We start from the raw sequence: 53,807 nt of genomic DNA, 5'->3' as shown, positions 1-53,807 counted from the left end.
TTCGTCCTACGGTAGCGGCGGCTTCTACGCCTGGAACCGCGTGCGGACCCACATGGGGCCGGACAAGGTCTTCATACAGACCGGCACCGAGTACGTCGGCCAGCGCGAGACCTGGGTCGGCGTCGGTGGCCAGGGGGTCGCCGGCATGGCGCCGGTGAGTAGCGAGGCGGTCTATCGCAAGACCGGCTACTACGAGAACGAGACCATCCTCGACTATTTCTGCAGCATCACCCTGTACACCGACAGCCGGGACATCATCACCAACGCCAGTGTGATCGACTGCCGGGACAGCCGCTGACGGGGCCGCCGGGCCCCGGCCTTCCTTCTCGACGACGAACCCCCGACGCGGAAGCCCTGCGGACAATGGCGTTACGCTATCGTTTTTTATTTCCTTGAATCCTTGTTTTCATACCTCTTATTTCGTCTGGAAATAAGATAGATCGATTCATTCTTTTCTCCCGACCCTTGGCCCCTGCCAAACTCCCTTCGCCACGGGATACCCCCGCGCCGACATGGCGGCATTCCCATCCGGAATGTCCGCCCCACAATGCAAGGCCCTGATCGTCGATCGCGGCCGACAAGGAGCTGGAACTTTCATGAAGAAACTCCCCGCCATCACCGCCCTCGCTCTCGCCCTGATCTCCGGCCTGGCCCAGGCCGACCGCCTGGAGGACATCCGCAAGGCCGGCGTATTGCGCGTCGCGTCCTTCGACAGCAACCCGCCGTTCGGTTTCGTCGACGCCAAGAGCAAGCAGATCGAAGGCCTCGACGTCGACTATGCCAAGGCCCTGGCCGACAAGCTGGGCGTCCGGCTGCAAGTGCTGCCGACCAACCCGGCCAACCGCATCCCGCTGCTGACGGCGAACAAGGTCGACCTGGTCCTGGCCAACTTCACCATCACCCCGGAGCGTGCGCAGCAGGTGGACTTCAGCATCCCCTACTTCTCCTCCGGCCAGCAGTTCATCGTCAAGAAAGGCACCCTGACCTCGCCGGAAGTCCTCAACAAGTGGCGGGTCGGCGTGGACAAGGGCACGGTCAACGAAGGCGTGCTGCGCGAGAAGTTCCCCGGAGCCAAGGTCATCGCCTACGACGACACGCCCTTCGCTTTCACCGCCCTGCGCAACGGCCAGGTCCAGGCCATCACCCAGGACGGTCCGAAGCTGATCGGCCTGCTGGCCAACGTGCCCGACCGCGACAAGTACGAAGTGCCGCCCTTCACCATTTCCAACGACCTGATCGGCGTCGGTATTCCCAAGGGCGAGAAGGCCCTGACCGAGTTCGTCGACAAGAGCCTGCGCGAGCTGGAGCAGGACGGCCAGGCGCAGAAGATCTACGACACCTGGTTCGGTCCGCAGACCAAGACCCCGCTGGCGCGCCTGTACAAGATCGGCGACAAGAGCTGAGCGGCCCGCTTCGCCCGCACGACCCGCGCGCCTCACTTCGCTGAAGCGCGTTTTTCGTTCTACCCGACGGAATCCCGCACATGTTCGGCGAACTTCTCGCCCCGCAGTACCTGCGCTGGTTGCTCGACGGCTTCCTGCTGACCCTCGGTCTTGCCCTGCTCAGTTGCCTGCTCGCCACCCTGATCGGCGCCCCCCTGGCCATCGCCCGGCTGTCGCGCCGGCGCCTGCTGTCCTGGCCGGCGCGCGCCTACCTGGCGCTGTTCCGCAATACCCCGCTGCTGGTGCAGCTGTTCTTCTGGTACTTCGGCGTTCCCGCGCTGCTGCCGGAGGCGCTGGTGAGCTGGCTGAACACGCCGCACGAGACGCCCTTGCTCGACTGGCCGTCCTTCGAGTTCCTCGCCGGTGCCTGGGGGCTGACCCTCTATACCTCGGCTTTCGTCGCCGAGGAGTTCCGCGCCGGCATCGCCTCGGTACGCCCCGAGCAGCGCGCCGCCGGCCTCGCCCTGGGGCTGACCCAGCGCCAGGTATGGCGCGTGGTGGTGCTGCCGCAGGCCCTGCGCACGGCTCTGCCGCCGCTGCTCGGGCAGTACATGAATGCGCTGAAGAACTCCTCGCTGGCGATGGCCATCGGCCTGGCCGAGCTGTCCTACGCTTCGCGCCAGGTGGAAACCGAGACCTTCAAGACCTTCCAGGCCTTCGGTATCGCCACCCTTCTCTACATCGGCGCCATCGCCCTGATCGAAGCTTTCGGCCAGGCGTTGCAGCAGACCCGCCGCTACCGCCAGGGAGGTGCGTGAGATGGATTTCTCGGTCATCTCGGACAACCTGTCCTACCTGCTGCTCGGCGCCTACCCGGACGGCCCGCTCGGCGGAGCGGCGCTGACCCTGCTGCTGGCGTCGCTCTCCGGACTGGCTTCGGCGGTGCTCGGCCTGGTCCTCGGCGTGGCCCTCGCGGTGCTGCCCGGCAAGCCGCGCCTGCTGCTGGTGGCGCTGCTCGGCTTCTTCCGCGCGATCCCGGTGCTGATGCTGATCTTCTGGACCTACTTCCTGCTGCCGATCGTCTTCCATGTCGACGTACCGGCGCTGGCCACCGTGGTCTGCGCGCTGTCGCTGATCGGCGGCGCCTACCTCGCCCACTCGGTGTACGCCGGCATCCACAGCCTCCCCGCCGGGCAGTGGGCGGCCGCCCGCGCGCTCGGACTGCGGCCGTGGCAGGTATTGCGCCTGGTGATCCTGCCGCAGGCGCTGCCGGTGATGCTGCCATCCTTCCTCAACCAGTGGGTGTCGCTGATCAAGGACACTTCCCTGGCCTACGTGATCGGCGTCGGCGAGCTGTCCTTCGTCGCCACCCAGGTGAGCAACCGGGTGATGGTCCACCCGACGGAGATCTTCCTGTTCGTCGCCCTGCTCTACTTCCTGCTCTGCACCAGCCTCGACCTGGCCGCCGCGTTCCTCGCCCGCCGCCGGCGGGCCTGAGCGGCGGCCGGTGGCTCAGGCGTCGCCGCGCGCCCGCGCGTAGTCGACCAGGTCGCCGAGGTAATGCGGCGAGGCGCGCAGGACGCCATCGTCCCAGCCGTAGAGCACGCCCAGCGCCGACACCTCCATGGCCCACCAGCCCCAGGCGTAGGGGCCGGTCAGGCGGCGGGTCTTCTTCTGCGCCTTGGGGGAAAGCTGGAAGAACTCCCGGTACTGGCTTTGCAGGTAAGGCGCCAGCGCCTGGGCGTCGCTGCCGTCCGCCTCTTCGAAGAACGCCCGCAACTGCCCGAACGGCCGTGGATGGAAGGTTTCCTCGCTGGCGGAAGTCAGGCCGAGGGCGGCCGCGCCGAGATAGTCGAGCAGGCGGTCGGTATCGAACTGCAGGACCTCCTCGACCAGCGCCGGGATGAGCTCCTGGGCATCGAGCAGCACGCCCATGGCGAGCAGTTGCAGCGCGAACGGATACTGGCCTGTGCGCGGCGCCAGGGCCGGCGCCGTCTCGAAGTCGACCTCGCCCTGCTCGCGCAGGCTGTCGCGGGCGGCGCCGAGCAGCCGGCTGTAGTCCAGCCACAGCGCGGCGGTCTCCAGGTAGATGGAGCGCAGTTCGGCGCCGGCCAGGCCCCGGTCGATGGCCTTGAGCAGCAGCGTACTGGCGTTTTCCGCGGCCTGGCCCCAGGCCCAGGCGTTTTCCAGGGCTGCGTGCCCTTGCGCGGCGAACGGCTGGCGATAGCCGTGGCTCCGGGAAAACCTGTCGAGCGCGGCGATCAGTTCGCGCCAGTCGGCTTTCCAGTCGGCGAGGTCGATGTTCCTTCGCGGCGCCCGGTCGGTGCGGGCCAGGTTGCGCCATAGCGGCAGGGCTTCGGCGAGTCGGTTGTCCAGGGTGAGGGGGAATGCGTGCATGGCGGCCTGTGGTGATCGCGGCCGTTTCCGGCCGTTCCGTGCGATCCGGAGTGCGGCCGTCCAGGCCGCATCCGGTATGGACGGCCGATGCTAGCGCAGCGTGGTGCCCCGCGGAAGGTCTGTTCTAGCGGCCCGCCGGCTGGTTCCGGTAGTAGTCGAGGAAGGCCTCCAGCGGCAGTGCCTTGCCGAAATGCCAGCCCTGGCCGAGGGCCTCGGGCGAGCGGCGCAGCACGTGGTCGGCCTGGGCCTGTGTCTCGATCCCTTCGACGACCACGCCGATCTCCAGGTGCTCGGCCATCGAGCAGAGCTTGTCGAAGATCAGTTCGACGGCGCTGCTGTCGCCGATGGACTGAGTGAAGACCTTGTCGATCTTGATCGCGTCTACCGGCAGGTTGGCCAGGTAGACCAGGTTCGAATGACCGGTGCCGAAATCGTCCACGTAGATCTTCAGGCCGAGTTCGCGCAGGCGGTTCATCCCGGCCAGCAGGCAGCCCTGGGCCTCGGTGGTGCGCTCGGTCAGTTCCAGCGCAACCTGTTCCGGGCGCACGCTTTCCCTGGCCATCTGGCGCATGGCGAAATCGATGAAACCGGGGTCGGCGATGTCCTTGCCGGTGACGTTGACGCTGACGTAGAAGCTCCGCTGCTCCCTCAGCAACGGCCCGAGCTGCTTCAGGGCGCGGCGGAAGACGAAACGGGTCAGCAGTTCGATGTCGCCGCTCTCCTCCAGGGCGCCGATGAAGACATCCGGGGAAACCCGCCCCAGGCTGCTATCGGTCCAGCGCGCCAGGGCCTCGACCCCGGCGCAGCGGCCGCTGGCCAGGCGCACGATGGGCTGGTAGTGCACCTCCAGGGCCTCGCGCTTCAACGCGCGCAGCAGCCTGGCCGGCAGTTTTTCGTCGTTGAGGAAGCCGAACAGGTAGCTGAGCAGCAGCATGACGCCGAACAACAGCCCGCCGCCGATCGCCGCGGCCATGGCCGCGCGTCCGGGCTCGGTGCCAAGCAGGCCGCGTTCGCGGAGAAGGGAGACCACGCAGATGTCCTGCGTCGGGTCGCACAGGCTTATCTGCCGGGCGCCGATGAAGCGCGGCCAGCCGGGCCGGCCGAGCGCCTCGAGGGGCTGGTCGTCGTCCCAGGCGAAACGGTGGTAGATGTAGTCGCCGCCACTGCTGACCGCCGCCGCCGAGATGCCCGGGTCCGGGTGGTCGACATCGAAATAGGCGTGCGGGGCAATGAATACGACGGCGTTGCCGCGACTGACCAACCCGGTGGGCAGCGCCTGCAACGGCAGGGGCATGCCCTCTGTCCAGAAGCGGGTGCCGGCGGCATCTACCCGGTCGGGCGCGGACAATCCCCAGGGCGCGCGCAGCCGGCCCCGGACGCCCGTGCACATGACCCGGTCGCCGCTGATCCTGCCAACGTCGCTCATGAAGCGCGACTCGAGCACGATGGAACGCAGCATTTCCAGGTCCTGGTCGCTGCAGGCCGGCGCGCTGCCGGCGTTCATCTCGCGGAGCATCTGGTCCGCCGCGGAGGAAATCTCCAGTGCCCGCTCCAGCGCCCTCTCGGTGTACGAGCGCAGGTGCGCGCCGTCGTGCTGGCGATCCAGTTCGTTGATGACGAAGATCCCACAGACACCGCCCACCAGGGTGGTGGTGAGCAGTATCGGCAGGATGCGTCGCCAGTTGATCCGGCCTTCTGCAGCCGTTCCACGCTCGGACATACCTTCTTCCGCCTAATGAATCCATGGAAAGCACGCCAGATTGCCGAACAGCTTCACGGGCCCTGCCGGGCCGTGCGCAGAACCTTTTCAGATTTGTCCCGATCGTGACAACGCTACCTTCGCCAGCGCCGTCCAGTCCGATTCCCCGTCGCCATGGGCGATGGCTTCGAGCAACACGTCGTGCAACAGGCTGGCCAGCGGCAGCGGCACGTTGTGGCGCTTGCCGGCGGACAGCGCCAGGTCGACATCCTTCAACCCGAGGACCAGGCGGAACCTGGCCGGGGTGAAACGCTGCTCGACGATCTGCGGGCCGTAGTTGCGATAGACAGGCGCATCGAAAAGCGTCGAGGACATGAGCTCCATGAACCGGCCGGGCTCGACGCCCAGGCGCTTCACCAGGGCGACGCTTTCGCCCATGCTTTCGATGGCGCTGGCGATCATGAAGTTACCAGAGATCTTCACCGCCATTGCCCCGCGCGGGTCTTTTCCGAAAAACCATGTCTTCTGTCCCAGAATTTCCAGCAGCGCCTTGACTTGCTCGATGGCTTCCTCCGGACCGCCGACGACGATGTTCAGCTTGCCGGCCTCGGCCACGTCGGTGCGGCCGAACACCGGCGCGGCGACGAACGCGATGCCCTGGCGCTGGTGCGCCTGGTCGAGCGCCTCGACGCAATCGAGCGACAGGGTCGACATGCTCAGGTGGATGAGACCCGGCCTCGCCCGTTCGAGCGCGCCGCTGTCGAGCAGCACGCCGCGAATCGCCTGGTCGTCCGCCAGCATGCTGATGACCACGTCGAGGCCGAACAGCTCGCCGACCTCCTCCGCCCTGGCAGCGCCCAGCGCCACCAGGGGCTCGCAGGCCGCCGCGGAACGGTTCCACACCGTCACTTCGAGTCCCGCCTGCACCAGGCGGGTGGCCATGGCGGCGCCCATGCCGCCCAGGCCCAGAAATCCGACTTTCATCCGTTTCACTCCTCGTGGGGTCTTGTAGGTTCCGGATCTACCGGAGACAGGCTGGCCGCTGGCAGTTCCTCGAGGAGGAACACCTGGCGGTCCGCCAGGAGATCGGCGACGGCATCGGCCATCGCCCTGTAGTGCGGCATCCGTCGGTGCCGCTCGATGGCGTCGCGGTCGGCCCAGCGCTCGACGAAGACGAAGCGCCCGGCCTCGTCGAGGCTCCGGTGCAGGACATAGGACAGGCAGCCGTCCTCGGCCCGCGACGGCTGCACGCAGGCCAGCAGCAGCCGCTCGACCTCCGCCGCCCTGCCCTCGCGCGCCTGCAACAGCGCTACCACACGGACCGCCTGGTTCATGCGTCGGCTCCGACGCGCACCACCAGCTTGCCGAAATTGCGTCCCTGGAGCAGGCCGAAGAAGGCCTCGGGGGCATTCTCCAGGCCGTCGACCCGCTCTTCGCGGTACTGGATGAGGCCGTCGGCGAACCACTTCGACATGTCGCGCTGGAATTCATCGTAGCGATGGCCGTAGTCGTCGAAGATGATGAAGCCCTGCACCTTGATGCGCTTGCGCAGGATCGTGCCCATCAGCGCCGGCAAGCGGTCCGGCCCGGGTGGCAGCTCGGTGTCGTTGTAGTGGGCGACGATGCCGCAGACCGGGATCCGGGCCTTGGCGTTGAGCAGCGGGAAGACGGCGTCGAAGACCTTGCCGCCGACGTTCTCGTAATAGATGTCGATGCCGTCCGGGCAGGCCTCGGCCAGTCGTTCGGCGAAGTCCGCGGCATGGTGGTCGAGGCAGGCATCGAAGCCGAGCACCTGCACGGCGTGGCGGCATTTTTCCGCACCGCCGGCGACGCCGACCACTCGGCAGCCCTTGAGCTTGCCGATCTGTCCGACGGTGGCGCCGACCGGCCCGGTGGCGGCGGCCACCACCAGGGTCTCGCCGGCCTGGGGCTTGCCGATGTCGAGCAGGCCCATGTAGGCGGTGAAGCCGGGCATGCCGAGCAGGCCCAGGGCGTAGGACGGATGCTCCGGCGACTCGCCCAGGCGCGCCAGGCCGCTGCCGTCGGATAGCGCGTAGTCCTGCCAGCCGTTGGCCGAGAGTACCCAGTCGCCGACCTTGAACCCGGGATGGTTCGAGGCTTCCACCCGGCTGACCGTGCCGCCGACCATGACCGCGCCGAGTTCCACCGGCGGCGCGTAGGACGGCGCGTCGCTCATCCGTCCGCGCATGTAGGGATCGAGCGACAGGTAGACGGTGCGCAGCAGCACCTGGCCCGCGCCGGGCTCAGGAAGCGGAACCTGCTCGATGCGGAAGTTATCCCGGGTCGGGGCGCCGTGGGGGCGCGAGGCGAGGACGATGCGGCGGTTGACCTGCGTGGATTGGGACATTTCCAGACTCCTCTGTCTGACGAATGTGGCGAACGGCTCATACCGTGCGCCGGGCAAATTAGACCAGTCAACTACTGACGGGTCGAAAAAATACCCGCCTCTCGCGGGGCGGGTATTTCCTGGCGGTACCTCAGATTTCCAGCAGGCTGCGGGTGGTCTGCATGGCTGTCTCCAGCGGTCCCGGGCTGCGGTGCAGCTTGCTCAGCAGGCTCGCGCCGAGCCACAACTGGTACAGCGCGCTGGCCATGTGCCGGGCATCGCAGGGCGCGAGGGAGCCGTCGTCGTGGCCCTGCCCGAGGCAGCCGACCAGGCGTTCGATGATCCCGTCGGAGCCGTCGCGCAGGGTGATGCGCATGCTTTCCGAAAGGTCCGCGACCTCGGCGCTGAGCTTGACCACCAGGCAGCGCTGCTCGTCGCAGGGCGGGCAGGCGTTGTCCAGCCACTTCTGCCAGTAGCTCATCAGTCGTTCGCGGGCATTCAGCCCTGGCGCGGAGAAGCGTTGGTCCATGTCCGCCAGGTAGACGCGGAAGTAGTCCTCCAGCAGGGCCTGGCCGAACTGTTCCTTGGATTTGAAGTAATGGTAGAACGAGCCCTTGGGAACGCCCGCGCTCTGCAGGATTTCGTTGAGGCCGACTCCGGAGAAGCCTTTGACCGCCATGATCCGGTATCCGGTATCGAGCAGATGCTGGCGGGTGTCGTCGTAGCTGGTTTTCATGGGGCGCACGGTAGCTTGAATTAGACCAGTCGTCTAGAAATAATTCGAAGCCATGAGTATAGCGCCGACGGCAACTGCGCCGCTGTCGGGAACCGTACGGAACGGACGCCGGTCCGGCGCCCGCCCCGCTCCGCGGATTTACCCCTCGCGGACCTAGCAGGCCGCGACCGCCACGGCGGCAGGCTCCGGCTGGAAGCGCGCGGCGAGGAACGGCGCGATGTCCAGCGGCAGCGTCTCTTCGTGGACCAGCCGGTCGAGCAGCACCCCGGTGATCGCCGACGTGAGGATGCCGGTGCGGAAATGCCCGCAGGCATTCAGGTAGCCCTCCACTTCAGCCACCGGACCGAGAATCGGCAGTTCGTCCGGCGAGCCCGGGCGCAGGCCGGCCCAGGTGCGCTTGAGGTTGACCTGTTGCAGCTCCGGCACGCAACGCACCGCGCCCTGCACCAGGCCGGCGATTTCCGGGAAGGTGTTGCTGACGTCGAAGCCCTTGTCCTCGGTGGTGCTGCCGATCAGGATCTCGCCATTGTCCTTCTGCGCCATGTAGCAGTCGCTGGTGGTCAGGCAACCGTTCAGCAGTCGTGGCATGCGCTCGGTGAGGACGATCTGGCCCTTCACCGGCTTCACCGGGATGCGCCGGCCGGTGGCCATTTCGCTGAGTTCCGCGGCCCAGGCGCCGGCGGCGTTGATCAGGGTCCGGCAATGCAGCACCCCGGCATTGTCCGTGCGCACCCCGCTGATCCGCCGGCCCTGGCGCAGCACGCCGGTGACGTTGGTTCCCGGCAACAGCTCGACGCCGTTCTGGCGCGCCGCCTCCAGGTAGGCGTCGGCCAGGCGGAACGGGCTGACCTGGTGGTCGCAGAGGAATTCCAGCGCGCCGTGGGCCGCGTGGCTGACCGCCGGCTCGGCACGACGCAGTTCCTCGCGGTCCAGCCAGCGCACCTGCTCGGCCAGATGCGGGATCTGCGCCACGATGTGCTCGGCGTACTGGCGATCCTCGTCGTCCTGGATCACGTATTTCAGCCCGGTGCGCTCGAACTTGAAGTCCATTCCGTGGCGTTCGATCAGTTCTCGGTGCAGTTCCGGGTACAGCGCGTTGGATTGCAGGGCGAGGTCGAAGAACGCCGGCGGCAGGATGTGCGGCGTGCTCGCGTCCACCGCCACCGCCGCGCCCTGGGCCTCGCGCCGGTTGCGGGAGGACATCATGCGGAAGAAGATCACCCCGCAGCCCAGTCCCACCGATTCGCCGATGGCCCAGAGGCCGCCGGCCGAGGCGCGGGTGGCGTTGCCCGGTCGCTTGTCGTCGACCACGGCGATGCGCAGGTTGCCGCGCCTGGACAGTTGGTAGGCGCAGGACGCGCCGATCACGCCGCCGCCGGCAATCACGATGTCATAGGTTCTGTTCATGTTCAGGCTTCCGTACCGAGGTTCTGGAATGCGGAAAACGGGATCGGATCGATCGGGAAACGCGGCCGCAGCCAGCCGACGTCGTGGCGTCCGGTGGCGCGGCGCAGGCGATCGCTGCAGTAGCCGATGCACATCCGCCCCTGGCAGTCGCCCATGCCGGCGCGGGTGCGCATCTTCAGCCCGGCGATGTCCTGCACGCCCTGTTCGAGCGCGCGCTCGATGTCGCCACGGGTGACCTGTTCGCAGCGGCAGATCACCGTATCGGCCCGCGCCAGTTCGACCTGGCGGGCGCCGCGCTGGGTGTAGCGCTCGACTCCGGCGCGGAAGCGCTTGATCGCCTCCAGGCGGGCGAGATGGGATTCTCGGCGTTCGATGGCCTCGGCGGGCGCGATGGCCTCGCGTTGCAGGAGGATCGACAAGGCCGCGATGCGCCCGCCGATCATCGCCGCCTCGCCGCCGCGGATACCCGCCATGTCGCCGGCCAGGTGGATGTGCGGTTGGCTGCTCTGCTGCCAGACGTTGCATTCCGCGCGCAGGTATCCGTCGTCGCTGAAGCCGTGCTCCAGACCCAACTGCTGGCTGAGCTGGGTGCGTGGGATGAAGCCATAGCCGACCGCCAGGGTGCTGGCCTTCACCGGTCGCGCGTTTTCCAGGTCGGGCCGCCACTCTTCGTCGTAGGGCGCTACCGTCACTTCCGTCAGTTCCCCCTCGCCGCTGGCCTCCACCACGCCCCAGCCATAGTGCAGCGGAATGCCGTTGAGCTTGAGATAGCCGAGCATGCTCAGGCCGTCGAGGAACAGTTGCGGCTTGTTCAGCAGCGCCAGGCTTTCCCTGGCCATGCGGCCGAACGCGCAGGCCTCGTAGACCCCGGCGACACGTACCCCGGCCGCATGCAGCTGGCAGGCCACCAGTGGCAGCAGCGGGCCGCTGCCGGCGATCAGGGTATCGCCCAGGGGCTTCACCACGCCGCTCTTGATCTGCAATTGCAGGCCGCCGAGGAGCATCACCCCGGGCAGGGTCCAGCCGGGGAACGGCACGCTGCGCTCATGGCAGCCGGTGGCCAGGAGCAGGTGCGAATACTCCACCTCGTGCAGCCGTTCCGCCTCGTCGAGGACCATCAGGTGCTGGCCGTCGCCACCGACCACGCGGCTGTTCAGGCGCAGGTCGATGTGCCCGGCGCAGGCGGAGAAATCGCGCCGCAGTTTTTCCAGCATCCGGGTGTAGCGCGCGCCGAGGTAGGCCGGATCGACGCCGGCCCGCAAGGGGCCGCGATAGACCACCCCGCCGGGACGCGAGGCCTCGTCGAAGAGGACGCAGGGGACCCCGCGCCTGGCCAGCTCGATGGCTGCGGCCATGCCGGCCGAGCCGCCGCCGACGATCACCGGGCGCAGGTTCATGGCCGTTCCTCCTGGTCGAAGCGGTTGCTTTCGGTTTCCACCCGCATGCCCGGCCGGACGACGGTCTGGCAGGCGCGGCGCTTGGGCCGGCCGTCGATGGCGACCAGGCAGCAGTGGCATACGCCCATGCCGCAGAAGGCGCCGCTGGCCTGGCCATGGTCGTTGCGCGCGAGCCGGCGCAGGCCCACGGCATTGAGCACGTTGAGCACGGTCTCACCGGCAGCCGCCGCGACGGGCTGGCCATTGAGGTGGATGGTCATGTCTGCCCGCGAGAGGGGCTGGATATCGTGTTGACGTTCAAGAAGGTGCATTGCCCTTTCATCCGTGAGAGAGAGTCGGGAGCCGGCGACACTAGGAGTCGGGCCGGGCGCGGACATTGATCCATGACAGGTGGGTATCTTCCCCTGCCAATTCTGGTAGGTGGGGTGCAGGCGTTCGCGCGGAAAAGTCGAACCCGCGCCTACCCCAGGGTGCCAAGCAGCAAAGCCGGCTCACCCGTGGAGGCCCCATGCTGCAATCCTTCCAGCCGCCCTGGTGGAAACGCGCGGTGATCTACCAGGTCTACCCGCGTTCGTTCACCGACAGCGACGGTGACCTGCCCGGCCTGGTCGCGCGCCTGGACCACCTGCGCCGCCTTGGCGGCGACGCCCTCTGCCGTCACCGGTGTATCGCTCGCCCGACCCCGGCGCTGCCGCCGCAGATCGCCACCACCCGTCGTTCCGTCATGTCCGACTCAGTGCGCGCGGGCCACGCCGCGCAAGAGGTTGGCGCTGAGCTTGTCGGTGTTGCAGGTCGCGATGTTGGCCAGCGAGACGATGCCTACCAGGCGCTTGTTGCGATCCATTACCGGCAAGCGGCGCTTCTCCAGTTGCGCCATGTTCTTCGTCACATGGTCCACTTCCTCGTCCTCGAAGCAGTAGCGCAGTTCACCGCTCATCACCTCGCGCACCGGGCGGTCGGCTCCGAGTCCATCGGCGAGGCCGCGCACCGCCAGGTCGCGGTCGGTGACCACGCCGGTCAGGCGCTCGCCCTCGTTGACCAGCAAGGCGCCGATATCGGCTTGGCGCATCAGCAGCGCCGCCTCGCCGAGGGTGGTCTGGGGGGTGACGGTACGTACTTCGCGACTCATGATTTCCCGGACTTTCATCGTTCTGTCTCCTTCTTCCGGCGCGCCGTTTTCGGCGCGGCTCTCCCTGCTTGTGAATCGCCCGCATACGGGGAGTTCGAAGTTTCTTCCCGGCGTCGCAGTCATCTACCTAGCGCTCGCGCGGGCAGCGTGCGGAAAACAAAAAATTTGTCCGCGTTTTCTGATATCTCGCCGCTGCCCGGATTCTTATTCTCGACTCCTTCTTTGGCATATGCGGGAAAACGAACCATGCGTATCGACGGTCATCGTCAGGTGGTTTCTAACGCAACGGCACAGCCCGGACCGCTACTGCGCCCTGCGGATATGCAGGCACGGGCTCTACAGGACCTGTTCAATGCGCAGGGGGTGGGGGTTCCCGTCGAACATGCCTTGCGCATGCAGGCGGTGGCCAGGCAGACGAATACCGTCTTTGGCATTCGCCCGGTTGAAAGAATCGTCACCACGCTGATCGAAGAGGGTTTCCCGACCAAGGGCTTCTCGGTGAAGGGGAAAAGCTCGAACTGGGGTCCGCAGGCGGGGTTCATCTGTGTCGACCAGCATCTCAGCAAGCGGGAAAACCGCGACACGGCGGAAATACGCAAGCTGAACCTGGCTGTGGCGAAGGGAATGGATGGCGGAGCCTATACCCAGACCGACCTGCGGATCTCTCGGCAACGCCTTGCGGAGCTGGTGCGGAATTTCGGCCTGGTGGCAGACGGTGTCGGGCCGGTTCGCCTCCTGACCGCGCAGGGCCCCAGCGGTAAACGCTATGAGTTCGAGGCCCGCCAGGAGCCGGACGGTCTCTACAGGATCAGCCGCCTGGGGCGGTCGGAAGCGGTGCAGGTACTGGCCAGCCCGGCTTGCGGGCTGGCGATGACCGCCGATTATGACCTCTTCCTGGTAGCGCCCTCGATCGAGGCGCATGGCAGTGGTGGTCTCGATGCAAGAAGGAATACCGCGGTCAGATACACCCCCCTCGGTGCAAAGGATCCCCTGAGCGAGGACGGATTCTATGGCAGGGAGGATATGGCCAGGGGAAACATCACTCCGCGCACGCGGCAACTGGTGGACGCCCTCAATGACTGCCTGGGCCGGGGGGAGCACAGGGAGATGTTTCACCACAGCGACGATGCGGGCAACCCAGGCTCCCATATGGGTGACAACTTCCCGGCCACCTTCTACCTTCCCCGGGCCATGGAGCATCGGGTCGGAGAAGAGTCCGTTCGCTTCGACGAGGTCTGCGTGGTGGCGGATCGGAAGAGCTTTTCCTGGCTGGTCGAGTGCATCAAGGGCAACGGCTATCACTTCACCGCCCATCCCGACTGGAACGTGCCGCTGCGGCCCGGCTTCCAGGAGGCGCTCGACTTTTTCCAACGTAAGGTCTGATGCGCGAAGGTCGTTGGCAAAGCCCGCTTTCCCCGGCGGCATGGGCATCCTGCCGCCTGTTCGAACGGGACTTTCCGAAGCCCCGGACCGGCTCTCTTCGGCCGATGTGAAAACGGCGCATCCCGTTGGGGATGCGCCGTACGCTTCAGCGGTTCGGCACGGTCAGGACGAGCGTCCGCCGCCGTGGCTGTGCTGGCCACCCTTGCGTCCTGCCTCGGAGGCCTTTTCCCGATCGTTGGCGAAGTTCCCGCCGCTCTGCTGGCCGCCCTTGCGGCCCGCCTCGGCGGCTCTTTCCGGGTCATTGGCGAAATTGCCTCCGCTCTGCTGGCCACCCTTGCGCCCGGCTTCGGCGGCGCGCTGCGGGTCATTGGCGAAGTTGCCGCCGCTGGCCTGGCCACCCTTGTGGCCGATCTCCTGGTAGAACTCCTTGCCGTGGCTCCTGGAGGTAGCTGCGCCGCCTTTCTGCCCGGCTTCGCTGGTGCTCATGCCTTGTCGTTTGTCGGTCATGCTCGTGTCCTCCTCTCGAGGGTTGAAAGGGATGCGGCGTTTTTCGCCGCGTGCACTTACTCCGAAGGCTTGCTCGATGGATCGTTCAAACTCTTTGCGGGCGCCCTGGGACGAAAAAATCATTAGCCGATCCAAGGCCTTCCGCTTGCCGGAATATGCTGGGCGGCGCGGGAAACTAAGAATGGATACTCCACTGGCAGGCGGCAGCGGGTATAGGCGAATCGTCCACCGTATGGATCAGTCCGCAAGCCAGGGCGTCTTCCGGACCAAGGATGCGCGGATAGGCCATCAGGTAGCGCGGGATGTCCAGGCGTTCCGGCGCATCACGGGTGTTCTCGGCGACGATCCGGGCGTAAAGCTCCAGGTCGTAGTCGAGGCTCATCGCATATTCCGCCATCCGCGCATGGTCCACCGCGCCATGCAGGGTCCAGTGGAAAGGATGGAACAGGAACTTGCTGTGGGCACTGGCGCTGCGTCGCTCGCCGGCGAGGAACAGGATGTTGCCCATCGACTCGACGGTACCCAGGTTGTGGGTATGTATCGGCACCGGCAGCGCGCGCAGGAAGTTGTACAGGGTAAAGCCGTAGCTGCATTCCCCGCCCATGGTGGCGATGTTGATCCGCAACTCCTCGGCCTCCTGTTGCAGGACCTTGGCGCAAGTGTTGATCAGATTGCCGCAGGTGGACGAATTGATCGGCCCGGTGAAATGGATGATGTGCTGCTTGGACATGCTCGCCTCTCTTTCCGTATCGGTTCCTCGACGGTCTGCACGGGTTTCCCTACAGAGGATTGCCGTACGTCCGCCGTGAGCCATCGTCGCGACGAATGGCACCCAGGGAGCGAGGGCCTGCGTTCCTCGCCGGCCTCCACGACTCAACGTGCGTGCAGTGGCCTCCGGGGGCCGGTATCGAGCGCCACCCATCCCGCCGAATGAACTCCGGTGCTGCTGCGCACGCCCCACCTGCACGACCCACAGCCAGGAGCAATGCCATGCGCGCCCTCACCTTCCACGGCAGCCACGATGTCCGTATCGATCGGGTTGCCGAACCGCGCCTGCAGGAACCCGACGACCTGCTGCTTCGCGTGACCGCCACCGCCATCTGCGGCTCCGACCTGCATCTCTACCGGGGCAAGATCCCGATGGTCGAGCAGGGCGACATCCTCGGCCACGAGTTCATGGGCGTCGTCGAGGAAGTCGGCTCGGCCGTGACCGCGGTGCGTCCGGGCGACCGGGTGGTGGTACCCTTCGTCATCGCCTGCGGCGAGTGCTTCTTCTGCCGCCTGAACCTGCACGCCGCCTGCGAGACCACCAACCCGGGGCGCGGCGCGATCCTCAACAAGAAGCAGATTCCGCCGGGCGCGGCGCTCTATGGCTACAGCCACCTGTACGGCGGCGTGCCGGGTGGCCAGGCCGAATACGTTCGGGTGCCCAAGGCCAACAGCGGGCCTTTCGTGATTCCCGACGTAATGGAAGACGAACGCGTGCTGTTCCTCAGCGACATCCTCCCCACCGGCTACCAGGCGGTGCGCAATGCCGGCGTCCGCCAGGGCAGTAGCGTGGCGATCTACGGCGCCGGCCCGGTCGGCCTGATGGCCGCCGCCTGCGCGCGGATGTTGGGCGCCGAGCGGATCTTCATCGTCGACCACCATCCCTACCGGCTGGACTTCGCCGCGCGCACCTACGGTGCGATTCCCATCGACTTCGACCAGGAGGACGATCCCGCCGCGGCGATCATCGAGCGCACCGACGGGCACCGCGGCGTCGACGCGGTGATCGACGCGGTGGGCTTCGAGGCCAAGGGCAGCGTCACCGAAACCGTGCTCACCGCGCTCAAGCTCGAAGCCAGCAGCGGCAAGGCACTACGCCAGTGCATCGCGGCTGTCCGGCGGGGTGGCACGGTGAGCGTGCCGGGCGTGTATGCCGGCTTCATCCATGGCTTCCTGTTCGGCGATGCCTTCGACAAGGGCTTGACCTTCAAGATGGGCCAGACCCATGTACAGGCACTGCTGCCGGCCTTGCTCGAACACATCGGCAACGGCGACCTGCATCCCGAGGCGATCATCAGCCACCGCCTGCGTCTGGACGACGCACCGGAGGGCTACGCCCTGTTCGACGAAAAACGCGAGGATTGCCGCAAGGTCGTCCTGCGCCCATGAGCCATCACGGCGCGGCGGTTCAGTCGTCGCGCCGTCGCTCCTCGCCGCATCCGCACTGGCGCTCTTCCTCGGCGGCGACGCTTTCCGGCGTCTCGCCGTCCTGCTCGCCCATGTGCTGGTAGCGCTGACGCAGTTCGCGAAGGGTATCGGCGTCCAGGTCGTCCAGACCGAGCAGCGCATTGTGGGCACGTCGGGTGCTGCGCAACAGTTCGTCGATCTTGATATGCAGCGCGTCGGTATCGCGGTTCTGGGTGTTCTGGATGAGGAAGACCATGAGGAAGGTGACAATGGTGGTCGAGGTATTGATCACCAGTTGCCAGGTATCGTTGAAGTCGAAGAGCGGCCCGCTGATCGCCCACAACAGGATCAATCCGAGGGCAACGACGAAGGTTGGCGGGCGGCCGGCCCAGTTGGACAGGCGTTGGGCGAAACGGGAAAAACTCATGGCGGCGGACTCCCTGCTGCATTCTCCCTACTGATGACCGCCCGCCCCGCCGGGCTTTCCAACGACCGGACGAAATGACCGGCGCCCTGCGGGCGCCGGCGACTTCAGGCGGGACGACGGGCTTCGCCGGGGCCCGCTACGTCGGGATCGTCCGGGGCGAATTCCGGTTGCGCCTCGCTCGCCTGGTCGCGCTTGCCCCGCTCGGGACGTAGCGTCGGCGAGGCGGGGCTCAGCGGGGTGTTTTCTGTCTCGGGTGTTTCGCGCTTGGCGGTCATCTTGAGGCTCCTCTCCCGTGCCTCCACGCTAAGGTGCCGGGCGTGGAGGCCGGGACTCGCCCGCCGACGTCGGGCATCCGCGCTCAAGGCGCTTTGTCGGCAGCCGCGCCAGCGCCCAGGTCCGCACCTGTCAGCGGATCGGCCATGGGGTCGGAGCGGGTGCGGTCTGCCATTCGCTGCAACACCTCCTGCTCAGTCTCGGACAGGTTCACGCTGGCCGTGCCGTCGCCTCCATCCATGGCCGGCTGTGGCGCCTCCACGTATTCCCAGCCATCACCCTCGTTCCAGGAACCGCGCGTGTCGCCCTCGCCGCGCGACATGTTCAGGTAACGCCGGGCGAACTCCGGCATCCCTTGCAGCTTGCCTTGCGGGAAGTTCGGCTGGATCGAGTGCAGGGCCTTTTCGAAGGAAAGCTGGTGCGCCAGCTCGCGGGTCATGAGGAAGGTCAGCGCATCCTTGATGCCGGGATCGTCGGTGAGGTTGATCAGTCGTTCGTAAACGATCTTCGCACGCGCCTCGGCGGCGATGTTGGAACGCAGGTCCGCGGTCGGCTCGCCGATGGTATCGATGTAGGCCGCGCTCCAGGGTACGCCACCGGAGTTCACCAGGGCGGGCCCGCCGCCGTAAAGCAGCGAGGTGATATGCGAGTCGTTGCCGCCTCCGGTCAACGAACGGTACAGCTCGGCCTCCTCCTCCACCGCTTCGGCCAGACGCCCCTTGGCGCCCTTGTTGAGCATGCCGACGATCGAACCGATGATTTCCAGGTGGCTGAGTTCCTCGGTGGCGATGTCCATCAGCAGGTCCTTGCGACCGGGATCGCACTCGCCGAGGCCCTGGGTGAAATAGCGCATGGCGGCGGCCAGCTCGCCCTGCGGCCCGCCGAACTGCTCCAGCAGCAGGTTGGCCAGGCCAGGATCGGGCGCGGCGACCCTGACGGTGTACTGCAGTCGCTTGTCATGTACGAACATGGTTCGTTCCTCTGTGGGGTCGTGGACCTTCCCTCCGACGGACATTCGAACAACGGCTATTCGAAGCGGCGCTTTCATCCTGCGCACGGAAGCTCGGAATCCCGTAGCGGGCGATGGTTCAGAACTTTTCCCCAACGCGTCTCGCCTGGCGCAACGGCGCCGCTGCGCTGACTGCTACCGGTCGGAAAAGAAACTGAACGCTGCGCCCGGCGGCCACCTCTGAGCAGACACATACACACCGAGGAGAACCGCGATGACGAGCAAACAGGAAAACCTGCTGGACTGGCTGCGCGATGCCCACGCCATGGAGCAACAGGCCGAGCAGATGCTGAAAGCGCAAGCCGCGCGGCTGGAACACTATCCGCAACTGAAGACGCGGATCGAACAGCACATCGAGGAAACCCATGGCCAGCAGCGTCTGCTCGAGGAGTGTCTGAAGCGCCTGGACAGCAGTCCGTCGACGCTGAAGGACATCGGCGCCAAGCTGATGGCCTTCGGCCAGGCGGTGGCTGGCATGACAGTCAGCGACGAAGTGGTCAAGGGCGCCATGAGCGGCTATGTGTTCGAAAACATGGAGATCGCCGCCTACACCGTGCTGATCGCCGCCGCCCGCGAGGTCGGCGACGCCGAAACCCTTGCCGCGCTGGAACGCATCCTGCCCCAGGAACAAGCCATGGCGGACTGGTTGCGCGACCATCTGCCGGAACTCACCCAGGCCTTCCTTGCCCGCGACTCTCAGCCGGACACCGAGGCCAAGCGATGAACCCAAGGGTGATCGGGGCGTGCTGCGGGCGATCGGACCCGCAGGCGCCCCTGCTCAAGACCCTGACTTTCGCCATACTGCACTTCAGCATCGCCTTCGGCGTGGCCTACACGCTGACCGGCTCGGTGCTGACCGGCGGCCTGATCGCGCTGATCGAACCCAGTTGCAACACCGTGGCGTTCTATTTCCACGAGCGTGTCTGGCAGCGCTTCGGCGCCCGGCCGCGCCGGGAGAGCGGACACGGCCACGGCAATCTGGTGCCGTCGGAACGCCGCGACTGAGCCGGCGCGCTTCGAGGGCGACGAAAGCCGCCACCGGGCGCAGCAAGCCGGTGGTTCGAGGAGCGACGAGGGTCTCGCGTGTCCGTAGGCGCGTCTCCTTGGAAAGAAGATTTCCTGGCCTCACCCGCGTTTCGGCAATTGCGTCGAAATCGTCGGTTCGCGATGGAGAAAGCGAGGCCTTTGCCGTTTCGTTTCGCCTGCCTGGAAGAGGCGCCCGTCGATCGTTGCATGTTTCGCTCGCGGGTATCGTCGCGGCTAAGGTCAGAGTAACGATCCACCCTGGAGTATCAGCCATGACTACGCCCCGCATGATTGCCAACAGTTTCCGAAATTACCTGGCTGGCTACGACTGCCTGGTTTCCATCAGCGATACCCATGAAGTCACCTTGCAATTCAGCAGCCATGTCAATCCGCAAGAAAACATCACCATTCCAGGAGTCGCCCTCGATCTCCTGGCCAGTGACGAGGCGGTACGCCGGATGAGCGAAGTCCTTCACGACGAGTTCGCCCTGCTCCTCGCCGGTGCCCGCCGTACGCCGCGGATCGGGCGCGCCTGTTCCTGAGCGGCCCGGCTCAGTGATAGCCGGCATCGGCGCTCTTGCCGCGAAATACGTAGTAGCTGCAGGCGGTGTAGCCGAGGATGAAGGGAATGATGAACGGCGCGCTAGCCGGCCAAGGCCGGCTGGAGATTTTCCTCCAGCAGCTCCTCCACCAGCCGGCGCAGTGCCGGATGGCGCTCCTGGCCCGCTTCGCGCAACCTCCGGTAACGCCGCAACTGGCGGGCGGCGGAGGTCTCTTCGAGTAACCCGCAGGCATGCTGGTAGGCCCATTCGTTGCCCTGGCGGGCCTGCGGCCGGCACTGTCGCCAGGCCATTTCCAGCCAGTCCCCGGCACCTACGCAGCGGCCTTCGACGAGATAGCGGCCGGCGCAACCGTAACGCAGCGCCTGCCAGTAGTTTTCCTCCAGGCAGGCGTCGCGCGCGACCGGCAACGCACGCGGCTCCGCGCCCAGCGCTTCGCCCACCAGCGCCCTGAACAGCCCGGCCAGGCTCAGCGCGTCGGCCAGGCGCGGGCAGGCGTCGCAGATACGCAGCTCCAGGGTCGGCACATGGGATGACGGCCGGATCATCCACCAGACCTGGCCATCCTCGCGGATGCAGCCGGTCTCGCGCAGCAGCGCCAGGTGGCGGCGATAGGCGTCCTCGTCGGGCAAAGCAGGAGGAATGTTCATCCTCGGCCACTCGCCGCAGAGTGCCCGTCGATAGCTCGCCAGGCCGCTGCGCCGGCCGCCGCGGAACGGCGAGGATGCGCTCAACGCCAGCAGCAGCGGCAGCCACGGCAACACGCGCTGGAGCACAGCCATGCGGTCGTGGCTCGGCGGTATCTCCACATGCACGTGCAGGCCGCAGACCAGGCTGCGCCGGGCCACCCGCCCCTGGTCCTCGAACAGGCGGGCGAAGTGCGCCGCCGGGTTGCTTCGCGCCCGCCGCCAGTCGGCGAAGGGATGGGTGCCGACGCAGAGCGAGCGCAGGCCGAAGTCCATGGCCAGATGCGCCAGGCGTTGCCGGGCCTGACCGTGGAAGCGCGCGGCCTCGGCCAGGGTGGAGAACACCGGGCTGGCCACCTCGACCTGGCATTCGAACATCTCCTCGGCGAAATGCTCGCCGAGCGTGTCACGGCAGGCCGCGATGAATCCGGCGGGGGCGGAGCGGACGATGTCCAGGTCGGAGGCATCGAGCAGGAAGAATTCTTCCTCGATGCCGAAGCGAAGGCCGCTGGCGGCCAGGTCGTGGGTCATCGGCGCAGCTCCCGGGGATTGTCTCGGGAAGACGCCGGAGTGCCGTCGAGGTTCGTTTTTTCCGCCGTGAGGTTCCCCGGCGCGCCGCCGATCCTGCCAGTGAAACCTTTTTCCCCTGGTGTCACTCGCACCCATATGTGTGGTCACCCCGGCCGCCCCCGCAAACCCACGACAAGGAACGCGACATGAGCCTGTCTTCGCCCCTCCCTGCCTCCAGTGCAAGCCCTTCGCCCAGGGTCCGCGACCTGTACCACGCCCTGCTCGACGAGCCCCGCGAGCACCTCGAAGCCGCCGGCGAGTTCCTCGACCAGCAACTGAGCCTGGCCGCCACCCATGACGACGACCTGCCGGAGGACCCCGCCGATTGGCCGGCCTGGCTCGATGCCGGGGCCCGGCGCACCGCCGAGGCGCATGCCGAATACCTCCGGGCACGTCGGCGCGGCGAAGGGCGACGCTACTTCCAGGTTCCCTCCCAGGCGATGCACTTCATTCGCAGCGTGGCCCCGACCAAGCTGGTCGACGGCGCCTGGCTCTATGGGCTGTTGCCGCATCATGGCGAGGAACGCCTGCGGCCGCTGCTGGAGACCTTCCTCGAAGAACTCGGCGACGGCGTCCCGGCACGTAACCACGTCCTGCTCTACCGGCGCCTGCTGGCCAGCATCGGCAGCGAGGAAGTCGAAGGCCTCAGCGACCTCCACTACCTGCAGGGCACCCAGCAACTCGCCCTCGGCCACCTCGCCGCGGACTACCTGCCCGAAGTGATCGGCTACAACCTCGGCTACGAGCAACCGCCGCTGCACCTGTTGATCACCACTCAGGAGCTGCGCGAGCTGGGCTTCGACTCCTACTACTTCCAGTTGCACGTGACCATCGACAACGCCGCCAGCGGGCATGCGCGCAAGGCCCTGCGCGCGCTCTACGACAACCTGCCGCAGCTTGGCGAGCGCGCGGCCTTCCTCGAGCGGGTGAGGAACGGCTACCGCCTGAACGAGGTCGGCCTGAGCACTACGCAGGTAATCGACGGCTTCGATCTCGAGGAAGAATTGCTGGCCATGTTCGAGCGCAAGCGCCCCTACGCCGCCGGTATGCATTCGGATCGTTGCCGGATCGGCGGGCGCACGGTGAACCAGTGGCTGGCGGTGCCCGGGCGGTTCCCGGCGTTTCTCGCCTGCCTGGAGGAAGAGGGCTGGATCCGGCGCCATGCCGATCCGCGCGGCAGCCGCTTCTGGAACCTGATCGAGGGCGACCGGGCGGCAATGTTCGGAGTCTTCACTCCCTACGAGCAGCAGTTGCTGTACGACTGGATCGCTGGCGACTGGCAAGCACCCGCTCCGGCGGACAGGGACCCGCTTGCACCGCTGGCGGAGCCGGCGACGGCGGGCGGAGACGTGGACGCCGAGCAGGTCGCGCTGCGGCGCGAGCTGCTGCGGCTATCCCCCGAGCAGGGCGTGGCACGCCTTCTCGAACTGATGGCCCCGCACCTCCACCACGGGCCCGCCGGTCTCCTTGCCACGCGGATGTTCAGCCAGCGCTGGAGGGCCGCCCATGCCCAGCCTGCATGATCCGCGCCTGGACGTCCTGGTCAGCCTCGGCAACTGGTTGCGAGGCCAGGACTACCGTTTCGTCACCGTCACCCCGGCTACCCATGAGCGCGTCAACGCCCGCCCGGAAAACCGCATGGCCCGGGACCTGGCCGGCATCTTCGGCTGGAGCCGGGCATTCGCCGGGGAAAGCCTGCCGGCCGACTGGCTGACCCTTCTTGCCGGCGCCGACCTGATCCGCCGCGAGGCGGACGGCTGGCGCAGCCAGGTGCGCGTCTCCAGCCTCGGCGAGCAACTGTTCGTCCATTCGGCCTTCCCTACCCTGGCCGCCGACGCGGTGTTCTTCGGCCCCGACACCTACCGCTTCGACCGGCTGATCCGCAGCCACCTGGCATCGTCCGATCCGGCACGCATCCGCCGTGCGGCGGATATCGGCTGCGGCGCCGGCCCCGGCGCGATCCGCATCGCCATGGCCTGCCCGGACGCCGAAGTACACGGGCTGGATATCAATCCGGCGGCGCTCGACCTGGCGCGGGTCAACGCGGCGCTGGCGGGGGTCGGTAACCTGACCCTGGCGCGTAGCGACCTGCTGAGCCAGGCGCCCGGTCGCTTCGACCTGATCGTGGCCAACCCGCCCTATCTCCTGGATGCCTCGGAGCGCGCCTACCGGCATGGTGGCGGGATGCTCGGCGCCGGGCTCTCGCTGGCAATCGTCGATGCCGCCCTCGAGCGCCTGGAAGCCGGCGGCAGCCTGCTGCTGTATACCGGGGTGGCGATGGTCGAAGGCGGCGATCCGTTCCTCGCCCGCATCCACGAACGCCTGGCGTCTCGGGAGTGGGACTGGGACTACCAGGAACTGGACCCGGACGTGTTCGCCGAAGAGTTGGACAGCCCCGCCTACCGCGAAGCCGAGCGGATCGCCGTGGTCGGCCTGCGGGTCACTCGTCCCGCCTGAGGCGCTCCAGGCCTTCCAGGCTCCCCACCAGATCCTCGTTCAGGCGCTGCCAGCGCTCGGCCACCTCGGCCTCGGCCGGAATCACCGCGAGGACCTCGTCATCCACCCACTCCCAGGGCAGGCACAGGCGTTCCGCCTCGGCCCGGCTGGCGGCGCGCACGGTGCGGGCGAAACGCCGCCAGCCGCGCATGTGCTGGATTTCGTAGGTGGTCATGGCTCCTCCGGAAGACAGGGACGTTTGTCTTTCGGCGCTCCCCGCGTCTTCCGGTTCAAGGCCCTGGATGGGCGGTCGCGGACCGCCCGGCACGCCACCTGAACCCCCTCGCGCCGGGCCGGTCCAGACTCCTGAACGCCACAGAAAAGAGGTGCCCGTCATGACCCGCGAAATGGCTCGGCTACTGATCAGTCCCTCCAATGCCTGGCCTCGTCTGCGCCAGGACTACGACCATCACCCTTTCGCCTTCCTCGTTCCGCTGTTGCTATTGCCGCTACTGCCGGCGGCCTGCCTGTTCATCGGCACTACCCAGGTCGGCTGGTCGCTGCCGGGCAACGACAGCGTGCAACACCTCTCCAGCGGCAGCGCCCTGCTGCTGGCGACGATGTGTTACCTGGGCTTCGTCGCCGGCGTGGTGATCATGGGCTTCTTCGTACGCTGGGTGCTGTTCCGCACGCCGTCGCGCCCCAGCGTACCGGGCAGCCTGACCTTCACCACGGCGATCGCCGTGCCCTTGATGCTCGCCGGGATCGTCGCCCTGGTGCCCTGGCGGATCCTCCTGCTGCTGGCCGCGGCGGCTGCCTGCGCCTACTCGGTACGCCTGCTGTTCACCGGCCTGCCGCTGTTCATGCGCATGCAGGAGCGGCAGACATTGTTCTACGCCTTCTGCATCCTCGGCGTCGGCTTCCTGACCCTGCTGACCACCGCCTTCATCTTCATCGAGTTCTGGGGGCAAAGCCTGGCCGGCAGCGGCGAGTACCTGCGCTGAGGCTCAGCCGGCCTTCAGCGTGCCGGTCAGGAACAGGTACAACTCTTCCTGGCCGAACGGCTTGGCCAGCTTGGGCAACTGTGCCGCCGCGCCTTCGATCTTTTCCGCGAAGCCGGTGGCCAGGGCCATCTTCAGCGGCCGGCCCTGGGCCATGACCCGCTCCACCAACTGGCTGCCGTTCATCCGTGGCATCGCCTGGTCGGTCAGGAGGATGTCCAGCTCCGGCGTCGCCGTGAGAATCTCCAGGGCCAGGCTGCCGGAGTCGGCCTTGAGTACCGAGCAACCGAGGTCCTCCAGCATCGCCGCGGTGTTGTTCAACACCAGCGGGTCGTCGTCCACCACCAGTACTCGACAGGACAAGCGCACCCGCTCGCTTTCGCTGGGCGCCTGCGGCGTCGCGCCATTGCCCGTACGGGCGCTTTCCGGGGTTCGCGGGACGGCGGGTATCCAGATGTTCGCGGTGGTGCCGACGCCCGGCTGGCTCTCCAGGGTGAGCCGGCCGCCGAGCTGCTCGGCGAGGCCGTCGACGATCGACAGGCCCAGCCCGGTGCCACGCCCAATTCCCTTGGTGGTGTAGAAGGGTTCCACCGCACGGCGCAGGGTTTCCTCGTCCATGCCGCTGCCGGTGTCGCTGATGCTCAGGCAGATATAGTTGCCCGGTGCGAGGCGATGGGGATTGTCCGCCGGCACCCGCTGGTTGCTCGCGGAAAAGACGATGCGCCCGCCGTTGGGCATGGCGTCGCGGGCGTTGGTGGCAAGGTTGATGATGGACAGTTCGAGCTGGTTGGCGTCGGTCAGGCCGAGGTCGAGATCCAGGGGAAAGCGCGTCTCGATCGATACGCTCGGTCCCAGGGAATGGATCAGCAGGTCGGTCATCCCGCGCAACAGGTCGGGGATCGCGCAGGGCTGCGGATCGAGACGTTGCTTGCGGGCGAAGGAAAGCATCCGCTGGGTCAGGTTGGCGCCGCGCTGGGCGGCCTCCAGGGCGTTCTGCAAGAGGTCGGCGGTGCGCTGGTCGCCGGGCAGGCGTTTCTTCAGCAGCCCGAGGCTGCCGATGATCACCGTCAGCAGGTTGTTGAAGTCGTGGGCCACGCCGCCGGTGAGGTGCCCCAGGGACTCCATCTTCTGGGCCTGGAACAGCTCCTGGCGGGCCCGTTCCAGTTCGCGTTCGGCTTCGATCCGGTGGGTGATGTCACGGGTTACCTTGGCGAAGCCGATCAGCCGGCCATCGCTGTCGCGGATCGGATCGATCACCACGTTGGCCCAGAAGCGACTGCCGTCCTTGCGCACCCGCCAGCCTTCCTTCTCGAAACGCCCTTCGCGTTCGGCGGCGGCCAGGCCGCGGGCCGGCTCGCCGGCCTCGCGGTCTTCGGGGGTGTAGAAGCAGGAGAAGTGCCGGCCGATCACCTCTTCCGGCAGGTAGCCCTTGATCCGCTGGGCGCCGAGGTTCCAGTTGGTGATCCGCCCGCGGTGGTCGAGCATGTAGATGGCGTAGTCGGTAACGCTCTGCACCAGCAGGCGGAACTGCTCCTGGCTGCGCCGCAGCGCCTCCTTGGCCGCGCGCCCTTCGCTGAGGTCGTGGATCAGCTGGGCGAAGCCGAGCAACTGGCCCTGGCTGTCGCGGATGGCGTCGATCACCACCTGCGCCCAGAAGCGCTTGCCGTTGCTGCGCACCCGCCAACCCTCGGTCTCGAAGCGGCCCTCGGCATCCGCCTGGCGCAGCGCCTGTTGCGGAACGCCGGCGTCGCGGTCCTTGCGGGTATGAAAGCAGGCGTAGTCGCGGCCGAGGATCTCGCTCGCGTCGTGGCCGAACAGGCGCGCCGCGCCGGCGCTCCAGCTGGCGATACGGCCAGCGCTGTCCAGGGTGTGGATCGCGTAGTCGTCGACCGCTTCGTCGAGCAGGCGGTTGCGCGTGGCCTGGTTCAAGGGGACTTTCGGTTTTCTTGTGGTTTTCATGGACGTGTTCACTCGTCGGCTGCTCGACCCGGGCTGCAAGGCACACCCAGCAAGGTAGTACGAAGAACGGCTTCCGGCCGCTCGCTGGCTCGCCCCAGGAACTTGGCCGACCTTTCGGAAGACCCCGGCGCGGCCGGCGAATTCCATTCGCCGGAACCTTGTCCGGAGTATGGCTTTCGATATGCAGGTAGGGACATCTCCTTTCCACCGCACCGACCCCGGAGTTCCCATGCGCAATCTGGAAACCGCAACCCTGAAGCTGGGGATATTCCATCCCCACGACAGCCTGAGCCAGGCGCTGATCGCCGCCGCCTTGCAGCGGCAGATCGAAGTCAGCGCCTTGCAAGCCGACCTCAACAGCCTGCAGGCGCGCCCCGGGCTGCGCTGCAAGCCAGCCAGCCTGGCGTCGTCGATCGAGGTCAGCCAGGCGGCGGCCGGTCTCGACCTGCTGTTCGCGCCGTTGTCCGACTACGCCGCCGAAGCCTTGCCGCCGATCTGCGCCGCGCTGATCGATGGCGCCCTGCGCGCCGAGGTACCGCGCCTGTTCCTGCTTGGCCATTGGCAATGGCTGGTGGCGCCGCGCGACGCCGGCGAGGAGCAACTGGGTGCCGGGCTCGAGCGCAGCCTCACGGTCAGCGGCCTGGACTGGACGCTGGTGGAGGTCCCGAGCCTGCCCGCCGGCCTGCGCATCGACGATTTCAGCCGCGCCGGCGACGTCGCGGAAGTGGAGGCCGCCAGGGTGTTCGCCTGCGCCGAAGCGCTGCTCGACGAAGTCCGTCTCGGCCTGCACAAGCGCCAGTGCCTGCGCCTGGCGCCCTGAGGAGTACCCACCATGTCCGGCCCCGATACCCTCAGCCAGGCCTTCGGCACCCTGCTGCTGGCCCTGGCCTTCAGCGCCTTCATCGTTTTCGTTCGCGGCTACCGCCCGGGCGGGGTCAGCGGCGCCTGGTACGACCTGGTGCTCGCCTTCGTCGCGGTATGGCTGGCGTTCTGGCCCGAAGCCGGCGTACTCGCACGCTCGCCGAGCCTGGCCAATGCCCTGGGGTTGGTCTTGCAGGTCGGCGCTACCCTGCTCGGCTGCCTGCTCGGTTACGGGGTGGCAAGGGGATTGCGGCGGGCGATGCGGGAAACCCGGCAAAAAAGATCGGCTTCTTCGCCAACGAGCCGGCGAGGTTCCTAGAGGAAATATCAAGAAAATCCATATAACCATATGGGCGAAAAGTTCTTTCGAATGCCCATAAGGAGCGCCGAACGGGCTTTTCGCCCGTCATGATCGCACTCCGACATGAGCGTTCTGCACGACTTCTTGCATTCTGCATCCCGCGCCTCATGCGGGATACAGCTTATCCCGCAGATTCTGGATGTGGCCGGTATTTCATCGGCGCGGCGCCTATAGTTATCCCTACCGTTGTACGTATCGACGGTTTCTCTCTGATTCAGGCTAATCCCGCTCCAGGGACGGAGTGGATCTTTTTCTTGCGCTTCGCGAACTGGGGAGACCTGACCAGATGAACCTTTCCTACCTGTACCTGAAGAAGATCCTCGAGGAGGAACTGCGCGACCACGACTGCCAGTGCCAACTGAACCCCGACTTCACGGTGACCATCAGTTGCCGCGTCGACGGCCCCCACGGCGCGCTCTACATCGTGCCCAACAGCGACTTCCTGAAGAGCAGCAGCTTCAGCGACCTCAGCGCCTTCATCCTCAACCTGCGCGAGGAAATCAGGCGCTTCGGCGAGTTCGAGGCGGAACTCCAGACCGGCACCGGCTGAGCCCCTCCCCCCTTTTTTTTCCCCCTCCCGCCGTCAGGGCTGCTGGTAGTGTCCCGGCGTGGTGCCCGGTTCATGGGTACGCTCCACCTTGCTGACCTGGATATCGCTGATCGCCTCGGCGTCGTGCGGTCGATGCAGTGCCTCCAAGTGGCGGCGGGCCTCCTCGCGGCTGAGGGTATCCGCCTCGCTGTGCAATTCGCAGGTCATCGGCTGGTCGTCGAGGATGTAGCTGATCAGGAACAGATGGCTGGCCATCGTCTCGCCCTCCTCTCTTCGATGGGCCCTGCGCCAGGCGCAGGGCCCATGGCTATCACGGCAGGTTCGGCGGCAGTTCGGCGTCCAGCGCAGCGTCCTGCCGCGAGTCGTCGCGCTGGCGCTCCTGCAGGCGCTGCAGGCGGCGGGTCAGGTGCTGCACCTCTTCGCGCAGCAACTGCAACTCTTCCCGCGGTTCATTGAGCAGGCCCTTGACATGGCAATGCCCACTCAACCCGCGGCTGACCAGCAGGCCGCCGGCGACCGCCTTGCAGGCGCCGGGCAAGCCACCGCGGGCCAGGCCGAAGCCGGCCAGGACCAGTCCGGCGCCGATGGAAGCGAGTCGCTCGCCGCGCTGCAGGTTGTGCGGCAGGCCATTGGCCGTCGAAGTCGGCAGGTATTCGTTCATGGAATTCTCCTTGCTTCGGTTATCGGTCAGGCTTCGTCGTCCGGCGGTTGCACGAGGAACTCGACCAGCGTCCGCCGGCAAGCCTCGATGCCCTCTTCCAGGACGATCTCGAAACCGTGGGTGTTCTCGGTCGGAATGCCGATGCAGCCGACCTGCGCGGCCTCGCCGTGGCTCAGCAGCGCGCTGGCGTCCGAGGCGAAGTCCACCAGCAGCGCCGCCTGCGGCTGGTACTGGCAGCGTTCGGCGGCGCGCAACAGGCGGTCGGTGACATGGCGGCTGTAATAACCCTTGGAGTCGCCGCTGTTGACGATCGGGTCGCGGCACAGCCGGGTGCCGTATTCGGCTACCGTTGGGCCGACTTCCACCGCGATGCTGATGTCGCCCGGCAGTCGGCGCGCGGCGAACAGCGCGCCGGCGTTACTCTCCTCCTCCATGGTGGTGAGCACCAGGTAGAGGTCGCCGTGCAACTCATCGCGGCGCCGGGCGATCTCGCGAGCCACGCCGAGCACGGCGAGCAGCGGTGCGCGGTCGTCGAGGAAGTGCGCGGCGACGCAATCCTGGAAGTACAACGGGCGCCGCCACAGACGGTTGAGCACCACGCGGGTACCCGGTCGCACGCCCAGGTTCGCCAGCTCCTCGGCGCTGCGCCGGGTGACCACGTGTACGTCGCGCCAGTGCACCGCGCCCGAGAGCACGTCGGAGCCCTGCGGCGACTCGCCGGTAGCATGCATGCTGCCGTAGGACAGCACGCCGTCGAGTACCGCCTCGCCGGCCAGGATCTGTACCGGACAGACGCCGAAGCTCACCGGCTGGGCGCCGCCGAGCGCCACTACGCGCAGGGTACCGTCGGCCTCGACGCGCTTGACGATCATGGCGATCTCGTCGAGGTGCGCGAGCAGCCGCACCGCGGCCCGCCGCGCCTGCTCGCGCGGCAGGTGCGGCGGGCTGATGCGCGCGACCAGGTTGCCGGCGGCATCGCTGCCGACCTCGTCGCAACAGCCCTCGAGTTCCCGCTGGCAGATGGCCCTGACCTCGTCTTCCTGGCCACCGGGGCCACGTGCCAGCAGGAGTTCCTCGAGCAAGGCGCGGTCTTCTTCGCGCATGCCTCAGGCCGCCCGTTTTTCCAGGCGCGCTTTCAGCTCTTTCTTGTGCTGCTGCATGGCCTGGCCGAGTTGCTTGAGGGCGGCGGCGTCGAGCAATTGCCGGGCGCGCGGGAATAGTTCGCCCTCTTCCTCCTCGATGTGGTGTTCGAGGAGTTCCTTGAGCACCTTGACCCGGCCGGCGAACTGCACGGTATCCGGGCGGGTGCGCTTGAGGTCGGGAAGGACCAGGGAATCCACCGTGCGGTGTTCCTCCTTGGCCTCGTAGTACATTTTCAGCTCTTCCTTGCCGCCGCTTTCCCTGATCGCCGGATAGAAGATGTCTTCCTCGAGGGCGGTGTGCAGCACCAGTTCCAGCTCCAGCCTGCCCAGCAGCTCGCTGCGCTTCTTCAGCGCCCGTTCGGTGGTCTCGCTGAGTTCGTTGAGCAGTTTCTTCACGGTCTCGTGGTCATGGACCAGCAATTCGATGGCGTTCATGGTCGCTCCTCATCGGTTTGTTATCCGAGTGCTCCGGCACTCTCTCTGGCTGAGCGCGCGTTCCTCCGCCGAGTTCAGTCGCGAGGACGGGCGGTCGCCGCACGCGGGCCGGCGACCGCCCAGATCAGCACGCCGAGCACCGGCAGCACCGCGATCAGCAACGACCACAGGGCTTTCGAATTCACGCTGCGATCGCTGCGGAACACGCTGACGAAGGCCCACAGGTCGTAGAAACCCACCAGCGTGGCCAGGCCGATGAGCAGGAAAGCCAGGGACTGGCTCATGGCGCGCTCCTCCTCGCGGGGTCGGCTCAGGCGCGGGCGTCGCGCAGGGCTCGGACCCGGTCGTGGTGACGGAGTACGCCCTGGTATTGGCGCTCGATCACCTGGTGGATCTCCGCCGGCAGCGATTTTTCCAGCGCCGCCTGGTAGCGGTGCTTGGCGACATCCTCGCCGCGCTCGCATTCGTTGAGCACCGCCTCTTCGTCCTTGCCGGTGACCAGTGACTTCAGGTCGACCCAGCGCCGATGCAGGTCACCGGCGAAACTGGTGCTGTCCTTGGGTTTGCCACCCAGTTCCAGGACGATCCGCTCCAGCTCGTCGGCGGCCGCGGCGCAGTCGCGGCTCTGCTCCAGCATCGCCGCCTTCAACTGCGGGTCGCGCAGGTCCTCGGCGCAGGCGTGGAAACCGGCCTCGCCATCCTTGCTGGTTTGCAGCAGGTCGTTGAGTACGTCGAGGGTGTCGTCGAGGTTGGTCTGGTTCATTTCGCTCTCCTTGGCCCGGAGCTGTCCGGGATTTCTCGCATCTGTCGGCGCCGGCACCTGCCGGCACGGAACGTGGGCAGCAACCAGCACCCACGGAAGGTGGGAGGCTCGCCGTCGCGGAGCGTTCAGAAAGCCGGATGGATGGTGGCGTAGGCCGGGGTGATGCTGAGACGTTCGCCGACCACCATCTCGGTGATCCAGTCCACCAGGATCGAGGTATAGGCGTCCTGCGCCGCCTCGCTGCTGAGCGCATGGTCGGCGTGGTCGATGATCCGGTGGGTCAGCGAATGGGTCTGCTGGAAGGCGGCGCGGAAACTCATGATGGTCGAGTGCGGCACATAGCTGTCGAACTCCGACTCCACCAGCAGCACATCGCCGCGGAATCCCGCGCAGGCCTGCAGGGCTCGGTTGCTGGCGGCCGGGATCAGGCTGCTGCGGTATTCGCTGAGATCCTCGCGGTCGAGCAGCAGCTTGGGCGTCAGCCAATCCTCGTCGCGGTAGATCGCCGGCACCCGCAAGGCCAGCCAGCGCACCGCGCGCAACTGGCTGAGGATCGCCGCCAGGTAGCCGCCATAGCTGGTGCCGACCACCGCGATCGCCTCGCTGTCGATGGCCGGGTGGGCCACCAGCCGGTCGTAGGCGGCGAGCAGGTCCTGCAGGTTGTCCTCGCGCGTCACCAGCGCCTGGCGCCCGCTTTCCGCGCCGTGGCCGCGCAGGTCGAAGGTCAGGCACACGCAGCCGAGCCCGGCGATGCCCTGGGCGCGCTTCAGGTCGCGCTGCTGGCTGCCGCCCCAGCCGTGCACGAAGAGCACGCCGGGAACCTTCGCCCGGGGGCTGAGGAAGGTGCCTTCGATCCGGTCGTCGCCGACCCCGATGCGGATGCGTTCGCTGTTCGCCGTCATGCCTCCCCCGTCATCGCATACTTGAGCAGGAAGTCGCCGTGTTCGTCGGGACCGCGGTAGATCACCCGGCTGTTGTCCGGCAGGCGCTTGTCTTCGTGGATCTCGAACGACGCGGCGCGCACCGCGGGCAGCCCCGGATCGGCGCGGAAGGCTTCCAGCGCGGCGATCTCGGCGCTGCTCGCGCCGCCGACCCGCCAGGACTGCTCGAGCACGCCGAAGCGCTCCCGACCGTTGCCATCCCGGCCCTGGGCAATGTCGTAGTTGCGCCGCGAGGCGAAGCAGCCGGGGAAGAAGATCGCCGCGGCGGTGTCGAAGATCCGCGCGTACTCGATGGCCTGGCGCACCTCGCGGGCCAGGTCCAGGGCCTGCAGCTCGGCGTAGCCACCGCGCGCCACCAGCAGGTCGGAGCCGGCATAGACCAGTTCGCCGCGCGCGTTGCGGGTCTGGTGCTGGTGACCGTGGTAGCTCAGCAGGAAACCGTTGACCCGGAGCTGGCCGACGCTGTGGGTGACGATGCTCTCCAGGTTGGCTTCCAGTACCAGGCCCTGCGCCAACTGACGCTCCTCCAGCCCGCCGAGCCAAGCGTCCAGTTCGTCGAGGTCGTGCGCCACGTACTGGCCGAGGCCGCCACAGGCCTCCGCCAGCTTGGCCCGCACCGGTCCTTCGGCGAGCATGCGGGCGCCTGCGCGGTGTGCGTCGGCCAGGCTGAAGACGCTGACGCCGTTGAGCACGACGTCGCGGACCTTCTCCGCGAACAGCGGGTTCCAGCCTTCCGGCGCCACGCCGCCGCGCGGCAGCGGATGGACGATGGCCTTGCCGGCGATGAACGCGTGCTCGACGAAACCGCCGAGCAGATCTTCGTCACTGTTCACGCCCAGGCGCACGGCGGTCTCCCTGCCGACCAGGGTGCGGGTCGGGACCAGGTAGAGGGGGCCTCGCTGGTGCAATTCGGGTTCGTAGCGGCCGCCGAACTCCAGCTTCTGGACTTCCGCCAGCCAGCGCGCCAGGGCCAGGTTGCCCTGCACTTCGTGTTCGGCGGCCGCGGGATCGACACTATGGGCCACCACCAGTCTCTGCCGAGGGTCTGCGCTCATGTTCCGCTCCTCCTGGATGGAAACCGGGCATTCAGGGCTCCGGTATGGGCGAGAGGGGCTCTTCGTTGGGCTGTTCCATCGGAATCTCTTCCGGGAATTCCTGGGGGACGTGGCTTTCGTGGTCAGGAACCGGATATTCGTCCGGATCCCTCGAGGGGTTGCGTGGAGTGGTCGCTGTCGCGCCCGATGATGCAGAAGTGGGAAAACGCATGTCCGCCTCCATCGTAGGGATGACTTCTAGATGGAGGGGGCGAAGACGGATTTGGTTCGGACCATGCGTCGGAAGGCCGGGTCGGCGTCTGACCGACCCGGAGCTGAAACAGCCTGCTCAGCGAGCCAGGCTCATGGTACGCAGCTTGCCGCCGGCGACCAGGACCTTGCGATGAGTGAGATGCTGGTTGTCGCTGTCGCGGAACGTGAGCAGGTCGATGCGCTTGCGGAAATAGTCGCTGTCGCGCGTCTGCAACGGCCCCTGGTCGATGATCAGGTCCCGGCGGATGCGTTCCAGCACTTGGTTCAGCAACAGCGGGCTGCTCTGCTCCTGGCCGGAGATCGCCCGGCTCATCAGGCGCTTGCCCTGGTTATTACGCAAGGTCACCAGCAACGCGCCGTCAGGGCGAGGTTCGCAACTGACGCGCACATCCTTGAAATGCTCTTCCAGGTACTCAACCACGTTTTCATCGGTATCTAGCATTGCTGGCCTCCTGTCTCATCAGATTCTTTGACGCCGGTAATCAGGCGCATCCCTTTCGAGCAGAAGGCGTACCAATTCTTCTTGAAAATTAATTTCTTATAAATCAATAGGTTGAAAAACAAAGCGGCGAATTGATATTTGCAATTTGCAAGAAAGCCCCTGCCGAGCCTTGCATTCGGCAACCCGTTGCGCCCGTCGTCTCGCCTGCAACCCCCTGGCGCGGCTTCTCGCAAGCCGAGCCGCCGGTAAAAAAAACTAAACTTCCGGCGCTCCCCTCCGGTCACCCCTAGCAAGGACTTCGCCCATGCCACGGCGCGACGGAGTCCGACCGACCAACGCCAAGGACAACGTACGACCGGAGGATGACATGGGACATTCTGTTGCAGGCGTTTGCCTGGAAGAACCCGCGGTACTGACCGCTTTTCCGTCGCTGCTGCACCCGCAGGACCCGCCGCAACAGAGGGATCGGATACTCTTCGTTACCGCCGAGCTCAGCGATTTCGTCAAGGTCGGCGGACTCGGCGACTTTTCCGCCGCGCTGCCGAGGGTCCTCAAGCGCGAGCATTCGGTGCGAGTCCTGCTGCCCGGCTATCGCCAGGTGCTGGAGCGCTGCCGCGACTTGCGGATCATCGGCAGCCTGCCCGGCCGGGCGGCGATCCCGCCCTGCGAGATCGGCCTGGTGACCCTCGACGACGGCCTGGAAGTCATGCTGGTGCTCTGCCCGCTGCTCTACGAGCGCGAGGGTACGCCGTACATGGACGACCAGGGCAACGACTGGCCGGACAACCACCTGCGCTTCGCCCGCCTGTGCCTGGCCGCCGCCGAGATCGCCGGTGGACGCGGCGCCCAGGGCTGGCAACCGGGCCTGGTGCACGCCAACGACTGGCCGTCGGCGCTGACGCCGGCCTACATGGCCTGGAACGGCGTGCGCACGCCGAGCCTGTTTACCATCCACAACCTCGCCTACCAGGGCCTCTGCGACCTGCAATGCAGCGCCGAACTGGGCCTCCCCGACGAAGCGCTGAGCCACGAAAGCATGGAGTTCCACGGGCGCCTGTCGTTCCTCAAGGCCGGCATCGCCCATGCCCACCACATCACCACGGTGAGCGAGACCTACGCCCAGGAAATCACTACCCCGGAATACGGCTGCGGCCTGCACGGCATCCTCAAGTACAAGGTCGAGAAGCGTCAGCTCAGCGGCATCGTCAACGGTATCGACGATAGCTGGCAGCCGCACTGCGATCCGCACCTGGTGGCCTGCTTCAGCGCCCGCCAATGGGCCGGCAAGCGCGCCAACACGCGCTACGTGGAGGAGCGTTTCGGCCTGGAGCCGGGCAAGGGGCCGCTGTTCGCGGTGGTCTCGCGCCTGGTGCAGCAGAAAGGCATCGACCTGACCCTGGAGATCAGCGATGCCCTGCTCCAGGCCGGCGGCCGTCTGGTCAGCATCGGCCGTGGCGAGCCGAACCTGGAGAAGGCCATGCTCGAACTCGCCCGGCGTCATCCCGGCCAGGTCGGCGTGCACATCGGTTTCGACGAGACCGAGGCCCGCCGTATCTACGCCGGCAGCGACTTCCTGCTCATGCCCTCGCGTTATGAGCCCTGCGGGCTCAGTCAGCTCTATGCGCAATGCTTCGGCTCGCTGCCGATCGCGCGCTGCACCGGCGGCCTCGCCGATACCATCGTCGACGGGGTCACCGGCTTCCTGTTCCGTGAGGAAACCGCGCAGAGCTACCTCGATGCGGTGATGCGCGCGATCAACGTCTACCACTGTCCCTCGCTGCTCAACGCCATGCGCTGCAAGGCGATGGCCGCGCCGATGTTCTGGAGCGACTCGGTGGAGCCTTACAACCGCCTGTACCGGCGCCTGTTGAGGAATACCGCTCCGGCCCTGCGCGGGGTACGCCAGTGATGGCGATCCGGCGCCGCTTCGGCGCCCAGTTCCAAGGCAACGGCCGGACCTGCTTCGGCCTCTGGGCTCCGGACGCCCGTGAGGTCCGGGTCGAGACCGCCGACGGCCGCGACTGGCCGCTGGAAGGCAGCGACAGCGGCTGGTTCGAGGCGACCCTGCCCTGTCCGCCCGGCACCCGCTACCGTTACCGCATCGATGGTCGCCCCGGGGTGCCGGACCCGGCCTCGCAGTTCCAGCCCGACGGCGTGCATGGCCACAGCCAGGTGCTGGACCATGGCGCCTACGCCTGGCGCGTCGACGAGTGGCACGGGCGGCCCTGGCACGAAGCGGTGATCTACGAGCTGCACGTCGGCCTGTTCGGCTCCTACGCCGAGGTCGAGCGCTTCCTTCCGCGCCTGGTGGAACTGGGCGTGACCGCCGTGGAGCTGATGCCGCTGGGCGAGTTTCCCGGTCGCCGCAACTGGGGCTACGACGGCGTGCTGCCGTTCGCCCCGGCGTCGGCCTACGGCACGCCCGAGCAACTCAAGCATCTGATCGACAGCGCTCACGGCATGGGCCTGATGGTCTTCGTCGACGTGATCTACAACCACTTCGGCCCGGACGGCAACTACCTCGCGCAGTACGCCGCCGCGTTCTTCCGCGACGACCGGCAGACGCCCTGGGGCCAGGCCATCGATTTCCGTCGCGGCGAAGTCCGCGAGTTCTTCTATGAGAACGCCCTGATGTGGCTGCTCGACTATCGCGTCGACGGCCTGCGCTTCGATGCCGTGCACGCGATTCCCGATAGCGCGTTCCTCGTCGAGATGGCCCGCCGCCTGCGCGGCGCCGCCGGCCCCGAGCGCCATGTGCACCTGGTCCTGGAGAACGACGACAACCGCGCCAGCCTGCTGCGCCAGGGCTACGACGCACAGTGGAACGACGATGGCCACCATGCGCTGCACGTCCTGCTCACCCGCGAGAACGACGGCTACTACCAGGACTACCCCGAGCCGCTACGCTGCCTGGCGCGCTGCCTGGCCGAAGGCTTCGTCTACCAGGGCGAAGCCAACCGCCACGGCCGGCCGCGCGGCGAACCGAGTGCCGACCTGGCGCCGGACGCCTTCGTGCTGTTTCTGCAAAACCACGACCAGGTCGGCAACCGCGCCTTCGGCGAGCGTCTCAGCGTCCTCGCCGAACCCCAGACGTTGCGCCTGGCGATAGCGCTGCAGCTGCTCGCGCCGATGATTCCGCTGCTGTTCATGGGCGAGGAATGCGCCGCGCGCGAACCGTTCCTGTATTTCACCGATCACCAGGGCGAACTGGCGGACGCGGTCCGCGAGGGACGACGCAAGGAGTTCGGCGAGTTCGGCCGCTTCGGCGAGGGCGCCACCCTGGCTTCGCTCCCCGACCCAAACGCGGTGGAGACCTTCGAGCGCTCGCGTCCCGGCCTGGCCGATTGCGACCCGGCCTGGCGCGGCTTCTACCGGCAACTGCTGGAAATCCGTCATGAACACCTGATCCCGCGCCTGCGCGGCGCCCGTTCGCTGGGCGTGACCACCATCGCCGGCGCCGCGCTGTCGGCGCGCTGGCGACTCGGTGACGGCAGTGACTGGCGAATCGACTTCAACCCTTCTCCGCTCGAAGCGGAAGTCGAGCCGCCGGCGGCCACCACCTGGGTGCTGTTCCTCGACAACCTCGCCTGTGCCGAGTATCGCCGCGGCCGCCTAAGTCCCCGCAGCATCGCGGTCAGCCTGGAGCCCGCCCATGAGTGACGCACGCCTGGCCGAACTGGCCGCCGCCGTGGGCCTGCAACTCGACTGGCAGGACGCCAACGGACGGCCGCAGCGGGTCGACCCGGAGGTCCAGCGCGGCCTGCTGGAAGCACTCGGCTATCCGGCGCAGAGTCCGCAACAGATCGAACAGAGCCTGGCCGCGCTGGCCCGGCTGCGCGAGGACAGCGCCAACCTCGGACTGCTGGTCGGCGAATGCGGCCAGCCGCTGGAGCAAGCGCTCGGCCCCGCCGGCACCCCGGGCGAGCTGGTCTACGAGGACGGCACGCGGATCGCCCTGCGCCTGGACGCCGAAGGCCGCCTGCCGGCGCAGGCCCGCAGTGGCTATGCGCAGCTGTCGCTGGAGCAGCGGGAATGGGCGGTGGCGATGGCGCCGCCGAGCTGTCCGTCCCTGGCCAGCCTCGCCCCGGGTCGCTCGCGTCGCTGGGGTCTGGCCGCCCAGGTCTATGCCCTGCGCCGCCCCGGCGACGGCGGCCTGGGCGACAGCGCCGCCCTCGAGGACCTGCTGCGCAGCGCCGCGCGGCATGGCGCCGACGCGCTGGCGATCAGCCCGCTGCACGCCCTGGCCGAGGCCAACGGACATGCCTACAGCCCCTACTCGCCGTCCAGCCGGCTGTTCTTCAATGTCCTGCACGCCGCGCCGGCGACCATTCTCGGCGCGGCGGCGGTGGAACAGGCGATCCGTCGCGCCGGCCTGGCCGCGGAGATGGCCCGCCTGGAGAGCCTGGAGCTGATCGACTGGACAGCGGCGGCGGACCTGCGCATGCGCCTGCTGCGCCAACTCCACCGCGACTTCACCGAGCGCGCCAGTCCCTTGCGCCACGACCTCGCCGAATTCCGCCGCGAAGCCGGCGAGGCCCTGCTGCACCACTGCCGCTTCGAGACCCTGCAGGCGCACCTGGGCGCCGGCCCCGACTGGAGACGCTGGCCGGAGCCGCTGCGCCGCCCCGGCGAGCCGGCGGTGGCCGCGTTCTGCGCCGATCACGCCGAGGAAGTGGACTTCCGTGCCTTCGGCCAGTGGCTGACCCAACGTTGCCTGCAACATGCCCAGCGCCAGGCGCGCGAGGCCGGGATGGCCATCGGTCTGGTCGCCGACCTGGCGGTGGGCGCCGATGGCGGCGGCAGCCAGGCCTGGTCGCGGCAGGAAGAGCTGCTCGCCGAAGTGAGTGTCGGCGCGCCGCCGGACATCCTCAACCAGTCCGGACAGGACTGGGGCGTTTCCGCGTTCAATCCCGAAGGCCTGCGCCGCCACGGCTACCGGGCATTCCGCGAGATGCTGCGGGCCAACCTGGCCTGGCCCGGAGGGCTACGCATCGACCATGTGATGGGCCTGCAACGTCTCTGGCTGATCCCGCGCGGCCAGCCGCCCCACGCCGGCGCCTACCTGCGCTACCCGCAACGCGAGCTGCTGCGCCTGCTGGCGCTGGAGGCTAGTCGCGCCTCGGCGCTGGTCATCGGCGAGGACCTCGGCACCGTGCCCGAAGGCCTGCGCGAGGAACTGGCACGCCGCCAAGTGCTGGGTACCCGCGTGCTGCTCTTCGAGCGGCGCGGCGAACGCTTCGTGCCCCCGGCGCAATGGCCGGCGGACGCCATGGCCACCACCAGCACCCACGACCTGCCGAGCCTGTCCGGCTGGTGGCGGGGCCAGGACATCCACTGGCGCGGCCGCGCCGGACACCGCAGCGCCGAGGAATGCGCGGCCGACCTGGAACTGCGCGCCGAGGAGCGCCGGGCCCTGGCCGCCAGCCTCGAACCGCCGGTCAATCCCGACCCCGCCGCCGAAGTACCGCTGGACGCCTGCATCGGCTATGTCGGGGCAACCCCCGCGCCGTTGGTGCTACTGCCCCTGGAGGACGCCCTGGGCAGCCTGGAGCAGCCGAACCTGCCCGGCCCCGGCGACGCCCACCCGAACTGGCGGCGGCGCTGGCCGGAAAACGCCGCGCAGATGCTCGGAACGCCGCAGGTCGACCGGCGCCTGCGCCTGCTCGAACGCAGCCGCCGGGATGCCGAGGAGGCCGCCCATGATTGAGCCCCGCGCTACCCTGCGCCTGCAATTCCACGCCGGCTTCACCCTCGACGATGCCCTGCCCTGGCTGGACTATTTCGCCGACCTGGGCATCAGCCATCTCTACGCCTCGCCGCTGTTCCGCGCGCGGCCCGGCTCCAGCCACGGCTACGACGTGGTCGACCCGACCCGGATCAATCCGGAACTGGGCGGCGAGCCGGCGCTGCTGCGCCTGATCCAGGGGCTGCGGCAACGCGGCATGGGCCTGCTCATGGACATAGTGCCGAACCACATGGGCATCGGCGGCGGCGCCAATCCCTGGTGGCAGGACGTGCTCGAATGGGGGCGCGAGAGTCCCTACGCGAGTTTCTTCGACATTCAGTGGGAATCCCACGACGCCGCGTTGCGCGGCCAGGTGCTGCTGCCGTTCCTGCGCAGCGACTACGGCGAGGTCCTGGCTGCCGGGGAGATCGGCCTGAGCCTGGACCGCGAGGCCGGCCGCCTGCTGGCGAGCCACGGCGAGCAGCGCTTCCCCCTCTGGCCGGGCAGTTACCCGGAGCTGCTGGAAGACAGCGGCGAGCCGCGCCTGTCAGCCCTGGCCGGCGGTTTCCGCGAGTGCCGGCAGGACCGCGAGGCCTTGCGCGAGATGCAGCGTCAACTGGCGGCTGCGCTCGCCGAGAGCGCTCCGCGCGCAGCCCTCCAGCGCACGCTGGGCGAACTCCAGGAACGCCACGAGGAGGCTCGCCAACGCCTGCACCGCCTGCTCGAGGCGCAGCACTACCGCCTGGCCAGTTGGCGCACCGCGGCGGACGACATCAACTGGCGCCGTTTCTTCGACATCAGCGAACTGGTCGGCCTGCGGGTCGAGCGCGGCGAGGTGTTCGAGGCCGTGCACGGCAAGGTCTTCCAGTTGCTCGAGGACGGTCTGCTCGATGGCCTGCGCATCGATCACGTCGACGGCCTGGCCGATCCGCGCGGCTATTGCCGACGCCTGCGCCGCCGCAGCGAGCGGATCCGCGCCCGTCGCGGCGGCGCGCCGATGCTGCTGTACGTTGAGAAGATCCTCGGTGGCGAGGAGCGCCTGCCCGAGGATTGGCTGTGCGACGGCACCACCGGCTACGACTTCATGAACCAGGTCAGCCTGTTGCAGCACGATCCGCGCGGCGAACGACCGTTGCGCGAACTCTGGCAGCGGGTCAGCGGACGCCCGGAGGCGTTTCTCGACGAGGTCTACCAGGCTCGCCAACTGGTCCTGGCGGGAAGCCTCGCCGGTGACCTGGAGAACCTCGCCCAGGGTCTTTTGCGGGTGGCGCGGGCCGACCTGGCCAGCCGCGACCTGACCCTGGGCGGTATCCGCCGCGCGCTGTTCCAGTTGCTCGCGCGCTTTCCGGTCTACCGTACCTACGCCGGGGCCTGCGGTCGCTCGGTGCAGGATCGCGAGGTGTTCCGCTATGCCGCAGAGGCGGCCCGCGAGGATCTCGACGAAGCCGACCGGGCGGTCCTCGACCATCTCGAACGCTGGCTCGGCGGGCAGCCGCTGCGCGAGCTGCCGCCCGGTCCGCTGCGGCGCCTGCGCGGCGAGTTGCTGGCGCGCTTCCAGCAGTTGAGTTCGCCGACCGCAGCCAAGGCCGTGGAGGATACCGCCTGCTATCGCTCGGCGGCCCTGCTCTCGCGCAACGACGTCGGCTTCGACCCGCAGCGCTTCGCCGCTTCCGCCGAGGAATTCCATGCCGCCTGCGAAGCCAGGCGCCTGGCCAGCCCGCGCGCCCTGCTGGCCACCGCCAGCCATGACCACAAGCGCGGCGAGGACGCCCGCGCCCGTCTTGCGGCGCTCAGTGAACTGGCGCCCTGGTTCGCGCGTAACGTCGAGCACTGGCAAAGCCTGGCCACGCCGTTGCGCCGCGACCTCGCCGAGGGGCCGGCGCCGAGTCCCGGCGACGAGCTGATCCTGTTCCAGGCCCTGCTCGGCAGTTGGCCGCTCGACGCGCCTTGCGACGGCGCCGCCCTGGACCAAGCGTTCCTCGCGCGGATGCGCGAATGGCAATGCAAGGCCTTGCGCGAAGCCAAGCTGCGCACGCGCTGGACCGCGCCCGACGAAGACTACGAGCGCGCCTGCGCCGACTATCTGGAACAGCTCCTGCGCGCGCCGCTGGCCCAGGCCCTGCGCCAGTCGCTGGGCAACGCGGCGGCGCGACTGATGCCGGCCGGGGCCCTGAATGGCCTCGCCCAATGCCTGCTGCGCCTGACCTGCCCGGGTATCCCCGATCTCTACCAGGGGCGCGAGGACTGGGACTTCAGCCTGGTCGACCCGGACAACCGGAGGCCGGTGGACTTCGCCCGGCACGCCGCCGCCCTGGCCGCGCCGACGCCCTTCCCGGAACTGCTGGAGCACTGGCGCGACGGTCGCATCAAGCAGACCCTGATCGCCCGCGTGCTGGGGCTGCGGCGGATGCAGCCGGGCCTGTTCCGCGACGGCGACTACCTGCCCCTGGAGGTCAGCGGCGAGCATGCCGAGCGGGTCCTGGCCTTCGCCCGGCGCAGTCGTCACGGTTGCCTGCTGGTGGTGGTCCCGCGCCTGGCCTGCGCCCTGCTCGGCCACGCCACGCAGCCGCAGGTGCCGGCCGAGGCCTGGGGCGACACCTGCCTGCTGCTGCCGCCGAGTCTCTCCGAATGCACCTACAGCGGCCTGTTTTCCACCATGCCGCTGCCCAGCGACGGGCACCTGAGCCTGTCCGAAGTGCTCGCCGACTTTCCCGTCAACCTGCTTTACCGCCTCGCCCAGGAGGACACCCCATGAGCGCCGACGAAAAACGCATACGAGAGTTCGCCTACCAGATCTGGGAATCCGAGGGTTGCCCCGACGGCCAGGCCGAACGCCACTGGGCCATGGCCCGGCAACTGGCCGAAGCGGAAGCCGCCGCGGCGGCACCGAAGAAGACCCGCGGTCGGGCCAAGGCCGCCAAGGAAACCCCGGCCCTGCTGCAAGCGCCGGCCGCCAAGCCGCGCAAGCCGAGGGCCGCGTCCCCGGCGCGGCCCGCCAGCGAAAAACCGGCGGCGGCCAAGCCGCGCAGCCGCCGCAAGCCCGAAGCGGGCGAATGAGGAGTCCAGTGCATGAGCAGAAAGCGTAGCCCCGCTCCTTCGCGGATCAGCGAAGGGCACCCCTTCCCCCTTGGCGCCACCTGGGACGGCCTCGGCGTCAATTTCGCGCTGTTCTCGGCCCACGCGACCAAGGTCGAGCTGTGCCTGTTCGACGCGCGCGGGGAAAAGGAGATCGAGCGCATCGAATTGCCCGAGTACACCGACGAGATCTGGCACGGCTACCTGCCCGACGCCCACCCGGGGCAGATCTACGGCTACCGGGTGCACGGTCCCTACGAGCCGGATGCCGGCCACCGCTTCAATCCCAACAAATTGCTCCTCGATCCCTACGCCAAGCAGTTGGTCGGCCGCCTGCGCTGGTCCGAGGCGCTGTTCGGCTACACCATCGGCTCGGCCGACGCCGACCTCAGCTTCGACGAGCGCGACAGCGCGCCCTTCGTGCCCAAGTCGAAGGTCATCGATCCGGCCTTCACCTGGGCCGAGCGTCCGCCGGTACGCGTCCCCTGGGACCGCACGGTGATCTACGAAGCCCACCTGCGCGGCCTCAGCATGCGCCATCCGCAGGTCCCGGAGGCGGTTCGCGGGACCTTCGCCGGACTGATGAACGCCGACCTGCTGGCGCACATCCGCCGGCTCGGGGTGACCAGCGTCGAGCTGCTGCCGATCCACGGTTTCGTCGACGACAAGCACCTGCTGGAAAACGGTATGAGCAATTACTGGGGCTACAACAGCATCGCCTTCTTCGCCCCGCACCCGGCCTACCTCGCCAGCGGCCAGGTCAACGAGTTCAAGGAGATGGTCGCGCACCTCCACGACGCCGGACTGGAGCTGATCCTCGACGTGGTCTACAACCACACCGCGGAAGGCAACGAGCTGGGTCCGACCCTGTGCATGCGCGGCATCGACAACGCCTCGTACTACCGCCTGATGCCCGACCAGCGCCGCTACTACATCAACGATTCCGGCACCGGCAACACCCTCGACCTCAGCCACCCCTGCGTGTTGCAGATGGTCACCGACTCGCTGCGCTACTGGGCCACGGAGATGCGCGTGGACGGCTTCCGCTTCGACCTGGCGACCATCCTCGGCCGCCATCCGGACGGTTTCGACGAGCGCCACGGCTTCCTCGTCGCCTGCCGCCAGGACCCGGTGCTGAGCAAGTGCAAGCTGATCGCCGAACCCTGGGATTGCGGCCCCGGCGGCTACCAGGTAGGCGGCTTCCCGCCCGGCTGGGCGGAATGGAACGACCGTTTCCGCGATTGCGTGCGCGCCTACTGGCGCGGCGACGACGGCATGCTGCCGGAACTGGCGCGGCGCCTAACCGCCTCCGGCGATCTCTACGACCAGCGTGGACGGCGGCCCTACGCGTCGGTGAACTTCGTCACCGCCCACGACGGCTTCACCCTGCGCGACGTGGTTTCCTACGATCACAAGCACAACGAGGCCAACGGCGAGAACAACGCCGACGGCAGCGACCACAACCTGTCCTGGAACCACGGCTGCGAGGGCCCCACCGACGACCCGGAGATCCGCGCCCTGCGCCTGCGCCAGATGCGCAACCTGCTGTCCACCCTGCTGCTGTCCCAGGGCACCCCGATGCTGGTCGCCGGCGACGAGTTCAGCCGCACCCAGCAGGGCAACAACAATGTCTATTGCCAGGACAACGAACTGGGCTGGATCGACTGGCGGCTGGACGACGAGGGCCGTTCGCTGCTGGCCTTCACCCAGCGCCTGCTGGCCCTGCGCCAACGCTATCCGATCCTGCGCAGGGGGCGCTTCCTGGTCGGCGAGTACAACGAGGCGCTGGGTGTCAAGGACGTCACCTGGCTGGCGCCCGGCGGCGAGGAGATGACCGAGGAACACTGGCACGACGAGCACGCCCGCTGTCTCGGCGTGCTCCTCGATGGCCGCGCGCAACCCACCGGGATCCTGCGCAGCGGTGAGGATGCCACCCTGCTGCTGATCCTCAATGCCTACCACGACGCGGTGTCCTTCCGTCTTCCCGAGGTGGCCGAGGGCAGCGGCTGGACCTGCCTGCTGGATACCCAACGGCCGGAGGACCCGCTCGGCGAACGCTACCCGTTCGCCAGCGAGTTCCTGGTCGGCGGCCGCAGTTTCCTGCTGTTCGAGCTACAACCGCCGGGCGCCGGAGCGGAAGGATGAACGGCGGGGAAAAAAGCTGAACCGCCCCCGGCACCTCCAGTCGGAACCTGTAGGTGCCGCACGCGGCGCCCGCACATCCACCCTACACAGGAGGACAGCATGAAGATCAGCGACATCATGACCCGCAACGTCCAGGTCGCCGACCCGCAGCAGAGCATCCGCGAGGCGGCCGCCACCATGGCGAGGATCGACAGCGGCGCCCTGCTGGTCGGCGAAGGCGACCGCCTGGTCGGGATGATCACCGATCGCGACATCGCCATCCGCGCGGTAGCCGGCGGCCTGTCCGGGGATACCCCGCTGGGCCGCATCATGAGCGGCGACATCCACTATTGCTTCGAAGACGAAGACGTCCAGCACGTGGCCCGCAACATGGCCGACATCCAGATGCGCCGCCTGCCGGTGCTCAACCGCGAGAAGCGGCTGGTCGGCGTGGTTTCCCTGGGCAACATCGCCAGCTGCCGCGACCAGGCCTCCAGCGCCACCGTCCTGCAGGGCGTCGCCCAGGCCCACTACTGAGCCTTTCTTCCACCCGGCCCGCCTTTGCCATTCCGGCCGAGGCCGGGCCCCAACCGGGAGAACGCCATGAAAGCCGTGGTATTCCATGACATCGGCGACATCCGCCTGGAAGACGTGGCGGAGCCGCGCCTGCAGGAGCCCACCGACGCCATCGTGCGGCTGACCGCCTCGGCGATCTGCGGCACCGACCTGCACTTCGTCCGTGGCAGCGTCGGCGGCATGCGTCCGGGAACCATCCTCGGCCATGAGGGCGTGGGCATCGTCGAGGCGCTCGGCGACGAAGTGCGCAACCTGCAGGTCGGCGACCGGGTGGTGATTCCCTCGACCATCGCCTGCGGCAATTGCGTGTATTGCCGAGCCGGCTACTACGCCCAGTGCGACGTCGCCAACCCCGGCGGCAGCCAGGCCGGCACCGCGTTCTTCGGCGGTCCCCGGGCCAACGGCGGCTTCCATGGGCTGCAAGCCGAGAAAGCGCGGATTCCCTATGCCAACATCGGCCTGATCCGCCTGCCCAGCAGCATCAGCGACGACCAGGCGATACTCCTGTCAGACATCTTCCCCACCGGTTACTTCGGCGCCGAACTGGCCGGTATCGCCCCCGGCAACACCGTCGCCGTGTTCGGCTGCGGTCCGGTCGGCCAGTTCGCCATCGCCAGCGCGTTGCTCCTCGGCGCCGCCAGGGTGTTCGCCATCGACCGCCACCCGGACCGCCTGCACATGGCCCGCCAGCAAGGCGCCGAAGTGATCGACTTCGAGCGCGAGGATCCGGTCCAGGCCCTGCGCTGGCTGACCGCCGGGATCGGCGTGGACCGCGCCATCGACGCCGTCGGCGTGGACGCCGAGCACAGCCATGGCACCGCCACCCCGGCGCCGCGCCAGGAGGGCACCAGCTGGAGTCCCGGCAACGCCCCCGCACAGGCCCTGGAGTGGGCGGTGCAGGGCCTGGCCAAGGCCGGCACCCTGTCGATCATCGGCGTCTACGCCGAAGACTCGCGGCAGTTTCCCATCGGCCTGGCGATGAACCGCAACCTGACCATCCGCATGGGCAACTGCCACCACCGCAAGTACATTCCGCTGCTGCTCGAACATGTGCTCAGCGGACGCATCGACCCGGCGAAGATCCTCACCCAGGTGAAGCCGATCGGCGACGCCATCGAGGCCTTCGAAGCCTTCGACCGCCGCGAGACCGGCTGGATCAAGGTCGAACTGGTGCCGCAGAAGCGCCAGGTCGAGGGCAGCGAGGAACGCCTCGACGAACGCGCGGTGGACGAACTGGCGCGCCGGCCGACGCCGGAAAGCGGCGCCCGGGGGTGATGCATGAGCGCACCGGCACGCCTGCGCATCGGCATTTCCGGCTGGCGCTATGCCCCCTGGAGAGGTGACTTCTATCCCGAGGGGCTGCGCCAGAAGGACGAACTGCGCTTCGCCTCGCGGGCGGTGAACAGCATCGAGATCAACGGCACCTTCTACGCCCTGCAGACGCCCGAGCGCTTCCGCGGCTGGGCCGAGGACACCCCCGAGGACTTCGTTTTCAGCGTCAAGGCCCCGCGTTACATCACCCACGTGCGGCGACTGCGCGAGATCGACGAGCCGCTGGCGAACTTCTTCGCCTCCGGCCCCCTCGCCCTGCGCCAGCGCCTCGGCCCGTTCCTCTGGCAGTTCCCGCCGAGCATGCGCTTCGACCGCGAGCTGTTCGCCGATTTCCTCGCCCGCCTGCCGCGCGACGGCGCCGCCGCGCAGACGCTCGCCCGGCACAGCGCCGCGCGCCTGCACCGCGAGGGCTACCTCGACGGCGATCCGGCGCAGCGCCTGCGGCATGCCGTGGAAATCCGCCATGAGAGCTTCGTCGACCCGACGTTCATCGAGCTGCTGCGCGAATACCGGGTTGCCCTGGTGGTGGCCGATACCGCCGGCAAGTGGCCGCTGCTCGGCGACGTCTGCGCCGACTTCCTCTACCTGCGCCTGCATGGCGACAAGGAACTGTACCGCAGCGGCTATTCGGAAGCGGCCCTGGGCCAGTGGCAGGCACGGATCCGCGCCTGGGCCGGCGGCGACCAGGCCGACGACCTGCGCCGGGCCAGCCAGGACGCCCCGGCGAAGGCGACGGCGCGCGACCTGTACTGCTACTTCGACAACGACGTCAAGGTGCGCGCACCCTACGACGCCCGGCGTCTCCTGCAGCTGCTGGAACTCGACGGCAGCCTGCGCACGGTGCCCGGACAGTTGCCCGATGACCTGCGGGAGAGTGCCGCATGATCCTGCCGCGCCTGCAGGTGCTGACGGTGAACACCCACAAGGGTTTCAACCCGTTCAATCGGCGCTTCATCCTGCCGGAGTTGCGCGAAGCGGTGCGCAGCGTCGGTGCCGACCTGGTGTTCCTCCAGGAGGTCCTCGGCTCCCATAGCCTGCACGCCGCGCGCCTGCCGTCCTGGCCGCCGGCGCCGCAATACGAGTATCTGGCCGACAGCATGTGGCCGCAGTTCGCCTACGGGCGCAACGCGGTGTATCCCGAAGGCCACCATGGCAATGCCGTGCTCTCCAAGCATCCGATCCTCGCCCACCGCAACCTCGACGTCTCGGTGGCGGGCAACGAGGAGCGCGGCCTGTTGCATGCGGTGATCGACATCGGCCGTCCGCTGCACGCGGTCTGCGTGCACCTGGGATTGCGCGAGGCGCAGCGCCAGCGCCAGTTGCAACTGCTCTGCGAACTGGTGGCGGGCCTGCCGGAGCGCGAGCCGGTGGTGGTCGCCGGCGACTTCAACGACTGGCGCCAGCGCGCTGACCAACTGCTCGCCGGTTGCGGCCTGCGCGAAGTCTTCGTCGGCGCCCAGGGCCGGCCGGCGCGCAGCTTCCCGGCGCGCTGGCCGGTGCTGCCGCTGGACCGCATTTACCTGCGCAATGCCCGCGGGCGCCAGCCGCGCATCCTCTCGCGGCGGCCCTGGTCGCACCTGTCCGACCACCTGCCGCTGGCGGTGGAGGTGGAGCCATGAACTTCCCCTGGCGCGACGGCAACCGCGTAGAACTGCTGATCAACGGCGAAGAGTACTTTCCGCGCCTGTTCCAGTGCATCGCCGAGGCGCGCCGGGAGATCCTCCTGGAAACCTTCATCATCTTCGAGGACGAGGTCGGCCGGCAGTTGCAGGAAGCCCTCAGCGCCGCCGCCGAGCGCGGTGTCGAGGTGCAGGTCACGGTGGACGGCTACGGCACCGCCTCGCTCAGCCCGGACTACCTGGCCAGGCTGACCGCCTCCGGGGTTCGCGTGCACCTGTTCGACCCGCGCCCGCGCCTGCTCGGCATGCGCACCAACCTGTTTCGCCGGTTGCACCGCAAGCTGGTGGTGATCGATCGCCGGCAGGCCTTCGTCGGCGGCATCAATTACGGCGAGGACCACCTGGTACGTCGCGGCAACATGGCCAAGCAGGACTACGCGGTGCGCGTCGAGGGCCCGGTGGTGCGCGATATCCGCCAGGCCTGCCTGGCGCTGCTCGAACCGGACGCCGACTACCCGCCGTTGCGGCCGTCGGGCGCCGGGCAGCCGGCGCGGGTGCGCCTGGTGATCCGCGACAACGACCAGTCCAGCGACGACATCGAGCGCGAGTACCTGCAGGCGATCCGCCAGGCGCGGCGACGCCTGCTGATCGCCAACGCCTATTTCTTCCCCGGCTACCGCCTGCTTCGCGAGCTGCGCGATGCGGCGCGCCGCGGCGTGCGCGTCGACCTGGTACTACAGGGCATGCCGGACATGCCGCTGGTGCGCCTGTGCAGCCGGCTGCTCTACGACTACCTGCTGCGCGAGGGCGTGCGTATCCACGAATACTGCCAGCGTCCGCTGCACGGCAAGGTCGCGGTGATCGACGACGACTGGTCGACCATCGGTTCGAGCAATCTCGATCCCCTCAGCCTGTCGCTGAACCTGGAGGCCAACCTGGTGATCCGCGACGTCGCCTTCAACGGCCAGCTCTACCAGCACCTGCGCGAGCTGGCGCGCCGCCACTGCCGGCGCATCAGCCGCCGCCACGCGAGGCGCGGCTACTGGTGGCGAGCGCCGCTGATCTTCCTCGGCTTCCACTTTTCCAGGCACTTTCCGGCTATCGCCGGTTGGGTACCCGCCCATCTGCCGCGCCTGAAATCGCTGGAGCCGCGTCCGTCGCGGCGCTGGCAGGAACGCCAGGGCCAGCGGGGCAACCCATGAACGGCAGCGGTCACGAAGCCACCTCGACGCCGCCGCGCCGCTCTCACTGGCGCTGGCTGCGCAGGCTGCTGACCCTGGCGTTCTTCGTGCTGGTCCCGGTGCTGCTGTTCCTGCTGGTGAAGAATCTCGACTGGCAGGAAGTCCGCCACGCCCTCGGCGAGTATCGCCCCGCGACCCTGTTCCTCGGGCTGCTGCTGGCGGCCGCCGGCTATACGGTGTTCAGCAGCTTCGACCTGCTCAGCCGCTACTACATCGGCCACTCGCTGCCCAAGCGGCGGGTCTTCACCGTGGCGTTCGTGTGCAATGCGTTCAACCTCAACCTGAGTTCCTGGGTCGGCGCCGTGGCGCTGCGCTATCGCCTGTACAGTCGGCTCGGCCTGGACATCGCCGATATCACCCGGATCCTCACCTTCAGCCTGGTGACCAACTGGTTCGGCTACCTGCTGCTCGCCGGCATCCTGTTCAGCTGCGGCCTGCCGGCCTTGCCGCCGGGCTGGAAGCTCGGCAGCGACGGCCTGCGCCTGATCGGCGCCCTGCTCCTGGCGCTGGCCGCAGGCTACCTGCTGGCCTGCCGTTTCGCCCGACGCCGCGCCTGGGGCTGGCGCGAGCATCGGCTGACCCTGCCGTCCTGGCGGCTGGCGGCCCTGCAAGGCCTGCTCGGAGCGAGCAACTGGTCGCTGATGGCGCTCCTGCTGTACAGCCTGCTGCCGCACAGCGTGGATTACCAGAGCGTCCTGGCGATCCTCCTGATCAGCAGCATCGCCGGGGTCATCACCCATATCCCGGCCGGGCTCGGGGTGCTCGAAGCGGTGTTCATCGCCCTGCTCCAGGGGCGCCTGTCCCAGGGCGTGCTGCTGGCCGCGTTGATCGGCTACCGGGTGCTGTATTTCCTCCTACCCCTGGCGCTGGCCTGCGTGGTCTACCTGCTGTTGGAGCGCCGGGCGATCCGCCTGCGCCGCAAACAGCGCCGCCTGCGCCAGGGCCAGGCCTGACTCAGCCGGCCGGACGCAGCAGCAGCGTGCCCAGCGGCGGCAGGTCGAGCACCAGGGACTGCGCCTGGCCATGGGCGCCGCACGACTCGCTGGAGACGCGGCCCTGGCTGCCTGCGCCGGAACCGGCGAACGCCTGGGCGTCGCTATTGAGCAGCACGTCCCAGTCGCCGCCTTGCGGTACGCCGATCCGATAGCCCTGGCGCGGCACCGGGGTGAAATTGTGTACCGCCAGCAGCGATGGCTCGCCGGCCGCGTGGCGCAGCCAGGCGTAGACACTGTTCGCCTGGTCGTCGCCGATCAGCCATTCGAAGCCGAGCGCCTCGCCGTCCCGCGCATGCAGTGCGGGGAGTTCGCGGTACAGCCGGTTGAGGGCCGCCACTAGGTCCTGTACGCCCTGATGCTCCGGATAGCGCAGCAGGTACCAGTCCAGTTCGCCGTCGTGGTTCCACTCGCGCCACTGGCCGAACTCGCATCCCATGAACAGCAGCTTCTTGCCCGGGTGCGACCACATGAAGCTCAGGTACAGGCGCAGGTTGGCGAACTTCTGCCAGCGGTCGCCGGGCATCTTGTCCAGTAGCGAGTGCTTGCCATGTACCACCTCGTCGTGGGAGATCGGCAGGATGAAATGCTCGGAGAAGGCGTAGAGCAGGCCGAAGGTCAACTGGTGGTGGTGATAGCGCCGGTGCAGCGGGTCTTCGCCGATGTACGCCAGGCTGTCGTGCATCCAGCCCATGTTCCACTTATGGCTGAAGCCCAGGCCGCCCTCCGCCACCGGACGGCTGACGCCGGGCCAGGCGGTGGATTCCTCGGCGATCACCAGCGCGCCGGGGGTTTCGCTGGCGACCACCTGGTTGAGGTGATGGAGGAAGTCGATGGCCTCCAGGTTCTCCCGGCCGCCATGGCGGTTCGGCAGCCATTCGCCTTCCTTGCGCGAATAGTCGCGATAGAGCATCGAGGCCACCGCATCCACCCGCAGGCCGTCGACGTGGTAGGTGCGCAGCCAGTGCAGCGCCGAGGCCAGCATGAAGCCGTGCACCTCGCTGCGGCCAAGGTTGTAGATGTAGGTATCCCAGTCCTGGTGGAAGCCTTCGAAGGGATGTTCGTACTCGTACAGCGCCGTGCCGTCGAAACGGCCCAGGCCGTGGGCGTCGGTGGGAAAATGCGCCGGCACCCAGTCGAGGATCACGCCGATGCCGGCCTGGTGGCAGGCGTCGACGAACGCGGCGAAGTCCTCCCGCGTGCCGTAGCGCGCGGTGGGGGCGAACAACCCGAGCGGCTGGTAGCCCCAGGAGCCGCCGAAGGGATGTTCCATCACCGGCATCAGCTCGATATGGGTGAAGCCGAGCTGGCGCACGTAGGGAATCAGCTCCTCCGCCAGTTCCGACCAGTGCGGCGGCCGGCCGTCGCGGTGGCGCCAGGAGCCGGCGTGGACTTCGTAGATCGACAGCGGTGCCGCATAGCCCTGGCGCTCCGCGCGCCGGGCCAGCCAGTCCTGGTCGCGCCACTCGTGGCGCAACGCCGCGCAGGTCTTCGAAGCGGTTCCGGGCGGCGTCTCGCAGGCCAGCGCCAGGGGGTCGGCCTTCAGCGGCAGGAGGCCGTCGTGGCCCTGCAACTCGTACTTGTACAGTTCGCCCTCGCCGAGGCGCGGGACGAACAGTTCCCAGACGCCGGATGGATAGCGTCGTCGCATCGGGTGACGGCGCCCGTCCCAGCCGTTGAAATCACCGACCACCGAGACGCGCACGGCGTTCGGCGCCCAGACCGCGAAGCGCACGCCCTCCACGCCTTCGTGACGGGTCAGTTGCGCGCCCAGGCAGGAGGCCAGTTGGCGGTGGTTGCCTTCGGCGAACAGGTAGAGGTCGAGTTCGCCGAGCAACGGCCCGAAGGCATAGGGGTCTTCGCTTTCCTGCACGCCGTCCGGCCAGTGCACGCGCAGGCTGTAGCGCGGTGGCAGGCGCTCCAGGTGGCGCTGGAACAAGCCGCTGCCGGGGTCGCTCTGCTCCAGTTCGGCGAGCGTCGCGCCGTCTTCGTCGAGCAGCTCGACGCGCTGCGCGCCGGGCAGGTAGGCGCGCAGCACGCCGCCTTCGCCGCCGGGGTCGCGCTGCGGGCCGAGGAAGGCGAATGGGTCGCCCTGCAGGCCGCGCTGCAGCTTGTCCAGCTCCAGTTGCCAGCGTTCGCGTTCGGACATCGGTTCGCTCATCGGTTCTTGCCCTTCAGGAGGTGTTCGGTGAGTTCGGCCAGACCGGCGAGAGGCACTTCCAGCCAGTCGGGGCGGTAGTCGGCTTCGTAGAGCAGTTCGTAGGCGGCCTTTTCCAGGCAGGCCAGGGCCAGCGCCGCCCCCTCGCCTTCGCGACCGTGCCAGGCGTGCATGAGACCCGCCGCGGCGGCCCGATAGCCGGCCAGGAAGGCATCGCGGGCTTCGCTGCGATAGCGCATGGCGACCTTGCGCCGGGCGCTGTCGGCCTGTTCCGAGCTATCGGTGCTCTGCGCGTTGCGCAGGACCATCGCCGCCGCGTAGTCGAACGAGCGCAGCATGCCGCCGACGTCCTTCATCGGACTGTGACGCTGGCGGCGCTCTTCCAGGCTGCGCGCCGGCTCGCCCTCGAAGTCGATGAAGCGTGCGTCGCCCTGGACCATCAGCACCTGGCCCAGGTGCAGGTCGCCGTGAACCCTGATCAGCAGCCCGCCGGCTGCCTGCCGGGCCAGCAGCGGCAGGCGTTCGAGCAGCGCCGGCAGGCGTTCCAGCAGGCGCCGCGCCTGTTCCGCCGCCTCGCCCTGCAACGGCCGTGGCGGCTCGCTCAGGCGTTTGCCGGCTTCGCGCAACTGTTCGGCGATGCGCAGCGCCCAGGCCTGGACGCTGGCTTCGTCGCTCTCGCGGCTGCCGAAGGCCGGATCGTCCGACTCGCCGGCCAGTACGCTGTGCATCTCGCCGAGCCGGGCGCCGAGGTTGGCGGCGAAGCCGCGCAGTTCGGCGAGGCTGTCGTATTGCCCTTCGAGCGCCTCGCTGGCCGCGGATATCTCGTCGCGCACGGCTCGCTCCAGGTTGTCCAGGGTCCAGTTCCAGGCGTCGCCCTGGTTGTTCAGGTAGCCCTGCAGGATCATCAGCGTGTGCGGCTCGCCATCCGCGCCGACCCGCCGTACCTCGCCGAGCAACGGGGCGATGCCGGGGTAGCCGTGGCGGGTCAGGTAGCCG

The 53,807-nt window shown here is 68.0% G+C and carries 56 protein-coding genes and 1 pseudogene (2 of these 57 only partly in view); 27 read left to right on the top strand and 30 right to left on the bottom strand.

Annotated elements, in window-relative coordinates; translation table 11 throughout:
- From HMPREF1224_RS41845 to HMPREF1224_RS41830, 4 genes are all read left to right on the top strand, one after another.
- Positions 1 to 298, top strand: partial view of a hypothetical protein gene (locus HMPREF1224_RS41845; protein WP_003089049.1) — the 3' portion only. It extends 179 nt beyond the left edge of the window; 298 of the gene's 477 nt are visible here — the last part of the coding sequence; its start codon lies off the left edge, out of view; it ends in the stop codon at positions 296 to 298.
- A 298-nt stretch (positions 299 to 596) separates the two neighbouring features.
- Positions 597 to 1,403, top strand: coding sequence for an ABC transporter substrate-binding protein (locus HMPREF1224_RS41840; protein WP_003089047.1), 807 nt, complete (start codon positions 597 to 599; stop codon positions 1,401 to 1,403).
- Positions 1,404 to 1,483: 80 nt separating this feature from the next.
- A complete protein-coding gene (locus tag HMPREF1224_RS41835; RefSeq protein WP_003089046.1) occupies positions 1,484 to 2,200 on the top strand; it encodes an amino acid ABC transporter permease in 717 nt (238 codons plus the stop codon).
- Position 2,201: 1 nt separating this feature from the next.
- The gene (locus tag HMPREF1224_RS41830; protein ID WP_003113694.1) at positions 2,202 to 2,879 is read left to right on the top strand and encodes an amino acid ABC transporter permease; all 678 of its coding nucleotides are present in this window, start codon (positions 2,202 to 2,204) and stop codon (positions 2,877 to 2,879) included.
- 15 nt (positions 2,880 to 2,894) lie between these two features.
- On the opposite strand, the gene HMPREF1224_RS41825 is transcribed toward HMPREF1224_RS41830, so the two are convergent.
- From HMPREF1224_RS41825 to HMPREF1224_RS41780, 10 genes are all read right to left on the bottom strand, one after another.
- Positions 2,895 to 3,779 (bottom strand): DUF1911 domain-containing protein, encoded by an 885-nt coding sequence (locus HMPREF1224_RS41825; protein ID WP_003113693.1) that lies wholly within the window; start codon positions 3,777 to 3,779, stop codon positions 2,895 to 2,897.
- Between the two features lie 124 nt (positions 3,780 to 3,903).
- A complete protein-coding gene (locus HMPREF1224_RS41820; RefSeq protein WP_010794161.1) occupies positions 3,904 to 5,499 on the bottom strand; it encodes an EAL domain-containing protein in 1,596 nt (531 codons plus the stop codon).
- Positions 5,500 to 5,586: 87 nt separating this feature from the next.
- Positions 5,587 to 6,462, bottom strand: a complete 876-nt coding sequence (locus tag HMPREF1224_RS41815) for an NAD(P)-dependent oxidoreductase (protein ID WP_010794160.1) — start codon at positions 6,460 to 6,462, stop codon at positions 5,587 to 5,589.
- Positions 6,463 to 6,467: 5 nt separating this feature from the next.
- Positions 6,468 to 6,812 (bottom strand): putative quinol monooxygenase, encoded by a 345-nt coding sequence (locus HMPREF1224_RS41810; protein WP_003113690.1) that lies wholly within the window; start codon positions 6,810 to 6,812, stop codon positions 6,468 to 6,470.
- The gene (locus tag HMPREF1224_RS41805; RefSeq protein ID WP_003113689.1) at positions 6,809 to 7,846 is read right to left on the bottom strand and encodes an NADP-dependent oxidoreductase; all 1,038 of its coding nucleotides are present in this window, start codon (positions 7,844 to 7,846) and stop codon (positions 6,809 to 6,811) included. Before HMPREF1224_RS41805 ends, HMPREF1224_RS41810 begins: the two co-directional genes overlap by 4 nt.
- Before the next feature lie 130 nt (positions 7,847 to 7,976).
- Positions 7,977 to 8,561, bottom strand: a complete 585-nt coding sequence (locus HMPREF1224_RS41800) for a TetR/AcrR family transcriptional regulator (protein ID WP_010794159.1) — start codon at positions 8,559 to 8,561, stop codon at positions 7,977 to 7,979.
- Positions 8,562 to 8,714: 153 nt separating this feature from the next.
- Complete coding sequence (gene hcnC, locus HMPREF1224_RS41795; protein ID WP_003113686.1) at positions 8,715 to 9,968, bottom strand: cyanide-forming glycine dehydrogenase subunit HcnC; 1,254 nt, start codon at positions 9,966 to 9,968, stop codon at positions 8,715 to 8,717.
- 2 nt (positions 9,969 to 9,970) lie between these two features.
- On the bottom strand, positions 9,971 to 11,365 hold the full coding sequence (gene hcnB / locus HMPREF1224_RS41790) for a cyanide-forming glycine dehydrogenase subunit HcnB (RefSeq protein ID WP_003116968.1): 1,395 nt from the start codon (positions 11,363 to 11,365) through the stop codon (positions 9,971 to 9,973).
- Entirely contained in the window at positions 11,362 to 11,676 is a 315-nt protein-coding gene (hcnA, locus tag HMPREF1224_RS41785) for a cyanide-forming glycine dehydrogenase subunit HcnA (protein ID WP_003113684.1), read from the bottom strand. Before hcnA ends, hcnB begins: the two co-directional genes overlap by 4 nt.
- Before the next feature lie 422 nt (positions 11,677 to 12,098).
- Positions 12,099 to 12,512: a CBS domain-containing protein gene (locus HMPREF1224_RS41780; RefSeq protein WP_003113682.1), complete on the bottom strand. Its 414-nt coding sequence runs from the start codon at positions 12,510 to 12,512 to the stop codon at positions 12,099 to 12,101.
- 228 nt (positions 12,513 to 12,740) lie between these two features.
- On the opposite strand from HMPREF1224_RS41780, the gene exoY reads away from it, so the two are divergent.
- Entirely contained in the window at positions 12,741 to 13,877 is a 1,137-nt protein-coding gene (exoY, locus tag HMPREF1224_RS41775; protein WP_010794158.1) for a type III secretion system adenylate cyclase effector ExoY, read from the top strand.
- A 162-nt stretch (positions 13,878 to 14,039) separates the two neighbouring features.
- Here the strand turns inward: exoY and HMPREF1224_RS41770 are convergent, their stop codons facing one another.
- Together HMPREF1224_RS41770 and HMPREF1224_RS41765 are read right to left on the bottom strand one after the other, a co-directional pair.
- The gene (locus HMPREF1224_RS41770) at positions 14,040 to 14,384 is read right to left on the bottom strand and encodes a con-10 family general stress protein (RefSeq protein WP_003113680.1); all 345 of its coding nucleotides are present in this window, start codon (positions 14,382 to 14,384) and stop codon (positions 14,040 to 14,042) included.
- A gap of 175 nt (positions 14,385 to 14,559) precedes the next feature.
- Entirely contained in the window at positions 14,560 to 15,114 is a 555-nt protein-coding gene (locus tag HMPREF1224_RS41765) for a ClpP family protease (protein ID WP_003113679.1), read from the bottom strand.
- 260 nt (positions 15,115 to 15,374) lie between these two features.
- Between HMPREF1224_RS41765 and HMPREF1224_RS41760 the strand changes: the two genes are divergently transcribed.
- Positions 15,375 to 16,541 (top strand): zinc-dependent alcohol dehydrogenase, encoded by a 1,167-nt coding sequence (locus HMPREF1224_RS41760; protein WP_003120175.1) that lies wholly within the window; start codon positions 15,375 to 15,377, stop codon positions 16,539 to 16,541.
- Between the two features lie 19 nt (positions 16,542 to 16,560).
- Here HMPREF1224_RS41760 and HMPREF1224_RS41755 read toward each other — a convergent pair whose 3' ends face one another.
- The 3 genes from HMPREF1224_RS41755 to HMPREF1224_RS41745 all read right to left on the bottom strand — a co-directional run bounded on the left by HMPREF1224_RS41755 (position 16,561) and on the right by HMPREF1224_RS41745 (position 18,229).
- Positions 16,561 to 16,986 carry a low affinity iron permease family protein gene (locus tag HMPREF1224_RS41755; protein ID WP_010794157.1) on the bottom strand — a complete coding sequence of 142 codons (426 nt, stop codon included), beginning with the start codon at positions 16,984 to 16,986 and terminating at the stop codon, positions 16,561 to 16,563.
- A gap of 104 nt (positions 16,987 to 17,090) precedes the next feature.
- Entirely contained in the window at positions 17,091 to 17,261 is a 171-nt protein-coding gene (locus tag HMPREF1224_RS45720) for a hypothetical protein (protein ID WP_003113676.1), read from the bottom strand.
- 83 nt (positions 17,262 to 17,344) lie between these two features.
- On the bottom strand, positions 17,345 to 18,229 hold the full coding sequence (locus HMPREF1224_RS41745) for a manganese catalase family protein (RefSeq protein ID WP_003120176.1): 885 nt from the start codon (positions 18,227 to 18,229) through the stop codon (positions 17,345 to 17,347).
- 253 nt (positions 18,230 to 18,482) lie between these two features.
- On the opposite strand from HMPREF1224_RS41745, the gene HMPREF1224_RS41740 reads away from it, so the two are divergent.
- The 3 genes from HMPREF1224_RS41740 to HMPREF1224_RS41730 all read left to right on the top strand — a co-directional run bounded on the left by HMPREF1224_RS41740 (position 18,483) and on the right by HMPREF1224_RS41730 (position 19,836).
- Positions 18,483 to 18,992, top strand: a complete 510-nt coding sequence (locus tag HMPREF1224_RS41740) for a ferritin-like domain-containing protein (RefSeq protein WP_003113674.1) — start codon at positions 18,483 to 18,485, stop codon at positions 18,990 to 18,992.
- The gene (locus HMPREF1224_RS41735) at positions 18,989 to 19,273 is read left to right on the top strand and encodes a DUF2061 domain-containing protein (protein ID WP_003115518.1); all 285 of its coding nucleotides are present in this window, start codon (positions 18,989 to 18,991) and stop codon (positions 19,271 to 19,273) included. The genes HMPREF1224_RS41740 and HMPREF1224_RS41735 overlap by 4 nt, the downstream gene beginning before the upstream one ends.
- Before the next feature lie 293 nt (positions 19,274 to 19,566).
- Positions 19,567 to 19,836, top strand: coding sequence for a hypothetical protein (locus HMPREF1224_RS41730; protein ID WP_003116974.1), 270 nt, complete (start codon positions 19,567 to 19,569; stop codon positions 19,834 to 19,836).
- Positions 19,837 to 19,846: 10 nt separating this feature from the next.
- Here the strand turns inward: HMPREF1224_RS41730 and HMPREF1224_RS46265 are convergent.
- Both HMPREF1224_RS46265 and HMPREF1224_RS41725 read right to left on the bottom strand, forming a co-directional pair.
- Positions 19,847 to 19,948 (bottom strand): annotated as a pseudogene (locus HMPREF1224_RS46265) (hypothetical protein); the annotation flags it as partial.
- Positions 19,938 to 21,071 (bottom strand): carboxylate-amine ligase, encoded by a 1,134-nt coding sequence (locus HMPREF1224_RS41725; RefSeq protein WP_010794156.1) that lies wholly within the window; start codon positions 21,069 to 21,071, stop codon positions 19,938 to 19,940. The pseudogene HMPREF1224_RS46265 and the gene HMPREF1224_RS41725, both read right to left, overlap by 11 nt.
- A gap of 185 nt (positions 21,072 to 21,256) precedes the next feature.
- Here HMPREF1224_RS41725 and HMPREF1224_RS41720 point away from each other — a divergent pair, with 185 nt between their 5' ends.
- On the top strand, positions 21,257 to 22,633 hold the full coding sequence (locus HMPREF1224_RS41720; protein ID WP_010794155.1) for an iron-containing redox enzyme family protein: 1,377 nt from the start codon (positions 21,257 to 21,259) through the stop codon (positions 22,631 to 22,633).
- Positions 22,617 to 23,567: a methyltransferase gene (locus HMPREF1224_RS41715; protein WP_010794154.1), complete on the top strand. Its 951-nt coding sequence runs from the start codon at positions 22,617 to 22,619 to the stop codon at positions 23,565 to 23,567. Before HMPREF1224_RS41720 ends, HMPREF1224_RS41715 begins: the two co-directional genes overlap by 17 nt.
- Here HMPREF1224_RS41715 and HMPREF1224_RS41710 read toward each other — a convergent pair.
- Positions 23,551 to 23,781, bottom strand: coding sequence for a hypothetical protein (locus HMPREF1224_RS41710; RefSeq protein ID WP_003088994.1), 231 nt, complete (start codon positions 23,779 to 23,781; stop codon positions 23,551 to 23,553). The genes HMPREF1224_RS41715 and HMPREF1224_RS41710 overlap by 17 nt on opposite strands.
- A gap of 160 nt (positions 23,782 to 23,941) precedes the next feature.
- On the opposite strand from HMPREF1224_RS41710, the gene HMPREF1224_RS41705 reads away from it, so the two are divergent.
- Complete coding sequence (locus tag HMPREF1224_RS41705) at positions 23,942 to 24,550, top strand: Yip1 family protein (RefSeq protein ID WP_003123473.1); 609 nt, start codon at positions 23,942 to 23,944, stop codon at positions 24,548 to 24,550.
- 3 nt (positions 24,551 to 24,553) lie between these two features.
- Here the strand turns inward: HMPREF1224_RS41705 and HMPREF1224_RS41700 are convergent, their stop codons facing one another.
- Complete coding sequence (locus HMPREF1224_RS41700) at positions 24,554 to 26,506, bottom strand: hybrid sensor histidine kinase/response regulator (RefSeq protein ID WP_010794153.1); 1,953 nt, start codon at positions 26,504 to 26,506, stop codon at positions 24,554 to 24,556.
- Between the two features lie 229 nt (positions 26,507 to 26,735).
- On the opposite strand from HMPREF1224_RS41700, the gene HMPREF1224_RS41695 reads away from it, so the two are divergent.
- The 3 genes from HMPREF1224_RS41695 to HMPREF1224_RS41685 all read left to right on the top strand — a co-directional run bounded on the left by HMPREF1224_RS41695 (position 26,736) and on the right by HMPREF1224_RS41685 (position 28,278).
- Positions 26,736 to 27,326: an NAD(P)-dependent oxidoreductase gene (locus tag HMPREF1224_RS41695; RefSeq protein ID WP_003088985.1), complete on the top strand. Its 591-nt coding sequence runs from the start codon at positions 26,736 to 26,738 to the stop codon at positions 27,324 to 27,326.
- Positions 27,327 to 27,338: 12 nt separating this feature from the next.
- Positions 27,339 to 27,686 (top strand): hypothetical protein, encoded by a 348-nt coding sequence (locus HMPREF1224_RS41690; protein ID WP_003088982.1) that lies wholly within the window; start codon positions 27,339 to 27,341, stop codon positions 27,684 to 27,686.
- A gap of 283 nt (positions 27,687 to 27,969) precedes the next feature.
- Positions 27,970 to 28,278: a hypothetical protein gene (locus tag HMPREF1224_RS41685; protein WP_003144276.1), complete on the top strand. Its 309-nt coding sequence runs from the start codon at positions 27,970 to 27,972 to the stop codon at positions 28,276 to 28,278.
- 33 nt (positions 28,279 to 28,311) lie between these two features.
- Here HMPREF1224_RS41685 and HMPREF1224_RS41680 read toward each other — a convergent pair whose 3' ends face one another.
- The 9 genes from HMPREF1224_RS41680 to HMPREF1224_RS41640 form a co-directional block, all read right to left on the bottom strand.
- Complete coding sequence (locus HMPREF1224_RS41680; RefSeq protein WP_003113664.1) at positions 28,312 to 28,533, bottom strand: hypothetical protein; 222 nt, start codon at positions 28,531 to 28,533, stop codon at positions 28,312 to 28,314.
- A gap of 55 nt (positions 28,534 to 28,588) precedes the next feature.
- The gene (locus HMPREF1224_RS41675; protein WP_003088973.1) at positions 28,589 to 28,939 is read right to left on the bottom strand and encodes a YgaP family membrane protein; all 351 of its coding nucleotides are present in this window, start codon (positions 28,937 to 28,939) and stop codon (positions 28,589 to 28,591) included.
- A gap of 26 nt (positions 28,940 to 28,965) precedes the next feature.
- Positions 28,966 to 30,042, bottom strand: coding sequence for a M42 family metallopeptidase (locus tag HMPREF1224_RS41670; RefSeq protein WP_003088971.1), 1,077 nt, complete (start codon positions 30,040 to 30,042; stop codon positions 28,966 to 28,968).
- A gap of 3 nt (positions 30,043 to 30,045) precedes the next feature.
- Entirely contained in the window at positions 30,046 to 30,516 is a 471-nt protein-coding gene (locus HMPREF1224_RS41665; RefSeq protein ID WP_010794152.1) for a hemerythrin domain-containing protein, read from the bottom strand.
- Between the two features lie 74 nt (positions 30,517 to 30,590).
- Positions 30,591 to 30,800: a PLD nuclease N-terminal domain-containing protein gene (locus tag HMPREF1224_RS41660; RefSeq protein WP_003113662.1), complete on the bottom strand. Its 210-nt coding sequence runs from the start codon at positions 30,798 to 30,800 to the stop codon at positions 30,591 to 30,593.
- 26 nt (positions 30,801 to 30,826) lie between these two features.
- Positions 30,827 to 31,279, bottom strand: coding sequence for a PA2169 family four-helix-bundle protein (locus tag HMPREF1224_RS41655; RefSeq protein ID WP_003113661.1), 453 nt, complete (start codon positions 31,277 to 31,279; stop codon positions 30,827 to 30,829).
- A 125-nt stretch (positions 31,280 to 31,404) separates the two neighbouring features.
- Positions 31,405 to 32,181, bottom strand: coding sequence for an alpha/beta hydrolase family protein (locus tag HMPREF1224_RS41650; protein WP_003113660.1), 777 nt, complete (start codon positions 32,179 to 32,181; stop codon positions 31,405 to 31,407).
- Positions 32,178 to 33,275, bottom strand: a complete 1,098-nt coding sequence (locus HMPREF1224_RS41645; protein ID WP_010794151.1) for a DUF3182 family protein — start codon at positions 33,273 to 33,275, stop codon at positions 32,178 to 32,180. Before HMPREF1224_RS41645 ends, HMPREF1224_RS41650 begins: the two co-directional genes overlap by 4 nt.
- 328 nt (positions 33,276 to 33,603) lie before the next feature.
- Positions 33,604 to 33,969, bottom strand: coding sequence for a DUF3509 domain-containing protein (locus tag HMPREF1224_RS41640; protein ID WP_003113659.1), 366 nt, complete (start codon positions 33,967 to 33,969; stop codon positions 33,604 to 33,606).
- Positions 33,970 to 34,336: 367 nt separating this feature from the next.
- Between HMPREF1224_RS41640 and glgA the strand changes: the two genes are divergently transcribed.
- The 12 genes from glgA to HMPREF1224_RS41580 all read left to right on the top strand — a co-directional run bounded on the left by glgA (position 34,337) and on the right by HMPREF1224_RS41580 (position 50,614).
- The gene (glgA, locus tag HMPREF1224_RS41635) at positions 34,337 to 35,878 is read left to right on the top strand and encodes a glycogen synthase GlgA (RefSeq protein ID WP_003115521.1); all 1,542 of its coding nucleotides are present in this window, start codon (positions 34,337 to 34,339) and stop codon (positions 35,876 to 35,878) included.
- Positions 35,878 to 37,629 (top strand): malto-oligosyltrehalose trehalohydrolase, encoded by a 1,752-nt coding sequence (gene treZ / locus HMPREF1224_RS41630; protein WP_010794150.1) that lies wholly within the window; start codon positions 35,878 to 35,880, stop codon positions 37,627 to 37,629. Before glgA ends, treZ begins: the two co-directional genes overlap by 1 nt.
- Positions 37,622 to 39,676, top strand: coding sequence for a 4-alpha-glucanotransferase (gene malQ, locus HMPREF1224_RS41625; RefSeq protein WP_010794149.1), 2,055 nt, complete (start codon positions 37,622 to 37,624; stop codon positions 39,674 to 39,676). The genes treZ and malQ overlap by 8 nt, the downstream gene beginning before the upstream one ends.
- The gene (locus HMPREF1224_RS41620; RefSeq protein WP_003144285.1) at positions 39,669 to 42,449 is read left to right on the top strand and encodes a malto-oligosyltrehalose synthase; all 2,781 of its coding nucleotides are present in this window, start codon (positions 39,669 to 39,671) and stop codon (positions 42,447 to 42,449) included. The genes malQ and HMPREF1224_RS41620 overlap by 8 nt, the downstream gene beginning before the upstream one ends.
- On the top strand, positions 42,446 to 42,751 hold the full coding sequence (locus HMPREF1224_RS41615; protein WP_003113653.1) for a DUF2934 domain-containing protein: 306 nt from the start codon (positions 42,446 to 42,448) through the stop codon (positions 42,749 to 42,751). The genes HMPREF1224_RS41620 and HMPREF1224_RS41615 overlap by 4 nt, the downstream gene beginning before the upstream one ends.
- Positions 42,752 to 42,763: 12 nt before the next feature.
- Positions 42,764 to 44,914 (top strand): glycogen debranching protein GlgX, encoded by a 2,151-nt coding sequence (glgX, locus tag HMPREF1224_RS41610; protein WP_003113651.1) that lies wholly within the window; start codon positions 42,764 to 42,766, stop codon positions 44,912 to 44,914.
- 99 nt (positions 44,915 to 45,013) lie between these two features.
- Positions 45,014 to 45,430 carry a CBS domain-containing protein gene (locus HMPREF1224_RS41605; RefSeq protein WP_003088942.1) on the top strand — a complete coding sequence of 139 codons (417 nt, stop codon included), beginning with the start codon at positions 45,014 to 45,016 and terminating at the stop codon, positions 45,428 to 45,430.
- Positions 45,431 to 45,496: 66 nt separating this feature from the next.
- Positions 45,497 to 46,744, top strand: a complete 1,248-nt coding sequence (locus HMPREF1224_RS41600) for a zinc-dependent alcohol dehydrogenase (RefSeq protein ID WP_003088939.1) — start codon at positions 45,497 to 45,499, stop codon at positions 46,742 to 46,744.
- A gap of 3 nt (positions 46,745 to 46,747) precedes the next feature.
- A complete protein-coding gene (locus HMPREF1224_RS41595; protein ID WP_010794148.1) occupies positions 46,748 to 47,686 on the top strand; it encodes a DUF72 domain-containing protein in 939 nt (312 codons plus the stop codon).
- The gene (locus HMPREF1224_RS41590; protein ID WP_003118105.1) at positions 47,683 to 48,420 is read left to right on the top strand and encodes an endonuclease/exonuclease/phosphatase family protein; all 738 of its coding nucleotides are present in this window, start codon (positions 47,683 to 47,685) and stop codon (positions 48,418 to 48,420) included. Before HMPREF1224_RS41595 ends, HMPREF1224_RS41590 begins: the two co-directional genes overlap by 4 nt.
- On the top strand, positions 48,417 to 49,622 hold the full coding sequence (gene clsB / locus HMPREF1224_RS41585; RefSeq protein ID WP_003113648.1) for a cardiolipin synthase ClsB: 1,206 nt from the start codon (positions 48,417 to 48,419) through the stop codon (positions 49,620 to 49,622). Before HMPREF1224_RS41590 ends, clsB begins: the two co-directional genes overlap by 4 nt.
- Entirely contained in the window at positions 49,619 to 50,614 is a 996-nt protein-coding gene (locus HMPREF1224_RS41580) for a lysylphosphatidylglycerol synthase domain-containing protein (protein ID WP_010794147.1), read from the top strand. Before clsB ends, HMPREF1224_RS41580 begins: the two co-directional genes overlap by 4 nt.
- 1 nt (position 50,615) lies before the next feature.
- On the opposite strand, the gene glgB is transcribed toward HMPREF1224_RS41580, so the two are convergent.
- Both glgB and treS read right to left on the bottom strand, forming a co-directional pair.
- Complete coding sequence (gene glgB / locus HMPREF1224_RS41575; protein WP_010794146.1) at positions 50,616 to 52,814, bottom strand: 1,4-alpha-glucan branching protein GlgB; 2,199 nt, start codon at positions 52,812 to 52,814, stop codon at positions 50,616 to 50,618.
- A protein-coding gene (gene treS / locus HMPREF1224_RS41570) for a maltose alpha-D-glucosyltransferase (RefSeq protein ID WP_003088929.1) crosses the window boundary here: on the bottom strand, positions 52,811 to 53,807 show its 3' portion. 2,306 nt of this gene lie beyond the right edge of the window; the window shows 997 of its 3,303 coding nt (coding positions 2,307-3,303); its start codon lies off the right edge, out of view; it ends in the stop codon at positions 52,811 to 52,813. Before treS ends, glgB begins: the two co-directional genes overlap by 4 nt.

Source organism: Pseudomonas sp. P179 (genome assembly GCF_000478485.2).
Classification (GTDB): Bacteria; Pseudomonadota; Gammaproteobacteria; order Pseudomonadales; family Pseudomonadaceae; genus Pseudomonas; species Pseudomonas aeruginosa.
This window is presented reverse-complemented; position numbering and strand designations above follow the sequence as displayed.

Bases quoted from the DNA above. Each gene is read 5' to 3' on its own strand.
- HMPREF1224_RS41840 (WP_003089047.1), top strand. From the start codon at position 597: ATGAAGAAACTCCCCGCCATCACCGCCCTCGCTCTCGCCCTGATCTCC.
- HMPREF1224_RS41835 (WP_003089046.1), top strand. From the start codon at position 1,484: ATGTTCGGCGAACTTCTCGCCCCGCAGTACCTGCGCTGGTTGCTCGAC.
- HMPREF1224_RS41830 (WP_003113694.1), top strand. From the start codon at position 2,202: ATGGATTTCTCGGTCATCTCGGACAACCTGTCCTACCTGCTGCTCGGC.
- HMPREF1224_RS41825 (WP_003113693.1), bottom strand. From the start codon at position 3,779: ATGCACGCATTCCCCCTCACCCTGGACAACCGACTCGCCGAAGCCCTG.
- HMPREF1224_RS41820 (WP_010794161.1), bottom strand. From the start codon at position 5,499: ATGTCCGAGCGTGGAACGGCTGCAGAAGGCCGGATCAACTGGCGACGC.
- HMPREF1224_RS41815 (WP_010794160.1), bottom strand. From the start codon at position 6,462: ATGAAAGTCGGATTTCTGGGCCTGGGCGGCATGGGCGCCGCCATGGCC.
- HMPREF1224_RS41810 (WP_003113690.1), bottom strand. From the start codon at position 6,812: ATGAACCAGGCGGTCCGTGTGGTAGCGCTGTTGCAGGCGCGCGAGGGC.
- HMPREF1224_RS41805 (WP_003113689.1), bottom strand. From the start codon at position 7,846: ATGTCCCAATCCACGCAGGTCAACCGCCGCATCGTCCTCGCCTCGCGC.
- HMPREF1224_RS41800 (WP_010794159.1), bottom strand. From the start codon at position 8,561: ATGAAAACCAGCTACGACGACACCCGCCAGCATCTGCTCGATACCGGA.
- hcnC (WP_003113686.1), bottom strand. From the start codon at position 9,968: ATGAACAGAACCTATGACATCGTGATTGCCGGCGGCGGCGTGATCGGC.
- hcnB (WP_003116968.1), bottom strand. From the start codon at position 11,365: ATGAACCTGCGCCCGGTGATCGTCGGCGGCGGCTCGGCCGGCATGGCC.
- hcnA (WP_003113684.1), bottom strand. From the start codon at position 11,676: ATGCACCTTCTTGAACGTCAACACGATATCCAGCCCCTCTCGCGGGCA.
- HMPREF1224_RS41780 (WP_003113682.1), bottom strand. From the start codon at position 12,512: ATGAAAGTCCGGGAAATCATGAGTCGCGAAGTACGTACCGTCACCCCC.
- exoY (WP_010794158.1), top strand. From the start codon at position 12,741: ATGCGTATCGACGGTCATCGTCAGGTGGTTTCTAACGCAACGGCACAG.
- HMPREF1224_RS41770 (WP_003113680.1), bottom strand. From the start codon at position 14,384: ATGACCGACAAACGACAAGGCATGAGCACCAGCGAAGCCGGGCAGAAA.
- HMPREF1224_RS41765 (WP_003113679.1), bottom strand. From the start codon at position 15,114: ATGTCCAAGCAGCACATCATCCATTTCACCGGGCCGATCAATTCGTCC.
- HMPREF1224_RS41760 (WP_003120175.1), top strand. From the start codon at position 15,375: ATGCGCGCCCTCACCTTCCACGGCAGCCACGATGTCCGTATCGATCGG.
- HMPREF1224_RS41755 (WP_010794157.1), bottom strand. From the start codon at position 16,986: ATGAGTTTTTCCCGTTTCGCCCAACGCCTGTCCAACTGGGCCGGCCGC.
- HMPREF1224_RS45720 (WP_003113676.1), bottom strand. From the start codon at position 17,261: ATGACCGCCAAGCGCGAAACACCCGAGACAGAAAACACCCCGCTGAGC.
- HMPREF1224_RS41745 (WP_003120176.1), bottom strand. From the start codon at position 18,229: ATGTTCGTACATGACAAGCGACTGCAGTACACCGTCAGGGTCGCCGCG.
- HMPREF1224_RS41740 (WP_003113674.1), top strand. From the start codon at position 18,483: ATGACGAGCAAACAGGAAAACCTGCTGGACTGGCTGCGCGATGCCCAC.
- HMPREF1224_RS41735 (WP_003115518.1), top strand. From the start codon at position 18,989: ATGAACCCAAGGGTGATCGGGGCGTGCTGCGGGCGATCGGACCCGCAG.
- HMPREF1224_RS41730 (WP_003116974.1), top strand. From the start codon at position 19,567: ATGACTACGCCCCGCATGATTGCCAACAGTTTCCGAAATTACCTGGCT.
- HMPREF1224_RS41725 (WP_010794156.1), bottom strand. From the start codon at position 21,071: ATGACCCACGACCTGGCCGCCAGCGGCCTTCGCTTCGGCATCGAGGAA.
- HMPREF1224_RS41720 (WP_010794155.1), top strand. From the start codon at position 21,257: ATGAGCCTGTCTTCGCCCCTCCCTGCCTCCAGTGCAAGCCCTTCGCCC.
- HMPREF1224_RS41715 (WP_010794154.1), top strand. From the start codon at position 22,617: ATGCCCAGCCTGCATGATCCGCGCCTGGACGTCCTGGTCAGCCTCGGC.
- HMPREF1224_RS41710 (WP_003088994.1), bottom strand. From the start codon at position 23,781: ATGACCACCTACGAAATCCAGCACATGCGCGGCTGGCGGCGTTTCGCC.
- HMPREF1224_RS41705 (WP_003123473.1), top strand. From the start codon at position 23,942: ATGACCCGCGAAATGGCTCGGCTACTGATCAGTCCCTCCAATGCCTGG.
- HMPREF1224_RS41700 (WP_010794153.1), bottom strand. From the start codon at position 26,506: ATGAAAACCACAAGAAAACCGAAAGTCCCCTTGAACCAGGCCACGCGC.
- HMPREF1224_RS41695 (WP_003088985.1), top strand. From the start codon at position 26,736: ATGCGCAATCTGGAAACCGCAACCCTGAAGCTGGGGATATTCCATCCC.
- HMPREF1224_RS41690 (WP_003088982.1), top strand. From the start codon at position 27,339: ATGTCCGGCCCCGATACCCTCAGCCAGGCCTTCGGCACCCTGCTGCTG.
- HMPREF1224_RS41680 (WP_003113664.1), bottom strand. From the start codon at position 28,533: ATGGCCAGCCATCTGTTCCTGATCAGCTACATCCTCGACGACCAGCCG.
- HMPREF1224_RS41675 (WP_003088973.1), bottom strand. From the start codon at position 28,939: ATGAACGAATACCTGCCGACTTCGACGGCCAATGGCCTGCCGCACAAC.
- HMPREF1224_RS41670 (WP_003088971.1), bottom strand. From the start codon at position 30,042: ATGCGCGAAGAAGACCGCGCCTTGCTCGAGGAACTCCTGCTGGCACGT.
- HMPREF1224_RS41665 (WP_010794152.1), bottom strand. From the start codon at position 30,516: ATGAACGCCATCGAATTGCTGGTCCATGACCACGAGACCGTGAAGAAA.
- HMPREF1224_RS41660 (WP_003113662.1), bottom strand. From the start codon at position 30,800: ATGAGCCAGTCCCTGGCTTTCCTGCTCATCGGCCTGGCCACGCTGGTG.
- HMPREF1224_RS41655 (WP_003113661.1), bottom strand. From the start codon at position 31,279: ATGAACCAGACCAACCTCGACGACACCCTCGACGTACTCAACGACCTG.
- HMPREF1224_RS41650 (WP_003113660.1), bottom strand. From the start codon at position 32,181: ATGACGGCGAACAGCGAACGCATCCGCATCGGGGTCGGCGACGACCGG.
- HMPREF1224_RS41645 (WP_010794151.1), bottom strand. From the start codon at position 33,275: ATGAGCGCAGACCCTCGGCAGAGACTGGTGGTGGCCCATAGTGTCGAT.
- HMPREF1224_RS41640 (WP_003113659.1), bottom strand. From the start codon at position 33,969: ATGCTAGATACCGATGAAAACGTGGTTGAGTACCTGGAAGAGCATTTC.
- glgA (WP_003115521.1), top strand. From the start codon at position 34,337: ATGGGACATTCTGTTGCAGGCGTTTGCCTGGAAGAACCCGCGGTACTG.
- treZ (WP_010794150.1), top strand. From the start codon at position 35,878: ATGGCGATCCGGCGCCGCTTCGGCGCCCAGTTCCAAGGCAACGGCCGG.
- malQ (WP_010794149.1), top strand. From the start codon at position 37,622: ATGAGTGACGCACGCCTGGCCGAACTGGCCGCCGCCGTGGGCCTGCAA.
- HMPREF1224_RS41620 (WP_003144285.1), top strand. From the start codon at position 39,669: ATGATTGAGCCCCGCGCTACCCTGCGCCTGCAATTCCACGCCGGCTTC.
- HMPREF1224_RS41615 (WP_003113653.1), top strand. From the start codon at position 42,446: ATGAGCGCCGACGAAAAACGCATACGAGAGTTCGCCTACCAGATCTGG.
- glgX (WP_003113651.1), top strand. From the start codon at position 42,764: ATGAGCAGAAAGCGTAGCCCCGCTCCTTCGCGGATCAGCGAAGGGCAC.
- HMPREF1224_RS41605 (WP_003088942.1), top strand. From the start codon at position 45,014: ATGAAGATCAGCGACATCATGACCCGCAACGTCCAGGTCGCCGACCCG.
- HMPREF1224_RS41600 (WP_003088939.1), top strand. From the start codon at position 45,497: ATGAAAGCCGTGGTATTCCATGACATCGGCGACATCCGCCTGGAAGAC.
- HMPREF1224_RS41595 (WP_010794148.1), top strand. From the start codon at position 46,748: ATGAGCGCACCGGCACGCCTGCGCATCGGCATTTCCGGCTGGCGCTAT.
- HMPREF1224_RS41590 (WP_003118105.1), top strand. From the start codon at position 47,683: ATGATCCTGCCGCGCCTGCAGGTGCTGACGGTGAACACCCACAAGGGT.
- clsB (WP_003113648.1), top strand. From the start codon at position 48,417: ATGAACTTCCCCTGGCGCGACGGCAACCGCGTAGAACTGCTGATCAAC.
- HMPREF1224_RS41580 (WP_010794147.1), top strand. From the start codon at position 49,619: ATGAACGGCAGCGGTCACGAAGCCACCTCGACGCCGCCGCGCCGCTCT.
- glgB (WP_010794146.1), bottom strand. From the start codon at position 52,814: ATGAGCGAACCGATGTCCGAACGCGAACGCTGGCAACTGGAGCTGGAC.